Origin of the sequence: Alkalihalophilus marmarensis DSM 21297 (assembly GCF_000474275.2) — a bacterium.
Lineage (GTDB): Bacteria > Bacillota > Bacilli > Bacillales > Bacillaceae_D > Alkalihalophilus > Alkalihalophilus marmarensis.
In genome coordinates, this window is sequence record NZ_ATAE01000003.1 from 1 (window position 1) to 55,744 (window position 55,744).

The 55,744-nt window shown below is 39.5% G+C and carries 68 protein-coding genes (1 of these 68 cut by a window edge); 45 read left to right on the forward strand and 23 right to left on the reverse strand.

Annotated features, from left to right (window positions below):
• Positions 1-125, forward strand: a 125-nt coding sequence (locus A33I_RS00075) for an alpha/beta-type small acid-soluble spore protein (protein ID WP_022626447.1), incomplete at its 5' end; no start/stop codon positions are given.
• Positions 126-188: 63 nt separating this feature from the next.
• On the forward strand, positions 189-452 hold the full coding sequence (locus A33I_RS20480) for a hypothetical protein (RefSeq protein WP_152976416.1): 264 nt from the start codon (positions 189-191) through the stop codon (positions 450-452).
• 42 nt (positions 453-494) lie between these two features.
• Here the strand turns inward: A33I_RS20480 and A33I_RS00080 are convergent, their stop codons facing one another.
• The 5 genes from A33I_RS00080 to A33I_RS00100 form a co-directional block, all read right to left on the reverse strand.
• Positions 495-1,595, reverse strand: a complete 1,101-nt coding sequence (locus A33I_RS00080) for an ABC transporter ATP-binding protein (RefSeq protein WP_022626448.1) — start codon at positions 1,593-1,595, stop codon at positions 495-497.
• 107 nt (positions 1,596-1,702) lie between these two features.
• Complete coding sequence (locus A33I_RS00085; protein WP_022626449.1) at positions 1,703-2,593, reverse strand: PucR family transcriptional regulator; 891 nt, start codon at positions 2,591-2,593, stop codon at positions 1,703-1,705.
• Between the two features lie 128 nt (positions 2,594-2,721).
• Positions 2,722-2,919, reverse strand: coding sequence for a hypothetical protein (locus A33I_RS00090; RefSeq protein WP_022626450.1), 198 nt, complete (start codon positions 2,917-2,919; stop codon positions 2,722-2,724).
• A gap of 52 nt (positions 2,920-2,971) precedes the next feature.
• A complete protein-coding gene (locus tag A33I_RS00095; RefSeq protein ID WP_022626451.1) occupies positions 2,972-3,187 on the reverse strand; it encodes a YheE family protein in 216 nt (71 codons plus the stop codon).
• Positions 3,188-3,258: 71 nt separating this feature from the next.
• The gene (locus A33I_RS00100; protein ID WP_012957689.1) at positions 3,259-3,726 is read right to left on the reverse strand and encodes a hypothetical protein; all 468 of its coding nucleotides are present in this window, start codon (positions 3,724-3,726) and stop codon (positions 3,259-3,261) included.
• Positions 3,727-3,912: 186 nt separating this feature from the next.
• Here A33I_RS00100 and A33I_RS00105 point away from each other — a divergent pair, with 186 nt between their 5' ends.
• Both A33I_RS00105 and A33I_RS00110 read left to right on the forward strand, forming a co-directional pair.
• Positions 3,913-5,052: a DUF445 domain-containing protein gene (locus A33I_RS00105; protein ID WP_022626452.1), complete on the forward strand. Its 1,140-nt coding sequence runs from the start codon at positions 3,913-3,915 to the stop codon at positions 5,050-5,052.
• A gap of 110 nt (positions 5,053-5,162) precedes the next feature.
• Positions 5,163-5,519 (forward strand): YlbF/YmcA family competence regulator, encoded by a 357-nt coding sequence (locus A33I_RS00110; RefSeq protein ID WP_022626453.1) that lies wholly within the window; start codon positions 5,163-5,165, stop codon positions 5,517-5,519.
• 45 nt (positions 5,520-5,564) lie between these two features.
• Here the strand turns inward: A33I_RS00110 and A33I_RS00115 are convergent, their stop codons facing one another.
• A complete protein-coding gene (locus tag A33I_RS00115) occupies positions 5,565-5,762 on the reverse strand; it encodes a hypothetical protein (RefSeq protein WP_022626454.1) in 198 nt (65 codons plus the stop codon).
• 176 nt (positions 5,763-5,938) lie between these two features.
• Here A33I_RS00115 and A33I_RS00120 point away from each other — a divergent pair, with 176 nt between their 5' ends.
• Positions 5,939-6,784, forward strand: a complete 846-nt coding sequence (locus A33I_RS00120) for a Cof-type HAD-IIB family hydrolase (RefSeq protein WP_022626455.1) — start codon at positions 5,939-5,941, stop codon at positions 6,782-6,784.
• 65 nt (positions 6,785-6,849) lie between these two features.
• Here the strand turns inward: A33I_RS00120 and A33I_RS00125 are convergent, their stop codons facing one another.
• The gene (locus A33I_RS00125) at positions 6,850-7,032 is read right to left on the reverse strand and encodes a YhzD family protein (RefSeq protein ID WP_022626456.1); all 183 of its coding nucleotides are present in this window, start codon (positions 7,030-7,032) and stop codon (positions 6,850-6,852) included.
• Positions 7,033-7,200: 168 nt separating this feature from the next.
• Between A33I_RS00125 and A33I_RS00130 the strand changes: the two genes are divergently transcribed.
• The 13 genes from A33I_RS00130 (at position 7,201) to A33I_RS00190 (ending at position 18,240) form a co-directional block, all read left to right on the forward strand.
• Positions 7,201-7,932 (forward strand): hypothetical protein, encoded by a 732-nt coding sequence (locus A33I_RS00130; RefSeq protein WP_022626457.1) that lies wholly within the window; start codon positions 7,201-7,203, stop codon positions 7,930-7,932.
• Between the two features lie 30 nt (positions 7,933-7,962).
• A complete protein-coding gene (locus A33I_RS00135) occupies positions 7,963-8,340 on the forward strand; it encodes a GntR family transcriptional regulator (protein WP_012957696.1) in 378 nt (125 codons plus the stop codon).
• A gap of 24 nt (positions 8,341-8,364) precedes the next feature.
• A complete protein-coding gene (locus A33I_RS00140) occupies positions 8,365-9,237 on the forward strand; it encodes an ATP-binding cassette domain-containing protein (protein WP_022626458.1) in 873 nt (290 codons plus the stop codon).
• Between the two features lie 66 nt (positions 9,238-9,303).
• The gene (locus A33I_RS00145; RefSeq protein ID WP_022626459.1) at positions 9,304-10,203 is read left to right on the forward strand and encodes an ABC transporter ATP-binding protein; all 900 of its coding nucleotides are present in this window, start codon (positions 9,304-9,306) and stop codon (positions 10,201-10,203) included.
• Complete coding sequence (locus tag A33I_RS00150) at positions 10,196-11,458, forward strand: ABC transporter permease (RefSeq protein ID WP_022626460.1); 1,263 nt, start codon at positions 10,196-10,198, stop codon at positions 11,456-11,458. The genes A33I_RS00145 and A33I_RS00150 overlap by 8 nt, the downstream gene beginning before the upstream one ends.
• A 106-nt stretch (positions 11,459-11,564) precedes the next feature.
• On the forward strand, positions 11,565-11,831 hold the full coding sequence (locus A33I_RS00155) for a hypothetical protein (RefSeq protein WP_022626461.1): 267 nt from the start codon (positions 11,565-11,567) through the stop codon (positions 11,829-11,831).
• A 33-nt stretch (positions 11,832-11,864) separates the two neighbouring features.
• Complete coding sequence (gene yidC, locus A33I_RS00160) at positions 11,865-12,623, forward strand: membrane protein insertase YidC (protein ID WP_022626462.1); 759 nt, start codon at positions 11,865-11,867, stop codon at positions 12,621-12,623.
• Positions 12,624-12,731: 108 nt separating this feature from the next.
• Positions 12,732-13,082, forward strand: coding sequence for a hypothetical protein (locus tag A33I_RS00165; protein WP_022626463.1), 351 nt, complete (start codon positions 12,732-12,734; stop codon positions 13,080-13,082).
• 382 nt (positions 13,083-13,464) lie between these two features.
• Positions 13,465-14,148, forward strand: a complete 684-nt coding sequence (locus A33I_RS00170) for a response regulator transcription factor (RefSeq protein ID WP_012957703.1) — start codon at positions 13,465-13,467, stop codon at positions 14,146-14,148.
• Positions 14,145-15,542, forward strand: a complete 1,398-nt coding sequence (locus A33I_RS00175; RefSeq protein ID WP_022626464.1) for a sensor histidine kinase — start codon at positions 14,145-14,147, stop codon at positions 15,540-15,542. The genes A33I_RS00170 and A33I_RS00175 overlap by 4 nt, the downstream gene beginning before the upstream one ends.
• 73 nt (positions 15,543-15,615) lie before the next feature.
• The gene (locus tag A33I_RS00180) at positions 15,616-16,812 is read left to right on the forward strand and encodes a tetracycline resistance MFS efflux pump (protein WP_022626465.1); all 1,197 of its coding nucleotides are present in this window, start codon (positions 15,616-15,618) and stop codon (positions 16,810-16,812) included.
• A 127-nt stretch (positions 16,813-16,939) separates the two neighbouring features.
• A complete protein-coding gene (yhaM, locus tag A33I_RS00185; protein ID WP_022626466.1) occupies positions 16,940-17,899 on the forward strand; it encodes a 3'-5' exoribonuclease YhaM in 960 nt (319 codons plus the stop codon).
• Between the two features lie 62 nt (positions 17,900-17,961).
• Complete coding sequence (locus A33I_RS00190) at positions 17,962-18,240, forward strand: sporulation YhaL family protein (protein ID WP_022626467.1); 279 nt, start codon at positions 17,962-17,964, stop codon at positions 18,238-18,240.
• 283 nt (positions 18,241-18,523) lie between these two features.
• Here the strand turns inward: A33I_RS00190 and A33I_RS20060 are convergent, their stop codons facing one another.
• The gene (locus A33I_RS20060; RefSeq protein ID WP_012957709.1) at positions 18,524-18,646 is read right to left on the reverse strand and encodes a YjcZ family sporulation protein; all 123 of its coding nucleotides are present in this window, start codon (positions 18,644-18,646) and stop codon (positions 18,524-18,526) included.
• A 147-nt stretch (positions 18,647-18,793) separates the two neighbouring features.
• Positions 18,794-19,708 (reverse strand): peptidylprolyl isomerase, encoded by a 915-nt coding sequence (locus A33I_RS00195; RefSeq protein WP_022626468.1) that lies wholly within the window; start codon positions 19,706-19,708, stop codon positions 18,794-18,796.
• A gap of 288 nt (positions 19,709-19,996) precedes the next feature.
• Here A33I_RS00195 and A33I_RS20065 point away from each other — a divergent pair, with 288 nt between their 5' ends.
• Together A33I_RS20065 and A33I_RS20070 are read left to right on the forward strand one after the other, a co-directional pair.
• Positions 19,997-20,083, forward strand: coding sequence for a YjcZ family sporulation protein (locus tag A33I_RS20065; RefSeq protein ID WP_075683146.1), 87 nt, complete (start codon positions 19,997-19,999; stop codon positions 20,081-20,083).
• A 55-nt stretch (positions 20,084-20,138) separates the two neighbouring features.
• Complete coding sequence (locus A33I_RS20070) at positions 20,139-20,228, forward strand: YjcZ family sporulation protein (protein ID WP_022626469.1); 90 nt, start codon at positions 20,139-20,141, stop codon at positions 20,226-20,228.
• 214 nt (positions 20,229-20,442) lie between these two features.
• On the opposite strand, the gene A33I_RS21215 is transcribed toward A33I_RS20070, so the two are convergent.
• Complete coding sequence (locus A33I_RS21215) at positions 20,443-20,622, reverse strand: hypothetical protein (protein ID WP_012957711.1); 180 nt, start codon at positions 20,620-20,622, stop codon at positions 20,443-20,445.
• Between the two features lie 168 nt (positions 20,623-20,790).
• Between A33I_RS21215 and A33I_RS00205 the strand changes: the two genes are divergently transcribed.
• Complete coding sequence (locus A33I_RS00205; protein ID WP_161808671.1) at positions 20,791-21,384, forward strand: YpmS family protein; 594 nt, start codon at positions 20,791-20,793, stop codon at positions 21,382-21,384.
• 47 nt (positions 21,385-21,431) lie between these two features.
• Here the strand turns inward: A33I_RS00205 and A33I_RS00210 are convergent, their stop codons facing one another.
• The 5 genes from A33I_RS00210 to A33I_RS00235 all read right to left on the reverse strand — a co-directional run bounded on the left by A33I_RS00210 (position 21,432) and on the right by A33I_RS00235 (position 25,305).
• Positions 21,432-21,977: a DUF3267 domain-containing protein gene (locus A33I_RS00210; RefSeq protein WP_022626471.1), complete on the reverse strand. Its 546-nt coding sequence runs from the start codon at positions 21,975-21,977 to the stop codon at positions 21,432-21,434.
• Positions 21,978-22,204: 227 nt separating this feature from the next.
• Entirely contained in the window at positions 22,205-22,801 is a 597-nt protein-coding gene (locus A33I_RS00215; RefSeq protein ID WP_012957714.1) for an HTH-type transcriptional regulator Hpr, read from the reverse strand.
• Between the two features lie 186 nt (positions 22,802-22,987).
• A complete protein-coding gene (locus tag A33I_RS00220) occupies positions 22,988-23,335 on the reverse strand; it encodes a YtxH domain-containing protein (protein ID WP_022626472.1) in 348 nt (115 codons plus the stop codon).
• 308 nt (positions 23,336-23,643) lie between these two features.
• A complete protein-coding gene (gene serC, locus A33I_RS00230; protein ID WP_022626473.1) occupies positions 23,644-24,732 on the reverse strand; it encodes a 3-phosphoserine/phosphohydroxythreonine transaminase in 1,089 nt (362 codons plus the stop codon).
• 138 nt (positions 24,733-24,870) lie between these two features.
• Positions 24,871-25,305, reverse strand: coding sequence for an HIT family protein (locus A33I_RS00235; RefSeq protein WP_022626474.1), 435 nt, complete (start codon positions 25,303-25,305; stop codon positions 24,871-24,873).
• 210 nt (positions 25,306-25,515) lie between these two features.
• On the opposite strand from A33I_RS00235, the gene A33I_RS00240 reads away from it, so the two are divergent.
• The 6 genes from A33I_RS00240 to A33I_RS00265 all read left to right on the forward strand — a co-directional run bounded on the left by A33I_RS00240 (position 25,516) and on the right by A33I_RS00265 (position 31,677).
• On the forward strand, positions 25,516-27,102 hold the full coding sequence (locus A33I_RS00240) for a long-chain-fatty-acid--CoA ligase (RefSeq protein WP_022626475.1): 1,587 nt from the start codon (positions 25,516-25,518) through the stop codon (positions 27,100-27,102).
• A gap of 233 nt (positions 27,103-27,335) precedes the next feature.
• Entirely contained in the window at positions 27,336-27,998 is a 663-nt protein-coding gene (locus A33I_RS00245; RefSeq protein WP_022626476.1) for a DUF3885 domain-containing protein, read from the forward strand.
• Positions 27,999-28,240: 242 nt separating this feature from the next.
• Positions 28,241-28,738, forward strand: a complete 498-nt coding sequence (locus tag A33I_RS00250; protein WP_022626477.1) for a PCYCGC domain-containing protein — start codon at positions 28,241-28,243, stop codon at positions 28,736-28,738.
• A gap of 177 nt (positions 28,739-28,915) precedes the next feature.
• Positions 28,916-29,659: an ABC transporter ATP-binding protein gene (locus tag A33I_RS00255; protein WP_022626478.1), complete on the forward strand. Its 744-nt coding sequence runs from the start codon at positions 28,916-28,918 to the stop codon at positions 29,657-29,659.
• Positions 29,660-29,667: 8 nt separating this feature from the next.
• On the forward strand, positions 29,668-30,876 hold the full coding sequence (locus A33I_RS00260; protein WP_235806149.1) for an ABC transporter permease: 1,209 nt from the start codon (positions 29,668-29,670) through the stop codon (positions 30,874-30,876).
• Positions 30,877-30,930: 54 nt separating this feature from the next.
• Entirely contained in the window at positions 30,931-31,677 is a 747-nt protein-coding gene (locus A33I_RS00265) for an EcsC family protein (protein WP_022626480.1), read from the forward strand.
• A gap of 36 nt (positions 31,678-31,713) precedes the next feature.
• Here A33I_RS00265 and A33I_RS00270 read toward each other — a convergent pair whose 3' ends face one another.
• The gene (locus A33I_RS00270; protein WP_022626481.1) at positions 31,714-32,439 is read right to left on the reverse strand and encodes a cytochrome c biogenesis CcdA family protein; all 726 of its coding nucleotides are present in this window, start codon (positions 32,437-32,439) and stop codon (positions 31,714-31,716) included.
• A gap of 295 nt (positions 32,440-32,734) precedes the next feature.
• Between A33I_RS00270 and A33I_RS00275 the strand changes: the two genes are divergently transcribed.
• From A33I_RS00275 to A33I_RS00300, 6 genes are all read left to right on the forward strand, one after another.
• Positions 32,735-33,112, forward strand: a complete 378-nt coding sequence (locus A33I_RS00275) for a LiaF transmembrane domain-containing protein (RefSeq protein ID WP_022626482.1) — start codon at positions 32,735-32,737, stop codon at positions 33,110-33,112.
• A gap of 47 nt (positions 33,113-33,159) precedes the next feature.
• Complete coding sequence (locus A33I_RS00280) at positions 33,160-33,807, forward strand: PspA/IM30 family protein (RefSeq protein WP_022626483.1); 648 nt, start codon at positions 33,160-33,162, stop codon at positions 33,805-33,807.
• Between the two features lie 149 nt (positions 33,808-33,956).
• Entirely contained in the window at positions 33,957-34,841 is an 885-nt protein-coding gene (locus A33I_RS00285; protein WP_022626484.1) for a DUF4097 domain-containing protein, read from the forward strand.
• A gap of 33 nt (positions 34,842-34,874) precedes the next feature.
• Positions 34,875-35,720 (forward strand): cell wall-active antibiotics response protein LiaF, encoded by an 846-nt coding sequence (gene liaF, locus A33I_RS00290; RefSeq protein WP_022626485.1) that lies wholly within the window; start codon positions 34,875-34,877, stop codon positions 35,718-35,720.
• 2 nt (positions 35,721-35,722) lie between these two features.
• Positions 35,723-36,817, forward strand: coding sequence for a HAMP domain-containing sensor histidine kinase (locus A33I_RS00295; protein ID WP_022626486.1), 1,095 nt, complete (start codon positions 35,723-35,725; stop codon positions 36,815-36,817).
• On the forward strand, positions 36,792-37,424 hold the full coding sequence (locus A33I_RS00300; RefSeq protein WP_031311268.1) for a response regulator transcription factor: 633 nt from the start codon (positions 36,792-36,794) through the stop codon (positions 37,422-37,424). The genes A33I_RS00295 and A33I_RS00300 overlap by 26 nt, the downstream gene beginning before the upstream one ends.
• Before the next feature lie 38 nt (positions 37,425-37,462).
• On the opposite strand, the gene A33I_RS00305 is transcribed toward A33I_RS00300, so the two are convergent.
• The gene (locus tag A33I_RS00305; protein ID WP_235806150.1) at positions 37,463-37,924 is read right to left on the reverse strand and encodes an antibiotic biosynthesis monooxygenase family protein; all 462 of its coding nucleotides are present in this window, start codon (positions 37,922-37,924) and stop codon (positions 37,463-37,465) included.
• A gap of 218 nt (positions 37,925-38,142) precedes the next feature.
• On the opposite strand from A33I_RS00305, the gene A33I_RS00310 reads away from it, so the two are divergent.
• From A33I_RS00310 to hemY, 4 genes are all read left to right on the forward strand, one after another.
• Positions 38,143-40,293 (forward strand): transglycosylase domain-containing protein, encoded by a 2,151-nt coding sequence (locus tag A33I_RS00310; protein ID WP_022626489.1) that lies wholly within the window; start codon positions 38,143-38,145, stop codon positions 40,291-40,293.
• Between the two features lie 238 nt (positions 40,294-40,531).
• Positions 40,532-41,575, forward strand: coding sequence for a uroporphyrinogen decarboxylase (hemE, locus tag A33I_RS00315; RefSeq protein ID WP_022626490.1), 1,044 nt, complete (start codon positions 40,532-40,534; stop codon positions 41,573-41,575).
• 25 nt (positions 41,576-41,600) lie between these two features.
• Positions 41,601-42,533, forward strand: coding sequence for a ferrochelatase (gene hemH, locus A33I_RS00320; protein WP_022626491.1), 933 nt, complete (start codon positions 41,601-41,603; stop codon positions 42,531-42,533).
• A gap of 7 nt (positions 42,534-42,540) precedes the next feature.
• The gene (gene hemY, locus A33I_RS00325; protein ID WP_022626492.1) at positions 42,541-43,944 is read left to right on the forward strand and encodes a protoporphyrinogen oxidase; all 1,404 of its coding nucleotides are present in this window, start codon (positions 42,541-42,543) and stop codon (positions 43,942-43,944) included.
• Between the two features lie 39 nt (positions 43,945-43,983).
• On the opposite strand, the gene A33I_RS20075 is transcribed toward hemY, so the two are convergent.
• From A33I_RS20075 to A33I_RS00340, 5 genes are all read right to left on the reverse strand, one after another.
• Positions 43,984-44,124, reverse strand: a complete 141-nt coding sequence (locus tag A33I_RS20075; RefSeq protein ID WP_012957738.1) for a YrzI family small protein — start codon at positions 44,122-44,124, stop codon at positions 43,984-43,986.
• Between the two features lie 142 nt (positions 44,125-44,266).
• A complete protein-coding gene (locus A33I_RS20080) occupies positions 44,267-44,401 on the reverse strand; it encodes a YrzI family small protein (RefSeq protein ID WP_022626493.1) in 135 nt (44 codons plus the stop codon).
• Positions 44,402-44,980: 579 nt separating this feature from the next.
• Positions 44,981-45,991 (reverse strand): aliphatic sulfonate ABC transporter substrate-binding protein, encoded by a 1,011-nt coding sequence (locus tag A33I_RS00330; protein ID WP_235806151.1) that lies wholly within the window; start codon positions 45,989-45,991, stop codon positions 44,981-44,983.
• Positions 45,992-46,011: 20 nt separating this feature from the next.
• Entirely contained in the window at positions 46,012-46,767 is a 756-nt protein-coding gene (locus A33I_RS00335) for an ABC transporter permease (RefSeq protein ID WP_031311270.1), read from the reverse strand.
• Positions 46,700-47,545: an ABC transporter ATP-binding protein gene (locus tag A33I_RS00340; RefSeq protein ID WP_022626495.1), complete on the reverse strand. Its 846-nt coding sequence runs from the start codon at positions 47,543-47,545 to the stop codon at positions 46,700-46,702. The genes A33I_RS00335 and A33I_RS00340 overlap by 68 nt, the downstream gene beginning before the upstream one ends.
• A 297-nt stretch (positions 47,546-47,842) precedes the next feature.
• Here A33I_RS00340 and A33I_RS00345 point away from each other — a divergent pair, with 297 nt between their 5' ends.
• The 4 genes from A33I_RS00345 (at position 47,843) to pheA (ending at position 51,224) form a co-directional block, all read left to right on the forward strand.
• Positions 47,843-48,412: a sporulation initiation phosphotransferase B gene (locus A33I_RS00345; RefSeq protein ID WP_022626496.1), complete on the forward strand. Its 570-nt coding sequence runs from the start codon at positions 47,843-47,845 to the stop codon at positions 48,410-48,412.
• An 11-nt stretch (positions 48,413-48,423) separates the two neighbouring features.
• Positions 48,424-49,710, forward strand: coding sequence for a GTPase ObgE (gene obgE, locus A33I_RS00350; RefSeq protein WP_022626497.1), 1,287 nt, complete (start codon positions 48,424-48,426; stop codon positions 49,708-49,710).
• 152 nt (positions 49,711-49,862) lie between these two features.
• The gene (locus A33I_RS00355) at positions 49,863-50,306 is read left to right on the forward strand and encodes an ACT domain-containing protein (RefSeq protein WP_012957745.1); all 444 of its coding nucleotides are present in this window, start codon (positions 49,863-49,865) and stop codon (positions 50,304-50,306) included.
• Positions 50,307-50,348: 42 nt separating this feature from the next.
• Positions 50,349-51,224 (forward strand): prephenate dehydratase, encoded by an 876-nt coding sequence (gene pheA / locus A33I_RS00360; RefSeq protein WP_022626498.1) that lies wholly within the window; start codon positions 50,349-50,351, stop codon positions 51,222-51,224.
• Positions 51,225-51,254: 30 nt separating this feature from the next.
• On the opposite strand, the gene A33I_RS00365 is transcribed toward pheA, so the two are convergent.
• On the reverse strand, positions 51,255-51,788 hold the full coding sequence (locus A33I_RS00365) for a transcription repressor NadR (RefSeq protein ID WP_022626499.1): 534 nt from the start codon (positions 51,786-51,788) through the stop codon (positions 51,255-51,257).
• A 272-nt stretch (positions 51,789-52,060) separates the two neighbouring features.
• Between A33I_RS00365 and safA the strand changes: the two genes are divergently transcribed.
• From safA to ruvA, 4 genes are all read left to right on the forward strand, one after another.
• Positions 52,061-53,473 (forward strand): SafA/ExsA family spore coat assembly protein, encoded by a 1,413-nt coding sequence (gene safA, locus A33I_RS00370; RefSeq protein ID WP_022626500.1) that lies wholly within the window; start codon positions 52,061-52,063, stop codon positions 53,471-53,473.
• A 256-nt stretch (positions 53,474-53,729) separates the two neighbouring features.
• A complete protein-coding gene (locus tag A33I_RS00375) occupies positions 53,730-54,749 on the forward strand; it encodes a YhcN/YlaJ family sporulation lipoprotein (protein ID WP_022626501.1) in 1,020 nt (339 codons plus the stop codon).
• A 176-nt stretch (positions 54,750-54,925) separates the two neighbouring features.
• Complete coding sequence (locus A33I_RS00380; RefSeq protein ID WP_012957750.1) at positions 54,926-55,498, forward strand: intercompartmental signaling factor BofC; 573 nt, start codon at positions 54,926-54,928, stop codon at positions 55,496-55,498.
• Positions 55,499-55,609: 111 nt separating this feature from the next.
• Positions 55,610-55,744 carry the beginning of a Holliday junction branch migration protein RuvA gene (ruvA, locus tag A33I_RS00385; RefSeq protein WP_022626502.1) on the forward strand. It continues 483 nt past the right edge of the window, so 135 of the gene's 618 nt are visible here — the first part of the coding sequence; its start codon is at positions 55,610-55,612; the stop codon falls past the right edge of the window.

Below are 55,744 nucleotides of genomic sequence, written 5' to 3' on the forward strand. Positions count from 1 at the left end.
CTTCTGAGTTTGGTGTACAATTAGGACCTGATGCTACAGCTCGTGCTAACGGATCTGTAGGTGGTGAAATCACTAAGCGTTTAGTTCAAATGGCTGAACAACAAATGGGTGGTTACCAAAAGTAATTGAATATAATGGCTTAAGAGGTGGGTTCGCTCACCTCTTATTTATTGGAAGGACGGGTTCTAATGAGCATGTGTCCGGCATGTAATGGCCTTACTACACTTCATATCTCATGTGAATATTGTGGGAACAATGTAACCATTTATGGTCGTACCTCCGATTATCAAGATGATTATAGTGCTTATGAAGAGTATGATGTAACAAGCGCTCAATCCATTCAATCTCCCTCAGCTCAAACCGAGAGTGAAGGCTGCACGCATTATGTAGGGTGTGAAAATTGCCGAACAACATACACTTATTCATTTAAAGAAGTAGACTACGACACGTAAGAAGCGACTTATCTCGTATTGAGAAAGCCGCTTCTATTTGTTTTATGGACGGATACGTAATTCAGTTTCTGCATCAAAGAAATGAGCTTTATTCATATCAAAGGCAAGATCTAGTGACTGACCGCCTTCTATATCTGTACGTGAATCAATTCTAGCAACAAATGCTTGGCCATTAACAGAAGAATAAAGAACAGTTTCTGCACCTGTCAGCTCGGCTACATCAATTTCAGCCGTTAATTTTGTTTCGGGTGATGATTCGATAAACAGAAGTTCATCATGAATATCTTCTGGACGAATGCCTAAAATAATCTCTTTGTTCATGTATTCTTTATCACGAAGAACAGACAACTTACCAGCTGGTACTTTAACGGTTACATCACCAACTTTAAAGTAATCGCCTTCTATTTTTCCAGTGATAAAGTTCATCGAAGGAGAACCAATAAATCCACCAACGAAAACATTCTCTGGGTTATCATATACGTCTTTAGGTGTACCTACTTGCTGAATAAATCCATCTTTCATAATAACAATGCGAGTAGCCATCGTCATCGCTTCTGTTTGGTCGTGTGTTACGTAAATCGTTGTTGTTTGCAAACGCTTGTGTAGTTTAGTGATCTCAGCACGCATTTGTACACGTAATTTCGCATCTAAGTTTGATAATGGCTCATCCATTAAGAATACCTGAGGATCACGAACGATTGCACGGCCTAGGGCAACACGTTGACGCTGACCACCAGACATTGCTTTTGGTTTACGATCTAACATCGCTTCAAGGCCTAGAATTTTTGCAGCATCTCTCACGCGACGATCAATTTCATCTTTTTTAAATTTACGAAGCTTTAAACCGAAAGCCATGTTTTCGTATACATTCATATGCGGGTATAGAGCGTAGTTTTGGAATACCATCGCAATATCACGATCTTTTGGTGCTACATCATTAACGCGGCGGTCGCCGATGTATAAATCACCTTTTGAGATATCCTCAAGCCCTGCAATCATTCGTAATGTCGTTGATTTACCACAACCCGATGGCCCAACAAAAACAATAAACTCTTTATCTTTAATATCAAGATTAAAGTCAGTTACTGCAGTCACATCACCATCATAAATTTTATATATGTTTTTTAATTGAATATCTGCCATTTTAAATCCCCCTCATGTGTTCGTGCTGTTATTGTAACCCCTTTCACGCAAGCTGGGCTATGGTCAGTGTGCACAAGCTTTCAGTCATCGTTTGTGCACATTGACGATTAATCATGTTGATAATGAAGGAGAAGCATATAGACGAGAGCTGCATCTGAAAAATGTTTTATATCAATACCAGTACGGTCCACAAATTTATCAATCCGGTATTGCAAACTATTTCTGTGCATATGTAAGGCTTTCGCTGCTTGTGTAGTATTAAGATTATGGCTGAAGTACGTCCCAACCGTTGTAAGCAGTTCCTTATCATTAAGCAGTTCCACAGAAATTAAGCGTTGGATGATACGATCCATTTCCTTTCCAGTTGAATTCCTCATTAAATACAAAAGCAGCACCTCTTGTTCTTTATAAACGTGTTTAGGGTGGCTTTTAGATAAAAGGTATTGAAATAACTCATGTTGAAATAAGAAGGACTCCCTAGAACTCTCGACTGTGGATTCAATCCCAATCAAGGTATATAAATCAAGATAAAAATCCATTGAGATCGCTTCAGCAAAGCTCTTTATATCCATCTCATCCCCGTAGCCATCTATTGACTCTAATACAACGACTCCATATTGTTGATGCACCCAGACAATCGTTATTACATGTGGAAATGCCTCCTGCCAGGTAGAGCTAAGGGCTTCGTAATCATCAATTGATTCGCTTAAATGAAAATGAATAAGCCGGACAGGCCTCTCTACGTTTGGCTGTCTTGTTTCTGATTCAAGCAGCCATGCCCGCCATTCTTTATCTGTAAAGGTGACGGCTTTTGGGGTGTGCTGATACTCTTTATAAAAATACGTTAATAATGCTGTCTCTTTTTCATTTAACTGATCCCGCCAAAAACCAAGGAGGGAAGCTGAATCATCAATCAGCCATAAAACTTCTGGGTGTGGAGGAGTGATATGGGTTGGAACAATGGCTTTTTCAAATAATCGTTTGATTTTTTCATTCACCGTTACTAAGCACCTCTCATGTACACTGTTTTTACAGAGTATAACAAACAATGGAGAATGACAGAAACAAATCTGACAAAACAAAAAATCCTTCTGCATATAAAACGAGAAGGATTTAATATATGTTGTTATTTATTTTCATTTGGTCGATCTTCTCTTTCAAGATCTCTTGCTTCTTCAATGGTTCCTGCGTGATGTTCATTTACGACACCGCCGCCAAGCCCCTCATTAATCATCCGGTCGATATCCATAAAAAACTCGTCCCGTCCTTCATTAGATGAACCAGTAGAAGAACTATACTTGTTTTCCTTTTTCTTATCTGACATCGCTCATCCCTCCTTTACTTATAGGATGGATGATTGCGAATAAATCTATGCATTAATGCTCTTCGTATACATGATATAACATCAAGTCATGGACTTTTGGTTCAAGCTCCTTTTTCTTGTCCTCAGTTGGCACTGGATGATTCCAATCAATTGAGCCATCCTTATGGTACGTCCCAGTTAAGTACGATCCCGCGTAAAAAAAAGAAAAGGTCCATTCTCTGCGCACTAAATTATTTCGAAGTTCCTTCCATTGAAAATGAGAAATCAATTTGCTGCCCCCTAACATGTTGCATATAGTGAAACGTTTACATTCACTATACCATGTCAGGGAGTGTTGTGTTAGGCTTCCTTTTCCGAAATATCATCCGAATGCCAATGCCCGCCTCCAAACCATAAATAAACCTGCCCATCAGATTCGTGGATATAGGTAAAACAAACAAGTCCTGATTGTAAGGCCATCTTGATTCCAGCTTCGTCATTGTATTTGATTTTTTTGTACATCACACCGAGATCCTGCATAGATGATTCTATAAGGCTTCTTTGTATATGAGTGTGTTTATACTTTGGCGCAAGTAAAACTGCTGAGAGTTTGGTTCCAAAATTAACCACTACGGAACAAGCAATGATTTTCCCTTCCCAAAGAGCAATTTTAATGGAATTCCCAGCTTCTTCGATATGGTGTTTCTTTAGATGGAATACATATGAGTGGATTGGCTGCTTAGGTGCCTTGTCATACCGTTTTGTAAAACGTATGAGCGGACGCCGGTACTTTTCCCAATTATGATAATTGATGGTAATGATCTTCAACGCACTTCCTCCTTTTCTGTTGAATAAAAAGAAAGCCACAAAAAGAAAGCAACAAAAAGATAAGGCATAAAAAGAAAGCAACGATTTTAGCTTCCGAATATATCTTGAACTAGCGTATAGAGAGCGTGATATCGTATACTATGTGATATGTGCCTATATGGTGATTGATAGAAAGGGTGACAGCTGTTGGATACAGCATGGTTTATTGGGTTTATGGTAGTCATAGGCGCTGTTATTGGCGGTGCAACAAATTCACTTGCTATTAAAATGTTATTTAGACCTTATACTGAAAAAAGAATCGGGAAGTGGAGAGTTCCTTTTACTCCAGGACTCATTCCGAAACGCCACCAAGAGCTAGCGACACAGCTTGGCCACATGGTTGTGCATTATTTACTTACAGCAGAAGGGTTAGGAAAGAAATTAAAGAGTGCAGCGTTTATGAAAGCAATGAATGAATGGTTATCTGCTGAATTATTAAAGCTGCTTAGAAGTGAACAAACGATAGGGGAGCTTCTAGAAAATAAATTGGGTGTAAAAGAGCCAAAGCAGACGCTGCTTCTAAAAACGGAAGGCTTGATTGAAAAAAGCTATGACCGTTACTTTCAAGAGAACCGACATAAACAGATCGGTGAGGTCCTTCCAAGAGGGGCTAATGAAAAAATTGACCATAGCGTACCTGTGATTGCGGCCTTCTTGTTAGAGAGAGGACAAGCTCTTTTCAGCAGTGAAGAAGGCAAGGAGCGACTCAGCAAAATGATTGACCGTTTCCTTTTAAATAAAGGGACATTAGGAAATATGATTTCAATGTTTCTTGGCAATGAGAGGCTCGTTGATAAGCTCCAGCCTGAACTAATGAAATTTATGCGAGATGATGGTACAAAGCGAATGGTTGAAGAGATTTTAGAAAAAGAGTGGGCGAAACTAAAACAAAAAGATGTAGCACTCATAGAAGAACAACTGAACAAAGAAGATATTATTGAGTATGTGACGACCGCTTTAGAGAAAAATGTCCCGTTTTATCAATGGGTAGACCAGCCGCTTAGTGACTGGAGTAAACCATTTGAAGACATGCTGGTCACTGAGTGGGTTCCAAAGCTTGTCGATGCTGTTTCTGATTTATTAGCCATGCATCTTGAAGGACTGTTAGAAAAGCTGAATCTAGAGGATATCGTTCGTGAGCAGGTTGAGGCATTCTCTGTAGAACGTTTAGAGGAACTGGTATTAACGATCTCTAAACGGGAATTTAAAATGATCACCTATCTTGGGGCTTTGCTCGGAGGTATGATTGGATTTATTCAAGGTTTATTAGTTTTATTCATCGGGTAAAGAGTAGGGTGTGTGACTATAAATATTGTTTAAATTCACCCATGAAGGATGAATTGTCTGTGTAGACATGTTATAGTCGTAAAGACTATTTTTTTAGGAGGACGTTATAAATGTCAAATGTATACGATAAGGCTCATGAACTAAAGAAAGCAATTGCTGAAAGTGAAGAATTCTCTGCATTAAAATCAATGCACGAACAAATTGAAGCAGATGAGATTGCTAAAAAAATGCTAGAGAACTTCCGTAACCTGCAGCTGGAGCTTCAACAAAAGCAAATGCAAGGTATTCAAATTACGGAAGAAGAAGCTCAAAAAGCTCAACAGCAATTTGAACTTGTTCAACAACATGAGTTAATCTCGAAATTAATGGAAGCTGAACAACGTCTAAGTGTTATCATTGGTGATATCAACAAAATCATCACAGAACCTCTTGAAGAGATCTATGGTAACCCAGAAGGTCAACAATAATTTAATAAACGTACAAAAGTCACGAGAATGATGCTCGTGACTTTTTTATTGAGGATTATTCTTCTTTAGTTTTTTACCAATCAAAACAGCCATGTGCAGAACAAATCCAGCAAATAACCCTACACTAGCGGCCCCTAAAAGCCCCATAACTATTTCTCCCGCTGAGCCTTCTGCGAGTTGTAGACTGGTTAACAGCATAAAAACAGCAGGTACAACTAAATAAAACTGTACAAAAGATTTCATATGAACTCCCTTTTTCTATTAAGATGAACGTTATCTACAAAAGAGTATAACGAAAGCAACGAGATACGTCTATTTGATTTTGGTTCTATTCAAACAGTGTGTAACATACAGTCTAGAGAACAGACAGGCAGACCGAAATGGGACGTGTCGTCGTAAAGAAAAAGGGGGAAAGCATCATGACGTACCGATTACTAGCCCTAAATATTGATGGAACATTGATTGGTTCAAATGAGAAGATCTCAAAGCAAACGAAAGAAGCTATTGAGTATGTGAAGAAAAAAGGGGTGTATGTCACCTTAGTGACTTCAAGACCACACCTTTCCGCAAAACGTTTGGCAAAATCCTTAAAGATTGATAACTATTTAGTAACAAACAATGGCGCCTTTGTTGCAAATGACGCAGAAGATCCTTTATACGTAAAGCGAATTGATGTGAATAAAACACTGCAGCTCGTTGAAGTATTAGAGCAGTATGATTGTCATATTCGTGTTCTTCACGAAAGCTTCTCTATTGGAAATAAGGTACGGCAGAAAAATCAGTTGATCGCAAAGATGACGATTGGTGTAGGGGACCCATTATTTTACCCTGTGACGTTTGTAGATTCTGTTTATGATCGTTTATTGCAAGAAGCGATTGCTCCTCCTAAAGTACAGGTTCAATTCTTTGATGAAGAAGAACAGAACTCCGCTTTAAACCAAGTAAAAGAAATGATTAAAGGGGTAAATGCTGTTTCCATTCAAGATGGTAAAGTAGAGTTTGTAGCAGAGGGAGTTTCAAAGCTTGATGGGTTACAAAAAGTAGGGCAAGAGCTTGGTATTTCCTTGCAAGAAATGGTTGCTGTCGGCCTTGAAGAGGATGATATACCAATGATCAGTCAAGTAGGATTAGGGGTAGCTATGGGGAATGCCAGTGAAGAAGTAAAGAAGGCAGCCAATTGGATCACACGCTCGAATCATCAGAACGGGGTTTCTTACATGATTCGAGAAGTGTTTAGAAAGCAGCTGCGTGTTCAAGTGGAATAAAACAACTCATAGTTTTCCACATCCATAATAAAAAAGAGCTGTCCCAAATGGGGCAGCTCTTTCGTTTACACATGAAATAACAATAACTTACCAGCACGTGTAAGACGGTGAGTATGATTTGTATAGTTGTTTTCCTCTAACTTTTTCTTTCCAATCTCCTGTGCGGCATTATCATCCGCAGCTTCGATTCGTTCCTCAAAAACCATTTCGCCATTAGGTTCATAAACGGTTAGAAAATACTCATTCATTATTATTTCCCCCCAAACTATTGTAAGAATAGTGTAAATTCAAACGCTTACATAAGCAAGTATAAAATATTTTTGGTAATTATTGTTTTTTCTGTTGCAATAATTAGAAGGTGGTCATATACTGTATATATAGATATACACACCAATACACTTTAAGAGGTGAAGCTCATGTCGGAGAATCAATTAATTAAGAAGATTATTTTATTCGAATTAAAAAATACACCATTCATTAAGTATCTATGGATGGTTGCTGCAATGGGTTTAATTGTTTTTTTAGGAAGTCAATTTATTAATGAAGTAAGCGGTGGCGGACGGTTCCCTATTATTTATGACTTTCTATTTTTTAGTGCTTTGTCGCTTGCATACACGGTAAGATACAAACCATTTAACATTCAAGATATAAAAGGCGGGTTATACGCTAGCTCATTTTTTATCTTACTTAAACAAACACCTATTGCTGATCGAGTCATTATGAAAAGCAGATTTATTATGAGTGCAATTTATATTCTGACGTTTAACACTATTGTATTTGTGCTGTTCTATGTGTTCTCAAATAATATCAAAGAAGTATTATCAGTTTCTGAGGCAATCATTCTAGGTCTAAGCTGGCTTGCCATCAGCTATGTGTGGGGGGGATTATATGCAGCAGGTGAACCAGGTGGAAGATATTCACCTGTGGCTTTGATCATATGGAGTATCGTTTATATTGCAGTGCTTTTTGTATTACTAACTGGATTTAACCTGCTTGCAGGAGCCCCGTATATTATTTGGTCTATCAGTATTGTACAAACAAACCCTATGTTACTCTTAGGTATTTCATTTTTGTTGATGATCATAGCTACAGCCACTTGGATTTACTCTTATAGATACTATGAAAATAAAACTAGTTATCACCTATAAAAGGGTCGTCTGTTGAAAGGAGGTCTTTGATTGAAATTACCAATAAGCGTCCAAGAAGGCTCGCGTACTCCTATATATCATCAAATAGAAGAACAGATTAAAGCACTTATTGTTTCAGGGCATGTAAGTGCAGGTACACCGCTGCCTTCTATTCGAGCGTTATCAAAAGATCTTGCTTGCAGTGTCATTACCACAAGAAGAGCTTATCAAAATCTTGAGCAGCAGGGGTATATAAAAACCAGCCAAGGCAGAGGAACATTTGTAGCTGAAATTGATGAACGATCTAAGAAAGAGGCTAAAACAGAAGCTGTGTATGACACATTAAAAAAAGCAGTAGAAGTAGGGCGGCGGCATAGTTATACCGATGATGAACTTAGAAAATTATTTGAAGAAGCTCTAATGGAATAGATCGATTACAGGGAGGGATATGTAATGATTTCGTTACAAGACATATACAAGAAGGTAGATAAAAGCTTTGAACTAGGCCCTATATCTTGCCAAATTGAACCGGGCAGTATTGTAGCACTCGTTGGAAATAACGGGGCTGGAAAGTCCACATTATTTCAAACCATGATGGAATTAGTGAAAAAAGAGTCTGGGGAAATTGACTATCATTTTGGGACAAATCGTGAAAACGGATGGAAACAGGCTTTTGCTTATGTCCCGCAAACACCGCTGATGTATCAGGGGTTTACAATAGCCCAATTAGCAGATTTCTTTGAAATGAGCTATCCGGGTTGGAATCGACAAGAGTTTCAAAGACTTGCCACACTTTTTGAATTACCTCATAAAAAGCTGATCGAAAAACTTTCAGGGGGGATGCAGAAAAAAGCGATGTTTTCTTTAACATTAGCAAGAGAATCAAAGGTTTTACTCTTAGATGAGCCGTTAGCTGGAGTTGATTTTGAAGGCCAGGAGCAAATGAGAGATGAAATGGTTCGATATATGGAAAGGGCAGTGGATCAAACGATTCTGTTATCGACTCACTCAGCTGATGAAATTAGAACACTCGCAGACTATATTTTGTTAATGAAAGATGGACATCTTCTCAATCAGTATGAAAAAGACAGCCTGATCGCATCTTGGAGCCGTATTTGGGTGGAGGGAGATACATCTGTCCTTAAAAATCTCAAAGGCATGGTTTCAGCTAGCAAGCAGGGTTCATTAGTTGAATGCGTGACGTCCAATGCGTTTGAGGTTGAACAAGAATTGAAGAAAATGGGTGCTACAGTCACATCTGTTCAGCCACTAGAGTTAAGAGAAATCTTGCGCATTATCTTAAAAGAAGAAACGAAATCAGCATAAGAACGTATAACATAAGAACCTATAAAACTAGTGTGAACAAGAAAATAAAGGAAAGGCGGGAGTGAGATGACGCTTAAAATTAATAACATTACCAAACGCTTTGGTCAATCTGTGGCGGTTGATCAGCTGTCACTAGAAATTCCTAGCGGAGAAATGTTTGGAATGCTTGGAGCCAATGGGGCGGGAAAAACAACCACCTTTCGAATGATGCTTGGTCTCCTAGAACCGACTGAGGGGGAAATGACTTGGAAAGGGGAGAAGATTGATTATTCTCGGACAAATGTCATTGGGTATTTACCGGAAGAGCGAGGATTATATCCAAAACTTAAAGTAAGAGACCAGCTTATCTACTTAGGGCGCTTAAAAGGGATGCATAAAAAAGACATTATCACAGAAATGCAAATGTGGCTTGAACGATTTAAAGTGACGGATTATGAAACAAAACGCATTGAAGAATTATCAAAGGGAAACCAGCAAAAAATTCAGTTTATCGCATCCGTCATCCACAGGCCTGAGCTGCTTATATTAGATGAACCTTTTAGCGGACTTGACCCAGTTAATGCTGAATTACTAAAAGAAGCTGTAATCGATCTGAAAAAGAAAGGCACGACCATTGTCTTTTCCAGCCATAGAATGGACCACGTAGAAGAACTGTGCGAGCATTTATGTATTCTCCGTCATGGCACACCAGTGGTTAAAGGGGAGCTTCGTGAGATTAAGCGCAGCTTCAGAAATAAATTTATTGTAATCGAAGGTGAAAGGTCGTTTGAGACGCTTAAAAACCTCCCTGGCGTTAAGAAGTTTCAGCAAAAGCAGGGCGGCGTGCGTTTACAGGTGGAAGATGAAGAAGTGGCAAAAGTCATTTTTGCAGAAGTGGCAAAGTCCGGATATGTGAGGCGGTTTGAAGTAGAAGAGCCAAGCCTTCAAGATATATTTATCGAGAAAGTAGGGACTGCATATGCGTAATTTTGGAATCATTCTAGCTCATACTTACAAAAACCGTCTCATGTCTAAAGCCTTCCTCATTTCGACTGCCATTACTCTGGCCTTTATGCTTGTTCTTACAAATATGGATCGTATTTTTATGATGTTTGAAGAAGATGCAGAGAGCCGCGCAGTAGAAGTTGCTCTTGTAGAAGAAGGCAGTGAGCTGTATGAACCTTTAAATGAACAGCTTATGCAGCATGAAGACCGCATCCAGCTTACTAGAACTTCATTAAATGAAGAAGAAGCGTTAGAAGCTGTGTCAAGTGGTGAATTTGGTGCAGCCCTTGTAGTTAATAGAGATAGCGCTGGTGACATTCAAGCAACGTATTATTCTGACTCTCTAACGCAGCAATTTACACCGATCCAGCTGCAAAATGCTCTGCAGCATATTAAAGAAACAGAAGCAACACAAGAACTGGGACTTAGCGGTGAAGTGTTAGCAGATATTTACTCACCGATCACATTTGAAACATCAACAGTGAGTGATACGGCGCGAACAGAAAGTGAATTAAACCAAGCAAGGTCGATTGTATATGTGCTTCTGTTCGTCATTTATTTTTCTGTATTAATCTTTGGAAATATGATTGCAACTGAAATAGCTACAGAAAAGTCTTCGCGTGTTATGGAGATTCTTGTTTCTAGTGCCTCGCCAGTCGCACAGATGTTTGGAAAAATAGTGGGGATAGGATTACTAGCATTAACGCAATACGGGTTGATCTTTCTAGTTGTCATTCTTAGTTCATTAGCAGGGGCCGAGCAGGCTGAAGGCGGTCTTTCGATGCTTCAAGCGCTGTTTTCAGAGGATATTCCACTAGATTTAATTGGATTTGCTGTTTTGTTTTTCGTATTAGGCTATTTGCTGTATGCGACTCTTGCGGCTACTCTAGGCTCCTTAGTCAGTCGTATTGAAGATGTCAATCAAGTTATCGGTCCAATGAATCTGCTTGTGATCGTAGCATTTTTCATAGCTATGTTTGGCTTAAATGCACCTGAGTCAAGTTTTATCACAATTACTTCCTTTATCCCGTTTTTTAGTCCAATGATTATGTTCTTACGTGTCGGGATGCTTTCCATACCCCTATGGGAGCTATTATTATCAATCGGCCTTCTTCTGGCATCGATTGGACTTTTAGCGACAATTGGAGCAAGAATCTTCAAAGGCGGCGTATTATTATACGGAAAGAGCTCAGCATTAAAGGATATTGGCCGTGCTCTTAGAATGACAAGAAAATAACGAAACAAGAGTAAGAATAATTAATGTACTGGAAATAAGAGTGGATTTGTATCTTAAGTATCTTATGATATGATGAGATTATTAAAAAGGAAAGGAGGGCGAATAGATGATTGAATTTATAACAGATATGACGATGCTTTGGTTAAGTGTTGTTATGACAGTGCTTTTAGTTGCCGCTTTTGCGAGAGCGAGTGTGGCAGGAGTTTGGTTTACGTTTCATATGACAAGTAAAAAGCAGTTAAGCCAAACAGAAAATCAACCGTTAGTCATAGCTGCTCTCATTCGCCCTTCATCAAATCCGTATCGACCTAAGATACCATCTGTTTTTGATAAGGGCCAGTCTGATGATGAGCCGCACTCTCTTGTTGTTTAACTAAAATAGTTAAAACAACAAGGAGGAATAAAGTTGAAAAAAGTATTATGGATCTTAATAATCATCTTAATGGTAGGTGCATTAGCAGGCTGTGGTGCGAACGGTCAGCCGATTACAGCAGAAACAGAAGGGATTTGGAATCACTTCTTTGTCTACCCGCTTTCTTGGGTTCTGATAAGTGTAGCAGACCTATTGAATGGAAGCTTTGGATTATCGATTATTGTTGTGACAATAGGAATCCGGCTATTCTTACTACCATTGATGATCAAGCAGCAAAAAAGCAGCCGTGCGATGCAGGCATTGCGTCCCGAGATGGAAGCTTTGCAGAAAAAGTACGGTCAAGGAACAAAGCGTGATCCAAAAGATCAGCAGAAAATGCAAAAAGAATTGATGGCTTTATATAAAGACAGCGGAGTCAATCCAATGGCTGGTTGTTTACCACTTTTTATTCAATTACCTGTAATGATGGCTTTTTATTTTGCGATCATGCGCACAGAAGTGATTGCTCTACATTCATTTTTATGGTTTGATCTTGGTTCACCAGATCCTTTATATATCTTACCTGTGGTAGCAGGTATTACCACGTTCCTCCAAGTGAAAATGACTTCATTTCAATTAAATGATCAAATGAAAGTGATTATTTATATTATGCCAGTCATGATTGTCGTAGCTGGAGTTACATTACCATCAGCTTTATCATTGTATTGGGTAGTGGGAAATCTATTTATGATTATCCAAACCTATTTTACGGTAGTAAGGTTTGAACAATTGAAAACGGATATTTCTAAATGATGTTTAAGAGGATGCCTTCAGATTATTGAGGGGGTCCTCTTTTGTTTGTCGTGATATTCACCCACCACCTCATTCATGCATAAAATGGGCAATGAAGGAGGAGATGAGATGAATCAGGTGCAAGAAATGCAAGCATTGTGTCAGCAATACATGAATCAAGCAGTGCATACTCAAATGAATGGCCAGCCTGCATATAACGGTGTGATAGAGAATGTCGATAATGAATACCTTTACTTGCTCGTGCCGGTAGATGAATACGGGCAATATATGGATTTGTCAGATTTAATGGCAGATTATCAACAGAATCAAATGGTACGTTCTTATCAAGATCAGCGTTATCCATATTATGCATACAATCCTTATTACCAGCCTTATTTCTATCCATATTACCCTAGGCCAAGAGGGTGGAATCGTTTAATCCTTCCGTTAGCAGCCCTGACTGCGATCGCATTATTATAGGTGACCTTTATATAAAACGGGCTCGGTTTCGAGCCCATTTTTCATTTCAAAATATGGGTAAATTAATTGTGGGAAATCTAGTTATTTCATGTTATTTGTCATGATTAGATAGTCTCAAATGCTAATTTGCGTGATAATAATAGTGGGAAACAAGTATTTTTACAGCAAAAGACATTATCTTTAGTTCCCCGGGAAATAATCGACGACATCTTCCTAATTATGCAAGTTGTAAGGAATGATGTTTACCTTTATTTCCTGATGACCGTTTAAATTATGTGATTAGTGGAAAATGTACTAAAATAGGTGTAAAGTCAAATTAATCATATGAGTATTCATAACACTTGATTAATTTGTCCGTATAGACAAGAAGGAGGATGCGGGAATGGGACAATATCTCGTTTATCTCGTTGAGGATGAACAAAATTTATCAGAAGTATTAAAGGCCTATCTTGAGAAAGAAGGTTGGGAAGTACGTGTATTTAATGACGGAGATGCTGCTCGTGATGCAATTGAAGACAAGCCTCATTTATGGATTCTAGATATTATGCTGCCTGGAACAGACGGGTATCAACTATTAAAAGGCATTAAAGAAAATGGAGATACACCTGTTATCTTTATTTCAGCGCGTGACCAAGACTTAGATCGTGTCTTAGGTCTAGAAATGGGAAGTGATGATTACTTAGCGAAGCCATTCTTGCCGCAAGAACTGATCATCCGCGCTAAAAAGCTAATAAATCGTGTTTATGGCTCGGCTTCTCAAGACCAGAAGAAAATTGAACTTAATCAATACCTTATTGATCCTGTGGGTCGTACGGTTGTCGATTCAGAAGTGAGCGAAGAAGAGATTGTTGATTTAACAACAAAAGAAATGGACCTAATCTTGCTTCTAACAGGTGAAATTGGTAAAGCATTTTCACGCGAGAAGATTATTGAACATGTATGGGGTGAGAATTACTTCGGCTCTGAACGTGCTGTCGATGATGTCGTACGTCGTGTGCGTAAGAAGATGCCGCGTATTCATTTAGAAACGTTATATGGATACGGATATAGGGTTCTTTCTTCATGATCAAAGTGAACTTAGCCAAGCGAATCTGGCTTGCTTTTATTTCACTCATTGTTTTAGTTGCATTATCAATTATTATTATTTACCCAATCTCGATTAAAGGGACACTTACTGAAGAAACGTACCGATTAATTGAGACGGCACAAACAAGATATGCATATCCTTTGCTTGACTTAATCGACCCAAGAGATGAAGCCGGCGACTTTATGGACCGCCGAGAAGCAGGAGATATCGGTCATTTCTTTATACATGATACGGTTGGACGAGCCCCTGTCGGTGATTCGTTCCCTCCTCCTGATATTTTACTTGAGATGGCACAGAATGCGTACAAGCAGGAGGCAAACCGTGGGCGTTATGAAATTCAGTACGGTGAAGCCACGGTATTCTATGTCATTTCTAAAGCCCAGGTTCAAGGCACTCCAGGATTTCATATTTCCTATATGTGGGATACGTATCGTGATCAAATGGTAAATAGATTATGGGAGAGGCTATTATATCTTTTACTGCTAACAAGTGGTCTGAGTCTATTACCTGCGATATGGCTGAAGCATTACTTACGCCAGCCACTGATTGTGCTTGGGAATCATCTAGAACAAATAGCGAACCGTGATTGGCAGGAGCCTCTTAAATGGGACGGGGATGAAGATTTTCAACGTCTTTCTGACCAATTTGAGAAGATGAGGCAGAATTTAAACAGTTATGATAGAGCGCAGAAAACATTTATCCAGCATGCTTCACATGAGTTGAAAACTCCAATTATGGTCATTAAAAGTTATGCACAATCTGTTAAAGATGGTATCCTGCCTAAAGATAATATGGAACAGACAATGAATGTGATTATTGAAGAAGCAAACCGAATGGAGCGACGTGTTGTAGACATGCTTTACTACACGAAGCTTGACTCGTTAAAAGAAGAGACACCAAAACATGAAGAGATCATTTTTGGATCACTTGCTTTCCAAATTGAAGAACGATTCCGCGTGCAGCGAGAGGATGTTAAGATCAAAGTCATTGGTCCTGAGACTAAGATTTATGGTGATATTGAGCAATTGGAAGTGCTTTTAGAGAATTTGGTTGAAAATGCTCTTCGCTACGCTGTTGATACGATTTGGATTACAGCTAAAGAATTAGATGATCATGTAGAAGTGAGTGTTGAGAACAACGGAGAGGCGATTCCTGAGGCCGACATGCCGCAGATCTTTAATCCTTTCTATAAAGGAAATAAAGGGAAGTTTGGGCTTGGTCTTGCTATTGTGAAAAGGATCGCTGAGCTTCACGGGGGACAGCCTAAGATTGAAAATAGTGAGGTTGGTGTGAAGTTTATTATAGTGTTTCCGAAGCCTTATAAAAAACCAAAAGACCAGCCAAAATCAAAGAAAAAGGAGAAGAAGTCGTAGATTGACGCTTCTTCTTTTTCCATTTATTCTTATTTCGTTACATTAATTTTTAGTTGTAGAGAAGGTTACGAACATGAAAAATAAAGAATTTAAATCTTTATTCATGCTTATGATTAATATGTTTGTGGTCATGATGGGGATTGGATTAGTTATTCCTATTTTGCCCTATTATGTAGAAGCATTTGGGGCATCGAGCTTTGAATTAGGCTTACTCATTGCTATTTATTCGTTTATGCAGTTTTTATTGGCGCCTTTTTGGGGAAGGATGTCAGATAAATTTGGGAGAAAACCTTTAATTGCAATTGGTATGTTTGGTTTTGCTGGGGCAGAATTTATTTTCGCCTTTGCAACGGAGCTGTGGATGCTTTTTCTTTCACGCATACTTGCAGGTTCCTTTGGTTCGGCTGTTATGCCATCAGCAATGGCTTATGTCTCAGACCGGACCTCGCCAGAAAAACGCGGTCATGGAATGGGAATGCTTGGTGCAGCGATGGCCCTTGGAATTGTAGTCGGTCCCGGTGTTGGGGGTTGGCTGGCTGAAGTAAGCCTGTCTTTACCGTTTCTTTTTGCAGGAATAGCAGCCACTCTTGCGGGGATCTTTTCCTTATTTCTATTGCCGGAATCATTATCAAAGGAAAAGCGAATGGAACTCGAAGCTTCTGCTGACCGCAGCAATCAATTTTCCCAAATGTGGCATGCACTTAAAAGTCCAGTTGGATTCCTATTAATCCTTGTCTTTGGCTTAAGTTTTGGTTTGGCAAACTTTCAAACTATATTCGGTATGTATGCACTGCATCAGTTTGACTACTCACCTTCTCAAGTAGGTTTTATTATGGTATTAGTTGGCGTAATAGGGGCGGTTGCTCAGGGAGGTCTTGTAGGAAGGCTTACCGTAAGGTTCGGAGATGAACGAGTGGTGTTAGGCGCACTGCTTCTAAGCGGGATCGGCTTTGTTGTAATGATGCTTGCATTTGACTTTGTGACCGTTATTTTCACAACCTGCTTATTCTTTTTAGGTAACTCTATTTTAAGGCCTTCTGTAAACACAATGATTTCAAAGCTTGCAGGAGATCGTCAAGGAATGATAATGGGGTTGAATAACTCTTTTCTAAGCCTAGGAAACGTTGCCGGGGCTCTGCTTGCAGGATTAATGTTTGAATGGAATATGTATTTGCCGTACAGCATAGGAGCTCTAACAATGTTTGTTGGTTTCTTTGCTACGGTTTCATGGCTTTCTAGAAGAAAAGAAACAATAAAATCTACTGCCTAAATAGTAAGAGCCCTTTTGGTGGAAGGGCTTTTTTCGTTTAGGAAGGTCTAAATTATGCTATACTTGAGAAGATGAAGCACAAAAAAGCAGATGATAAAAATAGATTTAGTAAAATGAGGTGAAACGGTTGAGTAAAGGGATCCGCTATCATAAAGTAGGCGAGAAGATTGAAACCTATCTATTAATCAAGACAGCAACAAAAGGGATTGCAAGTAACGGTAAACCGTTCCTAACGTTAATCTTAGGAGATAACACAGGGGAAATAGAAGCAAAGCTGTGGGGTTGTTCGCCTGAAGATGAAGTGGCATTTGCTAGTAAAGCCATTGTACATATACAAGGTGATGTTATTGAGTACCGTGGACGCCTTCAGTTAAAAATTACAAGCATCAGACCTACAACTGCTATGGATAATGTAAAGGTGGCTGATTTTGTCCGGTCTGCGCCTATATCGCCAGAGGATATGCTTGAAGAAGTTACTCAATATATTTTTGAAATGAAAAATCCTACCATTCACCGCATTACCCGATTCTTATTGAAGAAACACCAGCAAGAATTTCTAGAATCACCAGCAGCAACGAAAAACCATCACGAATTTGTTTCTGGATTAGCCTACCATGTTGTATCCATGTTAAAGATTGCAAAAGACTTGGCTGTCCTATATCCAACTCTTGATAAAGACCTTTTATATTCTGGTGTGATCTTGCACGATTTGGGTAAGGTACGGGAGTTGTCAGGACCGATAGATACGCATTACACGATTGAAGGAAAGCTTCTTGGACATATCTCAATCATGGTAAATGAGATTGCAGATGCAGCTAAAGAATTAGAGCTTGAAGGAGAAGAGGTCTTGATTCTTCAACATATGGTACTGAGCCATCATGGAAAAGGAGAGTGGGGCTCACCTAAAGTTCCAGTCGTACGTGAAGCGGAAGTTCTTCATATGATCGATAATATTGATGCGAAAATTAACATGATGGATCGCGCTTTAGAGCGGGTTCAGCCTGGTGAATTTTCTGAGCGAGTAATGGCTTTAGATAATCGCAGTTTCTACAAGCCTGCTTTTCATGAACCTCCATTAGATATCTAGTTCTATTTATCTCTCTTGTTACATATTCTCTACTAAAAGAAGACAAGCAGGGGGGATATGAATTGGAGAAACGACAAAAAAACCAACGACTAGCGTTGATATTACTATTAATTTTAGCAGTATTATTCGTGTTAACTCAGACAGCTATTGGAGCAGTGCTGTTAGCAAGTCCATGGTGGGTGTATTTTGTTATCGGAGGAATCCTTTTAAGCGGCTACCTTTCAATGAAATACTCACGTGAAGAACGTGAATTTGAACAAGAATGGATTGAAAAAGAAGGTAATGTGTATATGGAGAGGCTGGCAGAAGAACGAGCACGCCGCACAAAAGAAGGATCATAGCTAATCGCTATGATCCTTCTTTTTGTTTGCCCTTCCGCCTTTCATGTCTGGCTTTGGCTCCTTGCCTTGCGGGTAAAAGCGGTGAATCGAACGAAGCCAAGAACGCTTCTAATCGCTTCCCCTCATTTTACCGCAAGACAGCCCAGTCGCCTCCGCCTTTCATGTCTAGCTGCAGGGTTCAGGTATTTGGTCGCTTCGCTTTGGCAAACAAAGCCAAGAACGCTTTTTATTGCCAAAGGCTCCACCGCCTTCATACCTTAGCGAACCCTTCCGCCTTTCATGTCTAGCAGCAGTAGAACGTTGAGCCTACAATGATTAATAAGATAAATAGGATCACTAGCAGGCAAAATCCGTTATCGCCGTATCCATAATCGTAGCCGCCTTGTACTGGACCTTTTTTTGACATGATAATCATCCTTTCAAAACTATGATTAGGGCTATCCCCTAATCTAACGTATGCAAGCGTCTAGTTTTTGACATAGGCTCTAGTGCAATTTGGGCGCTTAAGCAAGAGAAAAGCCGGCACTTATCAATTAAAGTGCCGGCTTTGTTATTATTCGGTTGTCTCTTCCGTTGGTTCACTTTCCTCAAAAAGGTCTGCAAACTCAGGGTCTTTAATATCGATCGTTGCATTGTCGACAAGGTCGCGTAATACTTCCTCTGTTGATTTAGATTGTTCTTGAATCAGTGCTTGTTCGATATCATCTGCAAAATCTTCATAACCAGATTTACGATCAGTTACTTTAATAATATGGAATCCATATTGAGATTCAACAGCATCACTTACTTCACCGACTTCTAGTGCAAAAGCAGCTTCTTCAAATTCAGGTACCATCTCGCCGGTACCGAAAAATCCTAAATCGCCACCGCGAGTAGCAGAGCCATCCATTGAATATTCAGCAGCTAATTCTCCAAAGTCTTCTCCCGCTTCAATCTTTTCAAGGACTTCGTTTGCTGTTTCTTCATCTTCAACTAAAATATGACTCGCTTGAACCTGCTCAGCATAAAGTTCTTCATTCTCTTCGTAATAAGCTTGTTTATCTTCTTCAGTTACGTTCACTTCAGATTTGGCTAACTTATCAAGAACAATTGGTGGAACAATCATGTCTTCTACAAAATCATCCATAGATTCATACGTCATATTAAATTGAGCATCTAGAATTTCAAGTAATTCTTCGTCTGTTTCGACATTTAATTGTCCTTTAAAGTTCTCAATTCCTTCTTCAATTTCTTCTTCAGTCACGCCTAGTTCATCCTTAGCATCAGCAATTAGAACTCGTTGCACCATTTCCTCTAATGTTGCTTGGCCGTATCGTTCTTTCATCTTGTCATAAAATTCAGCTTCAGTTACTTCATTTCCATCCACAGTCACTACTACATTAGAATCAGTTGCAGTATCATCATTGCTGCAAGCTGCAAGAGCAGTCATACATGCAAGACCAACAGCTGCGATCATTCGTTTATTCATGAGTTCAACTCCTCAAAATTGTCGCTATTCATTGAATTTCTACGATTATGTTCCAACCATTTTGTTGAATCATCTATAATCTCTATGTACCTTCTTAGCTGGCCCACATACTTTATACAATGAACAGTCGATCCTTCTTTCAGACATAACTATACCATAGATTACTCTGTTAGAGAATGATTTTCAGTACTGTTTAAAACGTAGTCTCATAATTTTAGGGCAATCGCCTAGTACCTAATCAAGACATTTGCATAGTATATCCTAACAAAGCAAAGAGGAGGTGTTCTTATGTCTCAAGGATATCATGGTGGAGGTTTTGCGTTAATCGTGGTGTTGTTCATCTTATTAGTAATCGTCGGTGCAGCTTGGTGCTAGCATCTACACACCTCTTTACGGTTTAACACTTTACTAAGGGGAGGAGGATTAGACAATGGGTCACTCTTATGGATATAACGGATTCGCGTTGATCGTCGTGTTATTTATCTTATTAGTGATTATCGGTGCTTCTTGGTGCTGCTAATCACCCAAAAAAGAATGGAGCGCTATTGCGCCCCATTCTTTTTGTTTACATAGACCTTTCACTAATTTTAACGAAAGTCAAAGCCTTCGCCTTTCGTGTCTAGCTGCGGCTCCTTGTCCTGAGGGAAATAACGGTGCATCGAATAAAGACAAAGAGAGTCTGTATATCGCTGCCCCTGATATTTCCTCAAGCCAGCCCAGTCGCCTTCGCTTTTCTAGGTAAACATGAATTTTACGTATGTGGATGTTAGTAAAATTGTCATTAAGATATTAATTGTGCGAAAAACTTTTGGTTGTTTTTCAGACGGGATTTCTTTGCGTTCACATAAGGCATCCGTCATTGTATTGATCATATACAAAATAAATAGGGCAAAAAATACCAGAAATAAGACCATTCAATTGCCTCCAGTCTAGCTTTGTCTTATCTTAAACTTTATCAAAACTTTTTAAAAAAAGATAGAAGTATGCATGATTTAGTTTTTATGATAAGGGGAATGCAGGGGTTAGGTGGTTTGTAAAATAGAATAAGAGTACGTATGATTAAAGGGGGAGGTGATGGAGAGATGGAGAGACCGAAAAATAAGTTTCCATTTAAATTAGCGTTTTTAACGCTGCTCGCAATAAATATTATCGTGCTTATTATTGCTTTTGTTTTTGTCATCAGATTTACAGGTCCAATTGATGAAGATCATCTATCACAAGCTGCTCCGGTGGATAGTGAAGCAGCATTTACAATTGAAACTTCTAAAAGTAAGTTAAATGGTTTAATCGCGAGGGAAATCGAAAAACAAGACGCTGGTGTTCCATATGTAGTAGAGCTTGGAAATGAATTGATTGAATTTAGGTCCGAGTTTAGTATTTTAGGTCAAAGAGTCCCTTTAGAAATGCATTTTGAACCACAAGTGAGGGAGAATGGCGATGTTCTATTGCTAGCTGATCATATATCGGTCGGTATCCTGCAGCTTCCACAGGACAGGGCTATGCAGCTGATTAAAGAGTATGCTGACCTGCCTGAATGGGTAGATATCTATCCTGCAGATCGTTTGGCACATATAAAAGTCACTGAAATTGATGTTGATCCGAAAATTGATTTTAGAGCAAAAGCCATCAATTTACCTGAAGATGAAATCACGTTTGAGATGATCGTAAATAATTAATTCAACATACAAAAAGCAGAATCCACACCACTGGGTTCTGCTTTTTGCTATACTGCTTGCTTTATTAGAATATGAAAGCCTTCATCATGATCCTCAATATAACACTGTTTAGGTGCTTTCATTAGGTGAGAAGCGTAAACCAAATCATAAAAGGCCAAGCCAAAATTGATCGATGTAAGGATCGAAAAATAAGGTAAAAATTGCGGCCACATAATGGATCCTGCCGCACCTGCTGTTGTAATGAATACTAAAGGTGAAAATAGAGCCAATAAGTAAACATTTCGGGAAAGCGGCTCCCTTAATTTGATATCCATTAAAGGGAACAATAATTTCTTTGTACTGATTTTGATCTTTGCCCGCCCGCCAAATAACCAAATGGGAAGGCAGTGAAGCAATTTATGTGTAAGGACTAAGCAAAACAAACTTAACACCACTGTCACAAAGCCAAATTGAGTAAATTCAGTTGTCTGCACAATCGTGCTCATGACTAAATAATAAAATAAAAATGATAGTAAAACAGTGCTTGATGAAAACATGATTAGGCGCAACGTTCCATAATCACGAGAAATATTAATGGTCTTCCAGCAGTTCATATCTAAGCTGCACCTCCAAAACAAGTTGAACCACAAGTGGTTGAATAAGGTCGAATCTAATAAAAGATAACTAGTAAATTTAATGCTCAACCTAATTGAATAATTTACGCCCTTTTTCTAGGAAATGCAATACCTGTGACAAAAATAAAAGGATTTCGACAATAATAAAAAAAGACAATAAAAAAACGGAGCGATTTTTAAAAATCGTTCCGCATTTTTTTATCTTGTTAAGATGACTCTTTCGTAAGAGAATGATCATCAAGCATTGGGCGTCTTGGAGACAACCGGCCTTCTTCTTCAGTAAAGCCTTCTTCGAACTTTTGTAAGGTTTGTTCAAACATATCTACAAAATCAGGACCATAGATATGGCGAAGCATGCTCATAATTTCAGAGAATTCTGGGAATTTACCGTATAATTCTTTGATTGGAAGGGCGCCCCCATACACTCCATATGTGCTAGGCTCATAGGTTTCTAATGTTTTTAGAAACATTTCCTTTCCTTCTTCTGTTAGACAGACATATGTGTTACGTTTATCATTCTCTTTTTTTGAAAACGTAAGGAAACCGCGTTCTTCCAGCTTCTTTGAAAAATTAAAAGCTGTTGATACATGCATCACTCCGAATTTGGCTATGTCTGAAATAGACGCACCGTCAAGATGATAAGCAATCCAGAGAATATGATGTTCATTAATATTTAAATCAAATGGTTTAATCCATGTCTGCCAATCTTTCTCTACCGACTTCCAAAGTGCTTTACTTAATTGCGCAACCTTATGATTGAAAATAACAGACTGTTTTAAAGAGTAAGGTTCGTTTGGCTCCATTTTTCTCCCCCTATCACGCTTCATATTTCTTTATCTTTTATAAAGCTATTTCTGAATACTTTTATTACTTATTATGACAAGGAATGTGTCAAAAAGAAAGAGGAATTCTCTTCTTTTTAAAAATTTTCTAAAAAATGTTTGTGAATCTATATTTATATAGTGATTATTTACTAAAGAGAAAGCAGCTTAATCTAGCTGCTTCATCTGAGATACTCGGCGTTGAAGTTCTTCTGTATCTTTTCTTAGCTGATCGATACTTGGCTGAACCTCTTTTTGCCAGTCAGAAATACTTTCTTTCACTTCTGAGCTAACTGCTTTAATTGATTGAATGCCTAGCTGAGTTGTTTCTGTTACTTTTTCTTTTAATACGATGGAATCATTAGAAAATTGCTTAACATCTTTACGTACTTTTTGAACTCGATCTTTACACGTTTCTTGAAGCTCACGACCCGATGCTGGGGTAGTGAATATAGTAGCAGTACCTGCTACTATAACTCCAGCAACAATCCCAGAAAGTAAAGATTTAATATGCATATTTTTCTCACCTCATCCATAATTGATCGTCATGTGGGCCATCTGCCGCTCATACAATAAAAAAAGGAGGGAAGATGACTATGCAGCACGCACTCATTTTATTGGTACTATCTGTAAGTTTATTATTGATGTATAGTCTCATTTATTCAATTTCAAGGTTTGTGAAAACGAAAGATGCTTCAGAGAGAACCTATTGGAGAAAAACAATATTGATCATGTTTACATGTTTTATCATCAGTGGGGTCCTATCTGGATGGCTTTTAGTATATGTCTAGAAGAGAGCTGTTCATTTACAGCTCTCTTTCTAATTAAGCGTGATTATTTTGGAATTCAACCATGAATGCTCTTAGTGCTTCACAAGCTTCTAATGGAACAGCATTATAAATTGATGCACGACATCCCCCAACAGAACGGTGTCCACCTAAACCGACAAAGCCTCTTTCAGCTGCTTCGCTTAAGAAAGATTTAGTCAGTTCCTCGCTTTGTAAAGTGAACGTTACATTCATATGAGAACGGCTTTCATTTGTCGCATGTCCCGTATAGAAGCCATTGCTTTCATCAATGGTAGCATAAAGGAGCTGCGCTTTTTGGGCGTTTGTTTGAGCAATACCGCTTGCGCCGCCTTGATCCTTCACCCACTGTAAAACATTCCTAAGCATATAGATCGCAAATGTTGGTGGGGTATGGTATAGAGAATCGGCTTTAGCGTGCGTTTGGTAACGAAGAATAGTTGGAATTTGTTCATTGGCGCTCTCTAGCAAATCTTTACTGATAATAACAACTGTCACTCCGGAAGGGCCAAGATTTTTTTGTGCTCCTGCGTAAATCATTCCAAATTTGCTGACGTCAATCGGTCGCGAGAGGATATCACTCGACATGTCTGCAATTAAAGGAACATCTTTTGTATCTGGGTACGTTGACCACTGTGTACCGAAGATGGTGTTATTTGATGTAATGTGAATATATGCATCATCTGCATTAATATCAGATGAGTTAACTTCAGGGATTGAACGGTAATTCTCATCTTTGGAAGAGGAAAGAATCTTCGCTTCGCCAACTAATTGAGCTTCTTTTAGGGCTTTTTCAGACCATGAACCACTCATAACAAAGCTTGCTGTTTTACCTTCTTTAAGCAAGTTCATCGGAATCATTGAAAATTGTAAGCTGGCGCCGCCTTGAAGAAAGAGAATCTCGTAGTTATCAGGAATCTCTAAGAGTTCGGTTAGTAAACGTTTAGCTTCTTGATGGACTGCTTCGTATGTTTTGCTGCGGTGGCTAAGCTCCATAACTGACATGCCGCTGTCACCGAAATTAAGTAATTCTTCTTGTGCTTTTTCTAATACTGGCTTAGGCAGGGCTGAAGGACCTGCATTAAAGTTAAAAACCTGTTTGCTCATTTCTCTCTCCACTCCTTTAATTCGGTACTACAGTAATGTTTTTTTCTAATACGATTATCGTACCATAATTTATTTAAAAAAGGAGAAGAAAGGAGAGATATTTTCTGAATGTACAGAAAAAAAGAACTGACCATTTGGTCAGTTCGTAACATGTGCAGAAATAGCAGCTGCCATTTCTTGCAATTCTTCTGGCTTATAGTCTGAGCTGTGATCTTTCCATACTGCGCCAAATCCATCACCCTTACCGTAGCGAGGAATTAAATGGACATGATAGTGAAAGACAGTTTGGCCAGCTGTTTCCCCATTATTATTTACTATGTTTAATCCTTCCGGCTTGTATGTAGCTTTAAGGCCTTTTGCTAATTTCGGAACAACTGAGAAAAGGTGGCTGGCAAGTTCTGTATCAAGCTCAAACACATCTGTCTTGTGAGCTTTAGGTATTAATAATGTATGCCCTTTTGTAACTTGACTAATATCCATAAAAGCTAGAACCTTTTCATCTTCATACACTTTTGCAGAAGGAATCTCTCCCTTAATGATCTTACAAAATATACAATTTACATCGTTAGACATCTTATCACCCTTTCGATTCGTTTGGATAAACATAGATAGAATATGGATTAATTTTCTTTTTTCTACTATATCTTAGTGAGTTATGGACATGCAAGTCGTTCTTCTGTTTTGTAACAGAAGATAAACAACAGTGTGTTATTGGCACAGAAAGGGCTCTATGGTATGATATAGTTAGAAAATTTAAATAAATCAGAAGCAGGAGGAACGATTATGCATGTACCTTTAGTTTTGCTTGATTTTCTAGATCGTGCTGTTGAATTATATGGGGATAAGCCAGCTATTGTCGGAGAAGAGAGAACGCTTACATATCAGCAATTAAATGAAAGAGTACAACAATTGTCTTATGGATTAACAAAACTAGGTATTCAAAAAGGAGACAAAGTTGCTTACCTTGCTCCCAATACAGAAGATATGCTTGAAGGCTTCTATGGCGTGTTTCAGGTAGGAGCAGTGATGACTTCTTTAAATACACGATTAAAACCAGAAGATTACTTGTTTATCTTAAATCATAGTGAATCTCAAGTGCTTTTTGTTGACCAAGAATTGTACCCTCTAGTGGAGCCGGTAATTGATAAGCTAGAAACAGTAAAATACATTATCATTCATGGAGCTAAAGAGGATCAACAAGCAGGGCTTTCATATGAGCGATGGCTCAGTCAGTTTCCAACAGACGAGTTTAAACGTGTTCCTTTAGAGGAAAATGATCTAGCAAATATTTTATATACTAGCGGTACAACAGGAAATCCCAAAGGTGTTATGTTAACGCATCGCAGCAACTACCTGCATGCTTTAAGCACTCAGCATCATTTGCGTGTGAGTGATCAAGATACGTTGCTGCATGTATTGCCAATGTTCCATGTGAATGGATGGGGTTCGCCGTTTTATTACACAGCGAACGGTGCAACGCAAGTAATGCTTAGAAAAATCGATCCGAAAACTATTTTTGAAAAAATCGAGAAAAATGGGGTAACCGTAGCTCATATGGCACCTACTGTTTTAAATATGCTGCTTGAATATGCTAAAACAGAAAATGTGCCGAAAAGGGATAATATGAGAGTCGTGATCGCTGGGTCTGCTCCGCCTCCTGCATTTGTAACACGTGTGGAGGAAGAATTGGGCTGGGAGTTTATTCAAGTGTATGGAATGACTGAATCAAGCCCGCTTGTAACAACTTCTCAAATCCGTTCAGAACAGCTTTCTTTTGATGAGGCAGCGAAAGCTCGTCTAAAAGCAAAAACAGGCTATCCGATGATTGGATCAAAGTTGAAGGTTGTGAATGAATATGGTGAGAAAGTAGCGGCGGATGGCAAAAGCATCGGAGAGATTGTTGTCCGTTCAAATGGCGTTATGGAAGGCTACTGGAAAAACCCTGATGCTACGAGTGAGACGATTCGTGATGGCTGGCTGCATACGGGGGATATGGCCACTGTAGATGAACATGGTTATATGGAAATTGTTGATCGTAAAAAAGATGTAATCATCAGTGGTGGAGAAAATATTTCTTCTATTGAAGTAGAAGGCGTCCTATATGAGCATCCTGCTGTTTTAGAAGCAGCGGTCATTGCTGTTCCTCACGAGAAGTGGGGAGAAGTTCCACACGCTGTCGTCGTATTGCGCGAGGGACATCAGCTTACTGAAGAAGAAGTGGTTCAATTTGCTAGAAGTAAAATGGCTCATTTTAAAGCTCCTAAAAGCGTAGTATTTGCAGAAGCACTTCCAAAAACGGCCTCTGGAAAAATCCAAAAGGTTCAAATCCGTAAAGAATATTGGGGCGAAGGAGCAAGAATGGTTAACTAATAAGCGTATTTAAGAGAGGGAGCAGTCCAATGAGCAATCAAGTTGGACTGCTTCTTTTATTTGAGAGAATAATGTAAATAATACAGGGGATAATCTTGTAGAAAATATCGGTTCTATCAATATAGATAGTGACCTTTATTAATTTTGGAGTAGAATAAAACTAGTGAGGACGTTAGAGGGAACTAATATAAAAGGGCTTGCTTGAAAGCTCTATAAGTCTAGGAGGTTTAACCATGGTGTTAGATGAATATATGCAAGAAAATTTCCCTGCTTTAACGCTTAAACCACCATTATTTTATGATTGGAACATCTGTATTCGTTTTAAATTAGGGATGGACTATGACAGTGAAAGTGTATATGAAAACTGCCCATATTTAAAAGGGGTAAATAATAGAGCGGTAACTTTATTTGAATCTTTACATAAGCCTGATGATGAAATCCTATTAGTGATAGATGTAAATGATTTTGCTGATGGAGAAAGCTTTAAACGTACACTAAATATCTTTTCAAAGTATGTGAAGCAGAAATCCGTTTTGTATAAGCTGCAGCAACGGAGCATTCCTTTTGTTTTCCCAGAAGATGACGACGAAGGAATATACAGAACTCATCGATTTACTTTGAAATGCACGACTGCTGATATACGTTACAGCCCTATGATAAAAGCAATTTGTAATCAAGATATGGGGCTTAAGCCAGCTATTTCTCATGATGTCTATTTTATAAATCTTGAAAAGGAAACCATCTTTCATATTTACGATGATCGGGGCTGTGACTTAATTGCTACATCGATTGATAGAATACGGGCTATTTACGATAAATATAATGACTGGATATTAGACTATGATCGCAATCAAATTGATAAAGTCTTTCAAAATAATTCAATAATAGACAGGTAGGGTATTAGATTTTATTTGTCCGCATGCCAGCCCGGTCGCCTTCGCTTTTCTTTGTCTAGCTGCGGCTCCTTGTCCTGCGGGTAAAAACGGTGAATCGAACGAAGCAAAAAGCGCTTCTAATCGCTTCCCCTCATTTTACCGCATGCCAGCCCGGTCGCCTTCGCTTTTCTTTTTTTATTCACATTTTCTTTGGGTAGGGCGTGCTATAATACGGGTGGTTACCTTGTGAAGGGAGAATGGATATGAAGAAAATAGGTCTTTTTCTTGTAGTTATATTATTAGCTTTTCCGGCAGCTGGGTGTTCGAATAATGGCGCGGTGGATGAGGGTTCTGATGAGCATGCTGATCATTCGATGATGATGGGCGATATTCATGAAGAAACAACATCGGCGAGCGTTTTGCCAACATTTTTAGAAAACCATCCAGATTCGATTGCACAGATTTACGAGCGTACACCTCATTATCAAGAGCTGCTTGAACATATGCCTTGCTATTGTGGATGCGGGGAATCTGTAGGTCATCGCAGCACGTTTGATTGCTTTATTAATGAGCGGGGTGAAGACGGCTCTATTGTGTGGGATGATCACGGGGCTAAATGTGGTGTTTGCCTTGAGATAGCACATGCGTCGATGGAATTGTACGATAATGGGATGTCGGAAAAAGACATTCGTGATCTTATTGATGAGCATTATAAAGAGGGGTATGCTGAACCAACAGATACGCCGCAGCCAAATGCATAAGAAAGAATAAGAAGTAGCCGAAATCGGTTACTTCTTACTTGTTTTATAGAGGTTTTTAGGGTGCGAGTGGAGAAGGTAGTCATTCATTTGGTACAATCAAAAGGATATAAGGATCTTAGAATATTATATAAATGAGTAGAATAATTAGAGTTAAACCAAGGAGGCGGCAAACAAACGATGAATCAACGTTTAAAAATAGAACATCTTACTGGGGGATATCACCCTAAAAAGCCAGTGCTGCATGATGTGAATTTCTCTGTTAATCAAGAAGAGATTGTTGGATTAATCGGCTTAAATGGAGCAGGGAAAAGTACGACCATTAAACATATATTAGGACTACTTGAGCCTCATGAAGGCCGTGTCACTATTGAAGGAAAGACATTTCACGAAGCTGCTAATGAATACCGTCGTTCATATGCATACATACCTGAAACTCCGATTCTATATGATGAATTAACATTATGGGAGCACCTTGAATTAACGGCGCTTGCTTACAATCTTGATCAAGCAGTATTTGAAGAGCGTGCAGAAGCCTTGCTTAAAGAATTTAAAATGACAAAAATGAAAAAATGGTTTCCTAGTCATTTTTCTAAAGGGATGCGCCAAAAAGTCATGATTATGAGTGCATTTTTAGTGGAGCCGCCTGTGTATATCGTCGATGAACCGATTGTTGGTCTTGACCCGATTGGTATTCAATCTTTTCTTAATTTCATTTCTGATATGAGAAAACGCGGTTCAGCTATCTTAATGTCTACCCATATTCTAGCAACGGCAGAACGTTACTGTGATCGGTTTGTCATCCTTCATCATGGAAAAGTGGTGCTAACTGGGACACTTGATGAAATGAGAAATCAACTTAAGATGCCTGAAGCCACATTAGATGATATTTATATTAAGATGACAAAGGACGCGGTCCTATGAGGGATGGGATGACTCTTTGGCGTGAGCGGATCAGTTCTTACTGGAATGAAGCAATACGTTATCTACGCTTAATCGGAAACAGCGGTTTTTTATTTACGGTTTACTTTCTCATTTTAATTGGAAGCTTCTATTATAGTCAGGCATTAGAAGAATTACCGGAAGCATTCCCTTCTTTATGGGTGTTTACAGTCATATTTGCGATTATTTTAACAAGAGGCCGTATCAGGACATTTGTGAAGCAGGCAGATGTAGTGTTTTTACTGCCTTATGAGTCCATGCTCGATCGATATTTCAGAGCTTCTCAGATCTATTCATACATTCTGCAATCTTTTGTGATGCTCGTTATCTTTATTGTCTTGGCACCACTTTTTGCATTAAGAATTTCAAATGAATCAGGAAGCTTCTGGTTTGTACTACTAATGCTGCTTATTGCAAAAGCTTGGAATGTAGCGAGCATCTGGCAGGAGCAGCGTTTTGCTAGCGGTCAGGAGAGAGGCTCACACTTCCTATTACGTCTTATAGTGAATGGAGTATTTACTTACCTGTTATTTTCAGGTGCTGATTTCATCTATTTAATAGCCGTAGTTGGAATCATGGCGCTGTTGTACGTGTTCTATTATCAAAAACTAGCTGTGAAGCTTTCAATTAAATGGGAACATTTAATTTCGGTAGAGCAGAAAATGCTGATGTTCTTCTATCGTATTGCCAATGCATTTACGGATGTGCCGCAATTAAAGGAACAAGTGAGAAGCCGCTCGTATTTAAACGGAATGCTCGGATTCTTATCTGCGAACAAAAAAAGCGTGTATCATTATTTATTTGCGCGAACGTTTATCCGTGCAAATGACTACTTAGGAGTGTATGTAAGACTTATCGTCGTTGCAAGCTTCTTATTAGCCATACTTCCAAACGGATGGATGGAGATTGCTGTTTTTCTTTTATTTATGCATATGGTAATGATGCAGCTGTCTACGTTATGGTTTCATTATGATACGAATATGTGGGTAGACCTATATCCGATTGAAAAAGGAGACAGAAAAGAAGCACTTACGACGATCAGCTTCAGGCTGCTGCTCATTATGACTGCTGTCTTAACAGGAGTTTTATTGGTCAGCTCTACTTATTTAATTACAGCAATTGGCCTTGCAATAGGGATATTGTTCAGCTATCTCGGAAGCACCACATGGATTCATAAGCGCAAAAAGCAGGCATGGTAAACTCATTTTGCTCATTTATTAGTAGAAAGGACTGGATATAAAAGGAGTGTGCTAATGTATAAGGAAAATGCCAAAGAAGAAGTAACACGATGGAAAAGGAAGCTGTTAAAACGTCCTTCAATGGCAGGCCGTTACACAAAAAAGCTTCAAGTGAAAATGAATACAATGATACCTGAGAGGGTTCATACGGTGGTAACCACAGGTATTAAAAATATGGTTCAAGCTACGTTAACTGGAACAGAGCATACTGCCAATAAAGAACCCATGTATGATTTAAGTTTAGAAGAACGTGAAGAAAAAGTTAGACAGCTGATCAAATCATATAAACGAACAGCAGCTGCTGAGGGGGCAGGTACTGGTGCTGGTGGCATTCTGCTTGGTTTAGCTGATTTCCCTCTATTGCTCGGAATAAAAATGAAATTTCTCTTCGATGTAGCCCAGGCATATGGCTATGATGTAAGAGATTACAGGGAAAGACTTTTTGTCTTGCGTCTTTTCCAGCTTGCCTTCTCGAGCGGAGATAAGCGTATTGAAGCTCTGAAGCGGATTGAAGAGTGGGAAGAGGAGTACAATTATCTGCCTAGTAAAAGAGAGTACATGGAGCATGTTGATTGGAAAGAGTTTCAATTAAACTATCGTGACTTTATTGATTTACCGAAAATGCTGCAGATGATACCAGGCTTTGGTGCTATCGTGGGGGCAGCAGCTAACTATCATTTTCTTGATCTGCTTGGTGAAACAGCAATGAATAGTTACAGAATTCGATTATTTGAACAAGAAAAAAACGGAGAGGATCTGTAAATTGATCCCTCCGTTTTTTTGTGAAGAATTCTTTCATTACAAATTAAAAGGTAAGTTTGTAGCAATGCGCTGCAGGTAAGCAGAAATAATACTGAACTGTCCTGTAAATAAAAGAATACCCAATGCTACCATAATTCCCCCGCTCACTTTTTGAATCGTAGGGAGCCACTTGTTCAGGCGGCGCATTTTATCAAGAGAGCGAGACCAAAGAAGCGCTACTGCGACAAAAGGAATGCCTAAGCCAAATGAGTACATTAAGAGTAAGAACATCCCATTCCACATTGTATCTGCCTGACTTGCTAAAAATAAAATGGATGAAAGAACTAAACCGATACAAGGCGACCATCCCGAGCCAAATAGAAATCCAAGCAGAACAGATCCTGCAAAGCTGCTTGACTTACGTGGTTTTGCTTTTATTCGTTTATCAGATAACAGCATCCGTATAGAAATGACGCCCATCATTTGTAAACCGAAAATCGTAATAATGATTCCGCCAATCTGCTCTATAAGTGGTCTGTAATCCCAGAAAGCCTGCCCGATGAGTGATGTGGAAAGCCCAAGCAAAAGAAAAATGCTTGTAAATCCCATTACAAAGCCCAGACTTCTCATTAAAATAATCTTTCTGTCAGCGGCCACTTCATTTCCTGTCACTTGTGTTCCAGTTAATTGTGCTAAATAAGCCGGCATTAGTGGAAATACACAAGGAGATAAAAAGGATACAATCCCCGCAAGAAACGCAAGCCATATCGTTACTTCACCCAATAACGTCACCTCCGTATACTACTAGTCCATGCAAAAGCAAGTAAAACTATTCTATCATTTCACTTATGAAAGAAAAAATCCTTAAGCTTGTTCGTACAAAGTATATACCATAACTCTAATTTATTTCATTTGAAAAACAATTTGTTCACTGAAGTGACAAAGAAGTGACAAAGAAGTGATAAAGGTCCGAGAGAAAGATCGGTCTAGAGGCGGAGAGAAAACCGTGCTCAGGCAAGGGGTCAATTTTGATGCTGTTTCCTACAATAGAAGTAACGAAAGGCAAGGAGGGGTGAAAATGAGAAGAGCAGCAAAAGCGTTAGGAGGAGCGATCCTATTATTCATTGGTGTAAGCATTCTCCTTAGTATGTTTGGGATTCATTTAGGAGGCTTAATCGGCTTAGTATTAGGAGCTTGGCTGATGTACCTTGGTTATACCAAATGGCAGGAAACAGGATGGTCTCCATCAAGTATTGTCTTACTAGCTCTAGGTGCCGTTATTTTATTTGGAGGAATGGGCGGTGTCGTCAGTTTGGCGATTGGCCTCTTGCTTGTTTACTTTGGCTATAAGTTAGTTGTCCAAAAAACAGAGCAGGAAGACGAAGAAGATGAAGATAACTATGGATCTGATTATGACTCTTTAGATGCAGAGTTTGACCGATTAATAAAAAAATAATAAATCAAGTGTTAAATAGCAAGTGTTAAATACAAGGAGGAATTACGATGTCAGCATTGAAAAGAATTGAGCGGTATATTAAAGCAACGATACATGAAGGATTAGATCGTATTGAAAATCCAGAAATGATGGTGAAGCAGCATATCAGAGATGTGAAAGAATCGATAAAAAAAGCTGAACGTACGATTCAAAAGCAAAGGCAGATTCAAGATATGCTTAAGCGTGATAAAGACATGACTGAAAGATTAATGGTGAAAAGAGAGGAACAGGCTGTAGATGCGTTAAAGTCTGGTGAGGATCAGCTTGCAAAAAAATTATTACTTGATAAAAAGCACCTAGCCAATCAGGTGGTTCGATATGGTGAACTGACTCATAAAAGCATGGAAGTGAAGCATTATTATGAAGTAGAAATTGAAAAGCTCCAAGATCAATATAACCAATTACGTGAAAAGAAAGTTGAACTAGCCTTAAGAATGCAGTCAGCAAAAACACATAAACATGTAAAACCAGCTCAAAAGCAATCGTTAATAGATCTTGATGATGAATTTGAGCGATATGATGAGCAGCTGATGATAAGGGAAGATAGTGTGATAACATCATCTAGAAGTGATTTATTTGAGGCAAATAATGAATTCGAAGTAGAAGATGAAGTGCGTCGGTTAAAAGAAAAACTGAATGAACAAGCATCTCATTAAGCAAGGGATCCCCCTTGCTTTTTGTTAAATAAAATGTTCAATTTTAAAAATGAATATTGGCTATAGGAAATATTTTCTATATACTTTGTAGGTGAGTTTATAAGTATCGAGTGTAACCGTGATGAAAGCTTAGTGCAGGGGAGGATTATATGAAAAAAATTGCTGGGGTCGCTTTAATTATCATCGGAGCTGTTCTCTTTTTATCAACTTTTGGTTCCTTATCGGTTTTTAATTTATCAGGTCTTAATACTGGAGGAGAAAAAGTAGAAAATGTCGATCACCCTTTAGAAGAAAACACCGAATTATTCATTGAAAGCACCTCTGTTGATCTTAGAGTAGAACCGTCAACCAATGAAAATATGAGTATTGATGTGATCGATAAAAGACGAAACCAAACATTACGTGTAGAAGAACGTGGAAATCGACTCACTATAAGAATGGAAGAAAGAAACAGCATCTCTATTCCGTTTTTATCCCCACGAAGAAGTACAGAAATGATTATATATATTCCTGAAGTGAATATTTCCTCCTTTGAGGCGAAATCTGTATCAGGAGACATAACTATAAATACCCCGCTTGAAAGTGAAGAGGTATTTTTAAAAACCATTTCAGGGGATGTTCACTCTAGCCTCATAACCGCTGATGAGGTCTCAATCCATTCCACCTCAGGCGATCTCCAAGCAGATTCTATTGAAAGTGAGAATCTAGTCATAAAGAGTACGTCTGGAGATATTGAGGTAAAAAGTTTCAGTGGAGAATTAGATGCTAATACCGTTTCAGGAGATATTTTGGTAACATATACACACGATCATAAAGATGCTCATCTGAAAACGGTATCCGGTGATATTACGATGTGGGTAAGAAATTTAAATGCCCAGGTAGATTTAAAGACAACATCAGGTGGATTTACGATCGATGAGCAATTAACAGAGCAGCAATTTCAATCGAGAAGTTTAAAAGGAACAGCTGGAAGCGGAGAATATGTTGTTACGGCTGTCACTGTATCGGGAGATACTAAATTATTAAATAAATAGTGGTAGTGAAAGTAGAGGAAAGGGGGAGTGTGGATGAGTAAGCATGGGTTAATTGGAGTTATTGTGGTGATCCTTGGAATTTGGTTTCTGATGGGTGTGCTTAGCTTTGCAACAGGCGGATTAATTGCCCCGCTCATCTTCTTCTTCCTTGGTTATTATTTTTATCAAAACAAACGCAAGCTGATTGCGGCTATTTTCTTTATCATCAGCGGCAGTATTCTTTTGGATCAATTATTTTCTATTAATTTTATTGGACTTATTTTAGCTGTTATTTGTTTTTATTACGGCCTTAAATTAGTAAAAAGCCAAAAAAAGACAAAAAAATCTCATGCCGAACGTGAACAAAGGCTTAAGATGACACAAGAAGAAGCTCCTAGCCAAGCATCTGAGAAGGAAAATACGTCTAAAAGTGAGCAAGAACCCTTTATTTCGGAGGGAGACCTAGATCCCTCTATTTCTCCTAGTGGTTCTACTTCAACCTCATCCAAAGCTCCAGAGGCAGCCTATGAGCCGATTGTAAGAAAAAACTTTGTTGGAGATATCCATTACATGAACCAACAGTTTGAATTGCGAGATTTAACGATATGGTCTGCCCTTGGAAGCGTAAAAATAGATCTATCAAAAGCAATGATTTCAGAAGGTGAGACCATTATTGTTATTCAAGCATTTATTGGAGAGGTCAATGTGTATGTCCCGGATGATTTAACAGTAGCTGTTCAAGCCTCTTCTCTTGCAGGAGAATTAACTGTTTTTCATGAGAAACATTCAGGTATTAATCAGCAAGTGAGTCTGGCACCTTCTCAATACAAGCAGTCAAAAAGAAGAGTGAAGCTGGTCCTATCAATGGCACTTGGGGAAGTGACGGTGAGAAGGATATGAAAATGAGACTTTCCCGCCTTCTCTGGCAGTTTATCCGTCATAATGTGTTCTTAGCTCTTTTAGTGATCATCTTTGCAGCGTTTTTATTAACGTATCAAGAACCGAGAGGACTTCTTTTATTAATTGATCTCCGATTAATTGAAATTCCTCTTTTTGTCTGGCTGATAGCGACGTTTTTACTTGTTGGCATCATAGCAGGAGTCATTCAAGCTCTGCCTTTAAAAAGGAGAATTGATGAAGTCGTGCATGGAGCCATGCGTTATGAGAGAGGTACTTTTTCTCATCGACTCACAGAACAAGGAGCCGATGAGCTGACTGAGCTTGCAGTGCGGATGAACCGGATGGCTGCTCAAATTGAAGAGCAAATCGCTTCACTCCAAAGGCTTTCTACAGAAAGGGTTAAGATGCAGGATACCGTCAAGAAGGCTGCTGTCACAGAAGAGAGACAGCGTTTAGCAAGGGAGCTTCATGATGCTGTGAGCCAGCAGTTATTTGCAATCTCCATGATGACTGCTGCCTTAAGGTCGAGTGATGAAAAACAGGAAGAACAGTTAGAAATGGTAGAAAAGATGGCGAACACCGCTCAAGCTGAGATGCGTGCACTATTGCTCCATTTACGTCCAGCTCACCTAGAAGGAAAAAGCTTAGAAGAGGGAGCGGGGCAGCTGTTTTTAGAATTAGAAAAAAAGCATGATGTAGAAGTAAGCTTCCTCGTTGATATTGATTCAGACCTGCCACAAGGGATAGAGGATCAAATGTATCGTTTAATTCAAGAAGCGATCTCAAATATTTTAAGACATTCAGAAGCTAATGCCGTTGAGTTCTTGTTAAAAGAAATGCCTCAAGAGATCATCATGAAAATCATCGACAATGGAGTAGGATTTAAAGTAGATGATATTTCGCATGAATCATACGGACTTCAAACGATGAAAGAACGGATGAATGATATCGGAGGAGTATTGAATATTGTATCCGTACCACTACAAGGAACACAGCTGGAAGTGAAAATTCCTATTGCATGGAAAGGGAATGAGAAAGATGGACACAAGGGGGAGCGAAATGGGGAACAACCTGGTGAAAGTACTCTTAGTGGATGATCACGAAATGGTCCGTATGGGGATGTCTGCTTTTCTCGAAACACAGCCTGATATTGAAGTGATAGGCCAAGCTAGTAATGGACTAGAAGGAGTAGAAATGACCAGACGGCTCGAGCCAGATGTCATTGTGATGGATCTTGTGATGGAGAAAATGGATGGTATTGAAGCCACACGAACCATCATGAAGGATAGGCCGCTCTGTAAAGTGATTGTTTTAACAAGTTTTATTGATGATGAGAAAGTCTATCCAGTAATTGAAGCAGGTGCGTTTAGCTATTTACTCAAAACATCGTCGGCCAAAGAGATTGCTCAAGCGATCCGTCAAGCGGCGGACGGGGAACCTGTACTAGCTTCGAAAGTAACGAACAAGATGATGAACCATATGAGGTCGCAAAAAGAAAAAGCATTGCATGAAGAATTAACCCCTCGTGAATTAGAAGTGTTAAAGCTGATAGGTGTGGGGCAGTCAAATCAAGAAATAGCTGAGAGTTTATTTATAGGAATCAAGACGGTCAAAACACATGTCAGTAATATTCTTCAAAAATTAGCTCTTGAAGACCGTACTCAGATTGCTATTTATGCACATAGGCACGGGCTCGTAAAATAAACAAAAACGACACGAGTGTGTACTCGAGTCGTTTTTGTTTAAATCGTATATTCTGTCACATATGAAGGCCGTGGGAAAATCGAGGAGCCAAGTCCTTCTTTTGTCCCGCGTTTTTTATGAGCGTGGTTATAGGCATTCGATTCCTGCCATTTCTTGAAGTATTCCTTACTTTTCCAAACCGTCATCACGATGTAGGTGTCAGATGTTTCTGGTCTCAAAATTCGTATCGCTTTAAAGCCAGGCTCTTTCTCGACTAAACCAGCACGATTTTGGAATCTTTCTTCAAACATTCCGCGCCCGTCTGCTGAAACAGGGATATTATTTAACACAACAAATCCCGCATCAGGTATGTTTCCTGTTTCATTTAAAACAGAATATACTTCACCAGCTCCTGAATCCTCTCGTGTATCTTCAATGTAATATACGTTTTGTTGTGCGGATGTAAGTTGAATCGATGCAGCATCGTTGAATGGTACTTTTGATAAAACCACTTTTCTCACACGCATTTCCCTCCTAAGGATGTTCTTTGATTTATTCATATAAAATAGGTTTTGAAACATTTAGCTGGTTTTCTTCGTAAAAAGTATATCGTATTCACTCGAATATTGGCAAAAGAGATGATTACGATTAAAATAAAGGCAATCTCAGTTATAATAGAAGACTTGAGTTAGAGTGACTGTTATAAATTGGGATATACTAGTAAAAAAGGAGGGATGGTATGCTGCTTAAACGAATATCATTTGCCATAATCGTTGTTCTCTCAACTGTATTGATAGGACTCGTAGGATATCTTGTTATTCTCTTAGCGGGTAACTTCGCTATTGATAATGAGAAGCTGGTAATGAGTGCAACAACCTCTCTCGTCGATGAAAAAGGCGAACTCTTAACGAAATTATATATTGAAAATAGAGAGATTGTATCAATTGATGATATACCTGACCATGTTGAACAAGCTTTCGTAGCGATTGAGGATGCAAGATTTTATGAACATCAAGGAATTGATTTTCGTGCGATAGGGAGAGCAGTATATAGAGATATTTTAGCGGGTGCTAAAGTTGAAGGTGGAAGTACAATCACTCAGCAGCTTGCGAAAAATGTCTTTTTATCAAATGAAAAAACATGGCTGAGAAAAACAAAAGAAGTCATGATTGCCATGAACCTTGAGCGGAAATACAGTAAAGATGAAATTCTTGAGATGTATTTAAATCGTATCTACTTTGGACATGGTGCATATGGAGTCCAAGCGGCATCTAAATTGTATTTTAATAAGCCTGTTAGTGAATTGACGGTAGATGAAGGGGCTCTTTTAGCAGGGCTTCCAAAAGCACCGAACAGCTACTCACCGATCTCAAACCCAGAGCGCAGTAAACAACGGCGTGATGTCGTGTTATCTGTCATGGAGCAAAGGGGCTATATCACAGCAGAGGAATCTGTTCGTTATAAAGGACGCACCATTGCAGTAGACCATAATAAGATTACCGAAAATGAGGCTTTTCTAACGTATATTGATATGGTGTTAGAGGAGGCTGAGCGTAAATATCAATTATCGAGCCAAGAGGTGCTATCTGGCGGCTACAAAATTGTTGTACCAATGAATCAGAAGCTGCAGCAATCTGCGTTTGAACGTCTGCAAAATGATGATTATTTTCCTGATGGAAACGAAGGAGCAGAAGCAGCAGCCGTATTTATGGATGTAGAGACAGGCGGTGTTCTTGCGGCACAGGGCGGCAGGGAATATGTACGCCGTGGATTAAACCGAGTAGAATCAAAGCGTCAGCCTGGGTCAGCGTTTAAGCCATTAGCTGTATTTGCACCAGCACTTGAAGAGGGCGAGTACGGACCGTATTCGATGCTCCGGGATGAACCGCTCACATACGGTGATTATTCTCCGCGGAACCTAAATGGGGAATACAGCGGGCAAATGACAATGTATGATGCGATTACGCACTCCACGAATGCGCCAGCCGTTTGGTTATTAAATGAGCTCGGTGTTAAAGAATCTACTCGTTTTCTAGAACATTTAGGGTTAGATATTCCTGATAAAGGCTTATCCATTGCACTTGGCGGCTTAGAAGAGGGGGTTACTCCACTTGAAATGGCTAAAGCGTACCGAGTATTTGCAGGAAATGGAAAGGTAGTCGACCCTTATTTCATCTCGGAAATCTATGATCGTAATGGAGAACTTGTCGGGCGAGCAAATCAAACGGAAACGGAAGTCATTTCACCTCAAACTGCTTGGTACATGACGAGGATGCTGGAATCTGTCGTAAAAGAGGGTACAGCTAGAAGCGGGAATGCGGAAACACCTTTAGCAGGGAAAACAGGTACAACCACTTTCCCTGGGGTAGAAGGAGGAACGATGGATGCCTGGTTTGTCGGATACACTCCTACTGTAGTTGGCTCGATGTGGATGGGATATGACACCACTACGACCGATCAATACTTACTAGGCGGCAGTTCCTATCCAACAGTTATGATGAAGGATATTTTAAATGATTTAGACGATCCGTTGAAAAATGTTGCCTTTAAAAAGCCAGATCAAGCAGAAGAGCTTCTGCCGCCAGTAAGGTTAGCCCAAGTAGAGGATTTATCGGCTAAACTGCAAATGGGCGGCGGCGGTCTGATGAGTGTAGAGCTTGATTGGACTGGCTCTGAGGATGAACGTGTATATTATCACGTCTATGAGATTTATAAAGGAGAGCGAGAGAGGCTTGCGACAGTGAGAGGAAACAGCGAATACATTGTCAGCCGTTTTAATCCTTTTTCCTCTAAACAATATGAAGTCACTCCGGTTGATTCTGTGACGAATCAGGAAGGGGACCCATCCAACAGAGCGGAAGCTGAATTTAATTTTGGGTTTGGATTTTAAAGTGAGGTTTGTATGAGAATGGCTGCTCATGGCCATTCTCTTTTTTGTTATAAAATGCTTGAAACATGCAAGATAATAGCATCATTTAGACAAGAACATTCATCAATTTTATGACAGTTTTAAAGGATGGCTATACACTGCGTTGTATGGTCATTATAGTAAAGAGGTAGAAAACATGATTTTTTGTACGGATTCGATTAAACTAATACATAGTGAACTTTGAGAAAGGTGTGGCAAGATGACTCAACCAACATTTAACGATACGTTTTTAAAAGCCTGTAGAGGAGAGGCGCATGACCATGTACCTGTATGGTATATGAGACAAGCAGGGCGTTCGCAGCCAGAATACCGTAAAATTAAAGAAAAGTATTCTCTTTTCGAAATTACTCATCAGCCAGAGTTATGTGCTTACGTTACTAAACTCCCAGTGGATCAATATAACAACGATGCAGCGATTTTATATAAAGACATTATGACTCCGCTTCCAGCAATCGGAGTAGATGTGGAAATTAAATCTGGCATTGGTCCAGTTATTGATAATCCGATTCGCTCAAAAGGTGACGTTGAAAAGCTTGGAATGATTAATCCGGAAGAGGATGTGCCTTATGTTCTTGATACGATTAAGCTTCTTCGTGAGCAATTAACCGTGCCGTTAATTAGTTTTGGCGGGGCGCCGTTTACTCTTGCAAGTTACATGATCGAAGGCGGTCCATCAAAGAATTACAATAAGACAAAAGCATTTATGTATGCAGAGCCTGAGGCGTGGCATATGTTAATGGACAAGCTTGGTGATGTCACAATCACTTATGTAAAATCACAAATTGCAGCAGGTGCACAAGCGATCCAGATTTTTGATTCATGGGTGGGAGCTCTAAATGTTGCTGACTACCGTGCATTCGTAAAACCTGTGATGAACCGTATATTCACAGAACTAAGAAAAGAGAATGTTCCTTTAATTATGTTCGGTGTAGGAGCAAGTCACTTAGCAAATGAATGGAATGACCTGCCGCTGGATGTTGTAGGGCTTGATTGGCGCTTATCTGTAAATGAAGCTCGCGAGCGCGGAATCCAAAAAACGGTTCAAGGAAATTTAGATCCAGCGATTCTTCTTGCTCCTTGGAATGTAATTGAAGAGCGTGCGAAAGCGATCCTTGACCAAGGTATGCAATCTGATAACTTTATCTTTAACCTAGGACACGGTGTGTTCCCTGAGGTTAAGCCAGATACATTAAGACGCTTAACAGCATTTGTTCATGAATATTCAGCGAAGCATTCTAGATAACATTCATTTTAAGGAGTGAAAACGAGTGTCTAAAAAGAAATATGGATTACTTGTCATGGCATATGGAACACCAAGAAGCAAAGAGGAAATCGAACCTTACTATACACATATCCGTCGCGGCCGTAAGCCGTCTGAAGAGGCGTTAACTGATTTAACTGAGCGCTATGAGGCAATTGGCGGAATCAGTCCTTTAGCTAAAATTACTGAAGATCAAGCATACGGTCTTGAACGTTATTTAAACGAGCAGTATGAAGATCGTGAATTTAAAGCTTATCTTGGGCTGAAGCATATTGACCCATTTGTAGAAGATGCAGTACAGCAAATGAAAGAGGATGGCATTGAGGAAGCAATAAGCATCGTGCTTGCTCCTCACTTCTCAACCTTCAGCGTAAAATCGTATAACGGACGTGCTAAAGAAGCGGCAGAGAAAATTGACGGGCCTGTGATTCACAGTATTGAAAGCTGGTATGACGAGCCGAAATTTATTCAATACTGGGCGGATCAAGTAAAGCAAACGATGGAGAAGATTGAGGATAAAGAAAAAGCCTGTGTAATCTTTTCTGCTCACAGCTTGCCTGAGCGGATTATTGCAATGGGAGATCCTTATCCAGATCAATTACAAGAAACAGCTGATTTAATTGCTAAAAAAGCGGGAATTAAAAATTATACAATCGGCTGGCAAAGTGAAGGAAATACTCCTGATCCGTGGATTGGACCTGATGTTCAAGATCTTACTCGTGACTTGTACAGTGAGCATGGATACACTTCAATGGTCTATTGCCCAGTAGGATTCGTTGCTGACCACCTTGAAGTTCTTTATGATAATGATGTGGAATGTAAGATAGTTACTGATGAGCTTGGTATTGATTATTACCGTCCGGAAATGCCTAATGCAAAAGACGAATTCCTTAATTGCCTAGCAACAGTGGTCTCTAATAAGCTAAAAGAGAAAGAGTGAGCGTCTTATGGAAAGTAAGAAGCGAGTAGCGATTATTGGCGGTGGAATGACAGGTCTTGCAGCCGCGTTTAAGTTAGAGCAAGCTAATTCACATGAGGGTATTCATTACGATCTATTTGAAAAAAACGACCGATTAGGTGGAAAGATTCAAACGATTGTACGTGATGGATTTGTGATTGAGCGTGGACCTGATTCTTTTTTAGCGAGAAAGCAAAGCATGGCACGACTTGCTAAAGAAGTCGGGCTAGAGGGAGAGCTGCTATCAAATGATACGGGTCAAGCTTACATTTTAAAGGATGATACGCTTTATCCAATGCCAAGCGGTGCTGTGATGGGGATCCCGACAGAGCTTAAACCATTTGCAACGACAAAATTATTTTCGCCGCTAGGGAAACTTCGAGCGCTCGGGGATTTCTTTATAAAGCCTGTAGTAGGTCGTGATGAAGACGTGTCTCTTGGTCACTTCTTTAGAGCGAGACTTGGAAACGAAGTGGTTGATGATTTGATCGAGCCGCTCTTATCAGGCATCTACGCAGGAGATTTAGATAAACTCAGCTTAAAAGCAACGTTCCCTCATTTTCAACAGCTTGAATCAAAACATGGCAGCCTGATCAAAGGATTACAGGCGACACGGGGCAAGCAGACTCAAGTGAAGGATTCCCCAGGTAAGAAAAAAGGGATGTTCTTAACCTTCGAAAGAGGGCTTGAATCATTTGTTGAAGCCATTGCAGCTAGACTTGATCAAAACTCTATTCATACCGGGGTTCAGATTGACAACATTCAAAAAGAGGCAGATGTATTTAAGTTGACTTTTGATGATGGCACCATAAAAGAGTATGATCAAGTGATTATTACTACGCCTCCTCATGTCACAGCTAAAATGCTTGGTGCTTATGATTATTTTAAGTATTTTAAAGACTTAGAGTCGAGCACTGTAGCAACGGTGGCATTAGGATTTCATAAGTCTGCTGTTGATAATCCATATGAAGGTACAGGATTTGTGGTATCTAAGAAGAGTTCATTTGATATTACTGCTTGTACTTGGACACACAAAAAGTGGCGTCATTCCACACCTGAAGGACATGCCTTACTTCGAAGCTATGTTGGGCGTGCCGGAGATTCAGACATTGTGTATAAAACGGATGAAGAAATTGTAGCGTCTGTAATGAAAGACTTAAAACAAATCATGGATATAACAGGTGAGCCGTTATTTTATGAAGTAACTCGCTGGAAGCAATCAATGCCGCAATATGCTGTCGGCCATACGTATAAGATTGCTAAAATGAGAGAAGATATCGCGCGCCACCTCCCAGGGCTTCATATAGCCGGAGCAGGGTTAGATGGTGTTGGCTTGCCAGATTGTATTGATCAAGGGGAAAGAGCTGCAGAGCGCATTTTGCAATCGATATAAGTATTAAAACAGGAGGAGCCGCCGGGCTCCTCCTGTTTATTACATCCAATGTTGAAAACGTGCTAGACGTTGTTGGATCTGATCTTCATATTTTTGCTGTTCCACTAAACGCTCAAGCTCTTTACCAGAATAATTGCGTTTTTTTATAGTGATTGTAAAAAAGATAAATGATAGTGTCATACTAAACCGCCTCCGAATATAGTTAAATTGTTATTCAGGTGAGGCCTTTCACCTGCTCATACCATGATAAAAACGTGCTGCCATTTCCTTTGTTTCTGCCTTCAATCATCATCTTCATAACCTCCTTTTATTTTGTGTTTTTTTACATATAAAGTTTGTTAATAAGCTGTTCGTGCTTATCTTCATGCTGCTGCTGCCGTACTACTTTTTCTAATTGCTTCCCGTCTAGTTTCTTATTTTGAATGGTGACTGTTAAAAATAAAATGGAAAATGTCATGACTATCCACCTCCTCTCAAAGGGTTATTATATGAGTACATAGCAAGCTATGGTGACCCCTGTGGTAAAAAATGGGTGTGAAAATGAGCGCAAAAAAGCCACAGGTAGGGAGTCCTGTGGCTGAATGAAGAAAAAAAGCCACAGGTCTATGACACCTGCGGCTTTTAGCTCAATATGTATAGAACGTAAATTAAAACGAACTAGCCATTTTGAGTGAGGCAGCAGGTTGTGAACATGATGTAGGTAAATCGCAGCGATCAATTAAACTAACTGGTAATAAGTTCATCATTTTGTTCAGCCTCCTTTTCACTCAAATTTGTTTACATATGGAATTATATACAAGAAAGTGGAATTTGTAAACGGTAATTATGAAATTTGTTTGTCTTTTTGTTCTTGAGGGTTGACAAATGGCGGCGTGAAATTATTCTTGTAGATTAATAAACTAACAATTTAAGTAAGGTAAAGATAATGAAAGGCTTAATAAGCAAGGGAGGGTGAGTAATAGCTAACATTCCTTTTAATACATCAACATAATAAAAAATACCTTCGCCCATTTAATTAGGGGGAAGGTATTTTTGTTTATTCTGCTAAAATTGCATCAAGGCGGGAGGTGTCTACAAAACCATCAAGATCTGGTTCTTTATCCATGAATTTTAATTCATATGAGGCATCTGCCCAAGCTTGTAGTGCTTCTGGATGTGTTTCAGTTGTAACTACCATGCGCTCCCAAGCTTCAGATAATACTGTTTCAGGAAGACGCTGCTGGGTTAAATTAAAGAGTGAATCGTTAATTGTTTCTAATGTACCTTCTGTATTTTCTTGTGTGTATTCAACAGCTGTTTTATGACCGCGTAAGAATGCATCTACAGTTTCAGGGTTCTGCTCTAAAAATTGTTTAGATGTAACGATGACAACACTAGGAAGCGTTTCGCCTAAGAAAACTTGATCCCATTCAGTAATAACGTTAGCGCCTAGCTCTTCCACTAAATACGTACCCCATGGCTCTGGAGCTGCTGCTGCATCAATTTGACCTTGTTCAAACATAGCAACCATATTTGCAGGAGCAATACGAGATTGATGCTCAACTGTTCCGCCTACGCGGTTCGATTCTAAACCAAGCTCTTTAAGCATCATTTCAAGTTGAACATTGTGTGTGCAGCCATTACCTGGTGTACAGAAAGACTTGCCGCCGAAATCTTCAAGTGTTTCGATACCTGAGCCGTCACGTGCAACAATTAGGGTTGCACCATTTGCTGCAGCACCTAACACGACAATATCTCCGCCAGTCAGGAAGTAGTTAATCGCAGGGCCGGGTCCGACATACCCGATATCAAGATTCCCCGTTTCTAGTGCCTCAATAAAGTCATTTCCATTAGGATAATGCTGATAATCTGCTGTTACTTCTCCTAGCTCTTCGTCAAAAAAGCCTTTTTCTTTACCTACAATTGCAGCTGCATGGTCCAAGTTGGGAAAATATCCTACATTGATATTTTCTGCAGGGCCATCTCCAGTTGTAGAGCCCGCTCCACAAGCAGTCAGCGCAGCAATCGTTAAAGCAATTCCACTTGCTTTTAACCATTTCTTCATCATTTTCTCCCCCATATTCTTTTTTATTTTGAGTAACCCCATCTTTGCAATACTTTACGCTCGATCGGATTGAAAATTAGATATTCTACAATTAAGCCAATCACAGCGATAATAATCATAATAGCGATAACTAATTCCATATTGAAAAAGTCACGTGCATCTAGAAGTGTACGACCAAGTCCGCCTCTGCCAAGTAGTTCAGCTGCCATTAATGCCCGCCAGCCAAATGCCCAAGCAAGTCGTACACCAGTTAGAGCAGAAGGGATTGAAGCAGGGATAAGAACTTTCCAAACAAGTTCAAGACCCTTATACCCCATTGTTCTTGCAGCTCGAATGAGTAGTGGTTGAACATTTTTAATACCCATCCGCATGTTCATTGTCATCGGCCATGTGCCGCCTAAGATGATGACAAACAAAATCGCTAAGGAGCCGCCTTGAAACATGACAAGAGCTAATGGAAGCCAGACGATACTCGGAACGGATTGCAAAGCTACAACGAGAGATCCGAGGGTTTCGTCTGCTAGTTTAGAAGTAGCAAGAATAATACCGAGTATAGATCCGATAATTACGGCAAGTGCGAAGCCCAAACTGATCCGTCCCATACTTGTAGTAAGTGCTGCTGTTAAAATCCCTGTCTCAAAAAATCCTCTGTACAACTCAACGAATGAGAGGAGGGGAGACGGGAACATTCGTGTTTGAAAAAGGTCAATTCTATATATGATCTCCCATATCGCGATGAGAGCGATAAAGAAGAGTAGCCTTCTGACTATTGTAGTCATCTCCCATTTCCTCCTTCATAACTTTTTCGATTTCTCCAGCTAATTGATCGTTAATTTTCTCTTCAAGTTCTGCAAACTCTTTTGAAGACGGCTTTCTTGGACGTGGGAGATTCACATCAAAAATATTAATAATACCACCAGGGCGAGTGCCCATTAATACGATACGGTCAGATAATAAGATTGATTCACGGATATTATGAGTGACAAAAAGAATAGTTTTTCTTGTTTGTTCCCATATATATTGAACTTCTTTATGAAGCATTGATCGTGTTTGTTCATCTAATGCGCCGAATGGTTCATCCATTAAAAGAACATCTGGGTCCATAGCAAGAGCTCTGGCTATGGCTACACGCTGCTTCATTCCACCTGATAGTTCATGTGGGTAGGAGTCGATAAATTTACTTAAATGAACCAGCTTTAAATATTGAATCGCGCGTTCTCTAGCTTCTTGTTTGCTGTATTGTTTTTTAAGGGCAAATGTGACATTCTCAATCACGCTTAGCCAAGGCATTAATGCAGCTTCTTGGAAGACGACCCCGCGGTCCGCTCCTGGTCCTGCTACAGGTTTATTTCCGACTGAAACAGTTCCTTTTGATGCTTGATCGAGACCAGCAACAATATTTAATAAGGTTGATTTTCCACAGCCTGATGGCCCGAGCAATGAAACAAACTCACCTGATTTCACTTCTAAATCTATCTCTTCAAATACCGTGTATGCGGTATTGTCTTGTTTGTTATCGAATGTTTTACCAACACTCTTAATTGATACACCAGCCATTGGTTGCTCCTTTCTAAAATGCTAATATTTTATAAATCATATCAACTTAGTAGGTTTTGGTTGTTCTTAGTATATGTAGAGTTGAGGGAAGTGTCAATCGTTTTTTAAAACTAAATAAATCTACTCAGGTAAAAGAAATGTGTTGATTTTTAGTTCAATTTCCATCATTCTATAACTTTGTGGTAAACTAAGCGTTGTAATCTACTTGAAGTGATTAAGCAATTTGATACAAATTGATATATTTTACCGTTTTATCTTAATGGATAACGATAATTATACAAGACGGGGAGAGCCAAGATGACTAAACAATGGGAATTAATAGATGCACTACGTCATACTCGTCATGATTGGCTGAATGTTATTCAACTAATAAAGGGGAATTTAGCTTTAAAGCGCTATGATCGAATTGAACAGATTATTGAGGAAGTAACGGCTCAATCTTTAAATGAAAGTAAATTATCGGTCATGGATACACCGGATGTAGCAGCATTTTTGCTCACATACAACTGGGAGTGTACTAAAATGAAGATTGATGTTGATGTAATCGGTGAAATTCAATCCCTTAATGCCAATGAAGACAAGCTGTACAGAACCTGTCAAACCATCATTAATCAAATGGCAGAATTAAGTTCTAGTAGTTCTGAAAACCACCTTCTTATAACATTTTTATTTACACATACTGAAGAAGAGTCGGGAAATCACAACAACTGTCAACTGACATTCGACTATCAAGGAATATTACAAATGAATAAAGAAGAATGGCACCAAATTTTAAAGAGTTTGGAGCTTGAAGTGGATGTTAAAGTCGATCTGATCGAATGGAATGAACATGAATGTGTTCTCCAAACAACGTTCACAATAAATTGAGGTGAAAATACATGTTTGTAGATAAGGTTAAGGTTTATGTAAAAGGCGGTGACGGGGGTAATGGAATGGTTGCTTACCGCCGAGAAAAGTATGTACCAGACGGTGGCCCTGCTGGTGGAGACGGAGGAAAAGGAGCAAGCGTTGTTTTTGAAGTAGAAGAAGGCTTGCGTACATTAATGGATTTCCGCTATCAAAGACATTTTAAGGCGCCGCGCGGGGAGCATGGACGCTCTAAAAGCCAGCACGGTAAAAATTCGCCAGATATGGTCGTTAAAGTTCCACCTGGTACAACGGTACTAGATGATCAGACAGGACAGGTAATTGCGGACTTAACAGAGCACGGTCAACGCGCAGTTATTGCAAAAGGAGGCCGCGGGGGACGTGGGAATACTCGATTTGCAACACCTGTAAATCCGGCACCTGAAATTGCTGAAAATGGCGAACCAGGTCAAGAGCGTGATGTGGTGCTTGAGTTGAAAGTGTTAGCTGATGTTGGATTAGTTGGATTCCCAAGCGTTGGTAAGTCAACATTATTATCCGTTGTTTCTGCAGCTAAACCTAAAATTGCGGATTATCACTTTACGACGATTACTCCTAACCTAGGAGTTGTAGAAACAGAAGACCATCGTAGTTTTGTTATGGCAGATTTGCCTGGATTGATTGAAGGAGCTCACCAAGGAGTTGGGTTAGGCCATCAATTCTTGCGTCATATTGAACGTACGAGAGTCATTGTTCATATGATTGATATGTCTGCTCTTGAAGGCAGAGATCCTTATGAAGATTATTTAAAGATTAACGAAGAATTAAAACAATACAACATGCGTCTTCTTGAACGTCCGCAGCTTATTGTTGCTAATAAAATGGACATGCCTGATTCAGAAGAGAATCTTAAGATCTTTAAAGAAAAAATGGAAGATGATGTAGAAATCTTCCCTATTTCAACGGTCACAAGACAAGGGCTTCGCGACTTGCTTCTTACAATTGCTGACAAAATTGAAACGACGCCTGAGTTCCCTCTTTACGATGAAGAAGAGAAGGAGTCAACACGTGTGGTTTATAAGCATGAGAAAAAAGAGCTGCCATTTGTTATCAGCCGTGATGATAGTGGAACGTTTGTTATCAGCGGAGCTGAAATTGAACGCTTAACGAAAATGACCGACTTTACTCATGATGAATCCATTCGCCGTTTCTCAAGAACTCTTCGTCATATGGGTGTTGATGATGCATTGCGCGAACGCGGAGCAAAAGATGGCGATCTTGTTCGTCTGCTCAAGTTTGAATTCGAATTTATTGAATAAAAACCATAAGATATATGCATATAAAGGGAAAACTGTCTTGTCTAAAGAGACAGTTTTTCTTTATGTGTGGACAAAATGTCAGAAAACGGTTGTCAAATCAGGATAACCGTTATTATAATAGGGAGAAGATTTAGAAGACGGTGGTGAAGTGTATGTCGCGTAAACAATTTTATTTAGTCCGTGAGGATATGCTGACTGATGCAATGCAAAAAACGTTAAATGCTAAAGCGCTGCTTGACTCAGGGAAGATAAAAAAAATAAATGAAGCAGTAACGATTGCGGGACTGAGCCGTAGTGCATTTTATAAATATAAGGACGGAATTTTCCCCTTTAATACAATGGTTAAAGAGAAAATCATTACATTATCAATCAACTTAGTAGATCGCTCAGGTACGTTGTCTCAACTGTTACAAAAAATTGCAGAAACCGGAGCGAATGTATTAACCATTAATCAAACAATTCCATTACAAGGCAGAGCTCATATTACCTTGTCAATTGATACATCCCCTATGAAGATCGACCTAGATGAATTAATGGAGCAAGTTGAAGTTGTTGATTCAGTTGAAAAGGTTGAACTTGTTGGATCAGGGTTTTAGGGAACCGATTGTTTAGACGAGTAGAGTTGAGGAGTGATTAAGATGAAAGTGAGTTATTTAGGACCTGTTGGAACATTTACAGAGATGGCTGCAAAAGCCTTTTTTCCATTAAGTGACCGGGTGCCATTTAAGACGATCCCTGCTTGTATAGAGGCAGTGGCCGAAGAGGCATGTGATGCTTGTGTCGTCCCTATAGAAAATACAATTGAGGGTTCAGTAAACATGACCATTGATTATCTTGTACATAAGCAGCGATTGCCTATTATGGGAACCATTACGATCCCAATCGCTCAACATTTGCTTATGCACCCTAAACAGGCGGGGAAGACACCGAAGAAGATTATTTCTCATCCCCATGCTATTGCCCAATGTCATGATTACTTACAAAGTGAATATTCTCTTGTTGATACGGAATTTATGAATTCAACAGCGGAAGCTGCCCAAATGGTAGCTAATCATCCTGATCAGCCGATTGCAGCCATTGCAAATGAATTAGCTGCATCTGAGTATGAGCTCGATTTTGTAGGGTATGACATCCATGATTACAATAACAATCACACACGCTTTATCGTTTTAGCAAAAGAAGAAACAAAACTTAAGCTTCCTGCTTTAAATAGCGGCTATAAAACAACGTTAATGGTCACGCTGCCTTCGGATTATTCAGGTGCACTTCATCAAGTTCTGTCTGCGTTTGCTTGGAGAAAACTGAACTTGTCGAAAATCGAATCTAGGCCAACTAAAACCGGCTTAGGAAATTACTTCTTTCTCATTGATGTCGACCAGCTACAAGACGATGTACTCATTCCGGGTGTGAAATCAGAACTTGAAGCTCTAGGCTGCGGTGTGGACATTTTAGGAAGTTATCCATGTGTTCATTATCAAGATCAATCAAAGAAAACAAGCCCTACATCGTGCTAAGGGGCTTGTTTTTTTATTTTTAGCTTATGTTTAATCCTCTAATAAATATCCTTTTTTACGAAGAGCCGAAATGGCATCCTCTAATTGTTTAGGTGTATCTGCTTCGATAGTGTGAAGGTGTACGCCATTTGTCAGTTCTGAGAGGAGCGTGGCATTTGTTGCTTTCATTTCTTCATTAAATTGCTGAACTTGTTGTCTCGTATGGAAATGGAGAGAAGCTGTGAGTTCTCCGTACATCGGATGTTCTACAATCACGTTGATCACTTTCACGCCATAGTCCACCAATGTATATAGTTCATCCATTGCATCAGTTGGTTGATGCTGGCATGCAATCAGCCTTTGGTGCTTTTCCTTTGTATGAGTCTGCATATATAAATAGCCATTTGATGTCGCGATGATGGGATATCCTTTCGCTTTTAACAATGACATATCTTGTACGATCACTTGGCGGCTGACATTTGTACGAACAGATAATTCTTTACCAGTAAGTGCTTCCGTACTTTCTTTTAGCCAATCAAGTATTTGTTCACGACGTTCGTCTCCATATAATTTTTTATCGTTCATTATGTTCCATTCTCCTTTTCTGCCAACACCAATTTCTTATCCTAAGTATAACACGAATGAGTTGTATAGCCGTGTTGGTCCTAGACCTTTGAATTTATTGAACGCTTAGGCATAAACCTATTTTTGTCATCATACATTGTGCTAGAAACGGTTTCTTCTCGGTAATTCTCATGAAAGAATAGCTGACCAAAAAGCTATTGGACGAATAGAAGTGTCAATACGCCTATATCGGCATACGATGAAAAAGAATGGTTAGAGGAGGGAGTAAGAACGTGAAAATTCATATTGTACAAAAAGGGGATACACTTTGGAAGTTATCAAAAAAATATGGGGTTGATTTTGAACAATTAAAGGCAGCGAACACTCAGCTTTCCAATCCCGACATGATTATGCCAGGGATGAAAATTAAAATTCCATCCAATAGTGTACCAGTAAAAAATGACACGATGGCACAAACTCAAGCGATTAAAGAGCAGCCTATGGTTCAGATGGCTCCAAAAGAAATGCCGAAAGAAATGCCGAAAGAAATGCCAAAAGAAATGCCAAAAGAAATGCCAAAGAAGGAAGCTCCTGTTACACCTGCGCCAGCGCCGCAAGTGCAAATGCAGATGCCGAAGATGGAAATGCCCAAAATGCCGCAGCCTACAGTACAGCAAAAGCCTACAACAAAAAATTATGAAACCAATATGAACGTATTCTTTTATAAGCCAGAAACTAAAGCGAAAGCAATGCCGCAAGTAAAGCAGCCGCCAAAAGCGCCAAAACCAGCCCCTAAGGCTCAAGCGCAAAAGCCGGCACCAAAACCAGCTCCAAAGGCTCAAGCACAAAAACCGGCACCGAAACCAGCGCCAAAAGCCCAAGCACAAAAGCCGGCACCAAAACCAATGCCGCAAGCGCAGCAAATAACTCAGCCTAATACAAAACCAAATGTACAGGCGAATATTAAGCCGCAGATGAAACAGCCGAATATTCAGCCCCAAATGCAGCCATCAAATGTACAGCCGAATATTCAGCCCCAAATGCAGCCATCAAATGTACAGCCGAATATCCAGCCTCAAATGCAGCCATCAAATGTACAGCCGAATATCCAGCCTCAAATGCAGCCTAATATGTACCCGCAAATGGGCCAGATGCAGCCTATGTATCAAATGCCCCAAATGATGCCTTACCAGCATCATGGATATCAAGATGGCTGCTGGCAGCCGATCAGCCCAATGATGCCTGGCTGTGCAAATTGTGGAGCAGGCTTTGGCGGGCAGCCTTATTACGAAATGCCTGAATGGGATTATAGTGAGGATTCTGCCGAGATGATGGCTCAAGCAAATCAACCAATGATGCCAATGAATATAGGGCCTCAAGCAAATCAGTCAATGATGCCAATGAATATAGGGCCTCAAGCAAATCAGTCCATGATGCCAATGAATATAGGGCCTCAAGCAAATCAGTCCATGATGCCAATGAATGTAGGGCCTCAAGCAAATCAACCGATGATGCCAATGAATATAGGGCCGCAATCAAACCAACCAATGCAGCCGATGGCTCAATCTAACCAACAAATGCAAATGATGGGGCAGATGAACCAGCCGATGATGTATGGTACAAATGGTCAAATGATGTCTCAAAGTGATTATGAACAGCTCCAGCACTTAAATCAATACCGTGAAACGGACGACTACGAAGATTGATAAAGTTTGGATGAAAAATTGGGATTAGAGTAATGAATAAAGAATAAATAATAGTATGGAAAAAAGACGACTCACTCATTTATAAAATGAGAAGTCGTCCTTTTTTTGATTATTGAACCTTAATTAATATGAATTTAACCGCATTAAAAACAAGGGCATACCGTTATGCTGCTAACATTTCATAAATGTCCAGTAACTAACAGATTAAAGTTCCCCTTTAAAAGCCACATTAATTGATGAAAGGGGGAATTCAAACATGAAAAAAATCGCGATGACGGTAGCCGCTGCAACTATGATTTTAGGCAGCATGACCGCTTGTGGTACAGATAATCAAGCAAGAACAATGAACAATAACTATCAACAAACAGGGTTTGCATCACAAGACATGAGTGGTGCATATACAAGTCAACGTTACGGTGGCCAAGGGCCTGTCACTGATATGATGACACCTGATCACCGTGGTGGCACATATGGAAGACTTGATCAGCAAGCTGGTCAAAGAACGCGTACGCATTTAAACAATTACACGACACGCGGAGATAAAGGATTCCAGTCTGCAGGACGTGATGGTTATCGTGCAAATCAAACAAGACCAGGTATGGGACGAGCAGGTATAACTGGTAATGACCGTCCAGGAATGGTCGATGAAGATGGACTTTTACGTGGCCATGCCAACACGCGCTATGGTACACACAATCGTCAAGGAGCAATGAACTTTGGTCAACGTGGTGCGATGACTGGTAAAGGTGTTCGTGATCACGGCATGGCTCGTCGAGGCGCAGGTACTATGGAGCATGGTGTACAACGTGGAACCAATGCTTTAGAGCGTGGGGCTGGTGCACTTGAACATGGTGCTGCTCGTGGTATGGGTGCAGTAAGACGTGGTGCGGAAAACTTAACGGGTCAACGTACCAATACAGTTAATTACCATAAAGACTATGATGGTAAAACAGCTCAGCAATTAGCTAACCGTGTGGATGATATTGAAGGCGTAGAAGATTGTCGTGTCATTGTACATGAAAACGACGTCGTTGTAGGTGTTCAAACGGATGCTGATAATGAAAAAATCAAACAACGCGTACAAAACGTTGTGGAAAAAAATGTAGATGGAAAAGCTGTGCGTGTAGTAACAGATAAAAACACAGTTGGACGCATTCGTACAATGGATGACCAATTACGTACAGGTGCTGCTTTTGATGAAGTAGGAGCAACATTTAATAACATGCTTCAAGACCTTGGTCGAGCAGTGCAAAGACCTTTTGAACGCTCACGTTAATAAGAACCTAAAAGACAGAGGCTTATGCTTCTGTCTTTTTGCGTGTCTTTTTTAGATGAAATGCTGTTAAGGGGAATGAAAAGGAATGATTTCGGACAGAATGTAGCTGTAATTAGAAGTAATTTGGAAAGGAAAATTTAAAACTCTAGATCAATTGAAAGTTGGTGAACTTGGTTGTGAAGGTATTCCAAGTTATAAAAAAACAAAAGGGCCATACGTTGCTTATTATATTATTTTTGCTGCTCGTTTCAGGAGTAAGTGTTCTATTTAACCAAGCATTTAGTTCAGCTGAGCGGGGACAGCCAGAAAGTGATCTAGGTGAAGCGTTTGAAGTTTCAGGTCCAGCTACTATGGATGTTACATTGCAATACATGTATTTAGACGGGGAAGTCATAGAGGAAAAGACGAAAGAAACGATTTGGTCGATGGAAGATTTTTGGGCGCAGTATGAGGATTGGACCTTGCTTAGGCAGTCTGAAGGCGGAATGGTTTTTCAAATGGAAATTGACGATATCTCTCCTGCATTAAAAATGAATGGATATTTTGGAATTACTGAAGACGGTGTGCTATCTATATTTGAAGGGGTTCCCCAAGATGAACAAGTCATTCAATCTTTTTTTCAAGTCGATACAAAAAAACTTAAAAGCAAGCAGCATTCTGAGCTTGTCAATGGAATTCCAGTTGGGGATAAACACCATTATGAAGAAGTCTTAGAAGCATTTGCTGAATATAAGGAATCGGAGTTTTAAGCTGTCTTTTGTGAGGCAGCTTTTTTCACTTTCTGCTAAGGCCATTATACGAGGTCAGTGTAATATGCTAAAATAGAAATAAATGTTCGTATAATGGAGAGGAAGTTAATTGTGATTGATTACATAAATGGCGTATTAGTTGATATTGAAACTCAATATGTGGTGTTAGATCATCAAGGGCTGGGGTATCAAATTTATTGTCCTAACCCTTATCAATTTTCTAAACAATTAGATGAGAAGGTAAAA

What these genes read in the sequence shown, in the direction of transcription:
- A33I_RS20480 (WP_152976416.1), top strand. Translation starts at nt 189, where the DNA reads ATGAGCATGTGTCCGGCATGTAATGGCCTTACTACACTTCATATCTCA.
- A33I_RS00080 (WP_022626448.1), bottom strand. Translation starts at nt 1,595, where the DNA reads ATGGCAGATATTCAATTAAAAAACATATATAAAATTTATGATGGTGAT.
- A33I_RS00090 (WP_022626450.1), bottom strand. Translation starts at nt 2,919, where the DNA reads ATGTCAGATAAGAAAAAGGAAAACAAGTATAGTTCTTCTACTGGTTCA.
- A33I_RS00110 (WP_022626453.1), top strand. Translation starts at nt 5,163, where the DNA reads ATGTCAAATGTATACGATAAGGCTCATGAACTAAAGAAAGCAATTGCT.
- A33I_RS00115 (WP_022626454.1), bottom strand. Translation starts at nt 5,762, where the DNA reads ATGAAATCTTTTGTACAGTTTTATTTAGTTGTACCTGCTGTTTTTATG.
- A33I_RS00120 (WP_022626455.1), top strand. Translation starts at nt 5,939, where the DNA reads ATGACGTACCGATTACTAGCCCTAAATATTGATGGAACATTGATTGGT.
- A33I_RS00125 (WP_022626456.1), bottom strand. Translation starts at nt 7,032, where the DNA reads ATGAATGAGTATTTTCTAACCGTTTATGAACCTAATGGCGAAATGGTT.
- A33I_RS00130 (WP_022626457.1), top strand. Translation starts at nt 7,201, where the DNA reads ATGTCGGAGAATCAATTAATTAAGAAGATTATTTTATTCGAATTAAAA.
- A33I_RS00140 (WP_022626458.1), top strand. Translation starts at nt 8,365, where the DNA reads ATGATTTCGTTACAAGACATATACAAGAAGGTAGATAAAAGCTTTGAA.
- A33I_RS00145 (WP_022626459.1), top strand. Translation starts at nt 9,304, where the DNA reads ATGACGCTTAAAATTAATAACATTACCAAACGCTTTGGTCAATCTGTG.
- A33I_RS00150 (WP_022626460.1), top strand. Translation starts at nt 10,196, where the DNA reads ATGCGTAATTTTGGAATCATTCTAGCTCATACTTACAAAAACCGTCTC.
- A33I_RS00155 (WP_022626461.1), top strand. Translation starts at nt 11,565, where the DNA reads ATGATTGAATTTATAACAGATATGACGATGCTTTGGTTAAGTGTTGTT.
- A33I_RS00165 (WP_022626463.1), top strand. Translation starts at nt 12,732, where the DNA reads ATGAATCAGGTGCAAGAAATGCAAGCATTGTGTCAGCAATACATGAAT.
- A33I_RS00170 (WP_012957703.1), top strand. Translation starts at nt 13,465, where the DNA reads ATGGGACAATATCTCGTTTATCTCGTTGAGGATGAACAAAATTTATCA.
- A33I_RS00175 (WP_022626464.1), top strand. Translation starts at nt 14,145, where the DNA reads ATGATCAAAGTGAACTTAGCCAAGCGAATCTGGCTTGCTTTTATTTCA.
- A33I_RS00180 (WP_022626465.1), top strand. Translation starts at nt 15,616, where the DNA reads ATGAAAAATAAAGAATTTAAATCTTTATTCATGCTTATGATTAATATG.
- A33I_RS20060 (WP_012957709.1), bottom strand. Translation starts at nt 18,646, where the DNA reads ATGTCAAAAAAAGGTCCAGTACAAGGCGGCTACGATTATGGATACGGC.
- A33I_RS00195 (WP_022626468.1), bottom strand. Translation starts at nt 19,708, where the DNA reads ATGAATAAACGAATGATCGCAGCTGTTGGTCTTGCATGTATGACTGCT.
- A33I_RS20065 (WP_075683146.1), top strand. Translation starts at nt 19,997, where the DNA reads ATGTCTCAAGGATATCATGGTGGAGGTTTTGCGTTAATCGTGGTGTTG.
- A33I_RS20070 (WP_022626469.1), top strand. Translation starts at nt 20,139, where the DNA reads ATGGGTCACTCTTATGGATATAACGGATTCGCGTTGATCGTCGTGTTA.
- A33I_RS21215 (WP_012957711.1), bottom strand. Translation starts at nt 20,622, where the DNA reads ATGGTCTTATTTCTGGTATTTTTTGCCCTATTTATTTTGTATATGATC.
- A33I_RS00205 (WP_161808671.1), top strand. Translation starts at nt 20,791, where the DNA reads ATGGAGAGACCGAAAAATAAGTTTCCATTTAAATTAGCGTTTTTAACG.
- A33I_RS00210 (WP_022626471.1), bottom strand. Translation starts at nt 21,977, where the DNA reads ATGAACTGCTGGAAGACCATTAATATTTCTCGTGATTATGGAACGTTG.
- A33I_RS00215 (WP_012957714.1), bottom strand. Translation starts at nt 22,801, where the DNA reads ATGGAGCCAAACGAACCTTACTCTTTAAAACAGTCTGTTATTTTCAAT.
- A33I_RS00220 (WP_022626472.1), bottom strand. Translation starts at nt 23,335, where the DNA reads ATGCATATTAAATCTTTACTTTCTGGGATTGTTGCTGGAGTTATAGTA.
- serC (WP_022626473.1), bottom strand. Translation starts at nt 24,732, where the DNA reads ATGAGCAAACAGGTTTTTAACTTTAATGCAGGTCCTTCAGCCCTGCCT.
- A33I_RS00235 (WP_022626474.1), bottom strand. Translation starts at nt 25,305, where the DNA reads ATGTCTAACGATGTAAATTGTATATTTTGTAAGATCATTAAGGGAGAG.
- A33I_RS00240 (WP_022626475.1), top strand. Translation starts at nt 25,516, where the DNA reads ATGCATGTACCTTTAGTTTTGCTTGATTTTCTAGATCGTGCTGTTGAA.
- A33I_RS00245 (WP_022626476.1), top strand. Translation starts at nt 27,336, where the DNA reads ATGGTGTTAGATGAATATATGCAAGAAAATTTCCCTGCTTTAACGCTT.
- A33I_RS00250 (WP_022626477.1), top strand. Translation starts at nt 28,241, where the DNA reads ATGAAGAAAATAGGTCTTTTTCTTGTAGTTATATTATTAGCTTTTCCG.
- A33I_RS00255 (WP_022626478.1), top strand. Translation starts at nt 28,916, where the DNA reads ATGAATCAACGTTTAAAAATAGAACATCTTACTGGGGGATATCACCCT.
- A33I_RS00260 (WP_235806149.1), top strand. Translation starts at nt 29,668, where the DNA reads ATGACTCTTTGGCGTGAGCGGATCAGTTCTTACTGGAATGAAGCAATA.
- A33I_RS00265 (WP_022626480.1), top strand. Translation starts at nt 30,931, where the DNA reads ATGTATAAGGAAAATGCCAAAGAAGAAGTAACACGATGGAAAAGGAAG.
- A33I_RS00275 (WP_022626482.1), top strand. Translation starts at nt 32,735, where the DNA reads ATGAGAAGAGCAGCAAAAGCGTTAGGAGGAGCGATCCTATTATTCATT.
- A33I_RS00280 (WP_022626483.1), top strand. Translation starts at nt 33,160, where the DNA reads ATGTCAGCATTGAAAAGAATTGAGCGGTATATTAAAGCAACGATACAT.
- A33I_RS00285 (WP_022626484.1), top strand. Translation starts at nt 33,957, where the DNA reads ATGAAAAAAATTGCTGGGGTCGCTTTAATTATCATCGGAGCTGTTCTC.
- liaF (WP_022626485.1), top strand. Translation starts at nt 34,875, where the DNA reads ATGAGTAAGCATGGGTTAATTGGAGTTATTGTGGTGATCCTTGGAATT.
- A33I_RS00295 (WP_022626486.1), top strand. Translation starts at nt 35,723, where the DNA reads ATGAGACTTTCCCGCCTTCTCTGGCAGTTTATCCGTCATAATGTGTTC.
- A33I_RS00310 (WP_022626489.1), top strand. Translation starts at nt 38,143, where the DNA reads ATGCTGCTTAAACGAATATCATTTGCCATAATCGTTGTTCTCTCAACT.
- hemE (WP_022626490.1), top strand. Translation starts at nt 40,532, where the DNA reads ATGACTCAACCAACATTTAACGATACGTTTTTAAAAGCCTGTAGAGGA.
- hemY (WP_022626492.1), top strand. Translation starts at nt 42,541, where the DNA reads ATGGAAAGTAAGAAGCGAGTAGCGATTATTGGCGGTGGAATGACAGGT.
- A33I_RS20075 (WP_012957738.1), bottom strand. Translation starts at nt 44,124, where the DNA reads ATGACACTATCATTTATCTTTTTTACAATCACTATAAAAAAACGCAAT.
- A33I_RS20080 (WP_022626493.1), bottom strand. Translation starts at nt 44,401, where the DNA reads ATGACATTTTCCATTTTATTTTTAACAGTCACCATTCAAAATAAGAAA.
- A33I_RS00330 (WP_235806151.1), bottom strand. Translation starts at nt 45,991, where the DNA reads ATGATGAAGAAATGGTTAAAAGCAAGTGGAATTGCTTTAACGATTGCT.
- A33I_RS00335 (WP_031311270.1), bottom strand. Translation starts at nt 46,767, where the DNA reads ATGACTACAATAGTCAGAAGGCTACTCTTCTTTATCGCTCTCATCGCG.
- A33I_RS00340 (WP_022626495.1), bottom strand. Translation starts at nt 47,545, where the DNA reads ATGGCTGGTGTATCAATTAAGAGTGTTGGTAAAACATTCGATAACAAA.
- A33I_RS00345 (WP_022626496.1), top strand. Translation starts at nt 47,843, where the DNA reads ATGACTAAACAATGGGAATTAATAGATGCACTACGTCATACTCGTCAT.
- obgE (WP_022626497.1), top strand. Translation starts at nt 48,424, where the DNA reads ATGTTTGTAGATAAGGTTAAGGTTTATGTAAAAGGCGGTGACGGGGGT.
- A33I_RS00355 (WP_012957745.1), top strand. Translation starts at nt 49,863, where the DNA reads ATGTCGCGTAAACAATTTTATTTAGTCCGTGAGGATATGCTGACTGAT.
- pheA (WP_022626498.1), top strand. Translation starts at nt 50,349, where the DNA reads ATGAAAGTGAGTTATTTAGGACCTGTTGGAACATTTACAGAGATGGCT.
- A33I_RS00365 (WP_022626499.1), bottom strand. Translation starts at nt 51,788, where the DNA reads ATGAACGATAAAAAATTATATGGAGACGAACGTCGTGAACAAATACTT.
- A33I_RS00375 (WP_022626501.1), top strand. Translation starts at nt 53,730, where the DNA reads ATGAAAAAAATCGCGATGACGGTAGCCGCTGCAACTATGATTTTAGGC.